The 43,863-nt window shown below is 63.2% G+C and carries 32 protein-coding genes and 4 tRNA genes; 27 read left to right on the top strand and 9 right to left on the bottom strand.

Annotated features, from left to right (window positions below; translation table 11 throughout):
* Positions 1 to 540 precede the first annotated feature (540 nt).
* Positions 541 to 1,437 carry a patatin-like phospholipase family protein gene (locus AAV94_RS02410; RefSeq protein WP_046740741.1) on the bottom strand — a complete coding sequence of 299 codons (897 nt, stop codon included), beginning with the start codon at positions 1,435 to 1,437 and terminating at the stop codon, positions 541 to 543.
* An 88-nt stretch (positions 1,438 to 1,525) separates the two neighbouring features.
* Positions 1,526 to 2,587 (bottom strand): endonuclease/exonuclease/phosphatase family protein, encoded by a 1,062-nt coding sequence (locus AAV94_RS02405; protein ID WP_046740731.1) that lies wholly within the window; start codon positions 2,585 to 2,587, stop codon positions 1,526 to 1,528.
* Between the two features lie 404 nt (positions 2,588 to 2,991).
* Between AAV94_RS02405 and smc the strand changes: the two genes are divergently transcribed.
* The 15 genes from smc (at position 2,992) to AAV94_RS02330 (ending at position 19,007) form a co-directional block, all read left to right on the top strand.
* Positions 2,992 to 6,528, top strand: coding sequence for a chromosome segregation protein SMC (gene smc / locus AAV94_RS02400; protein WP_046740740.1), 3,537 nt, complete (start codon positions 2,992 to 2,994; stop codon positions 6,526 to 6,528).
* Positions 6,529 to 6,575: 47 nt separating this feature from the next.
* On the top strand, positions 6,576 to 7,319 hold the full coding sequence (locus AAV94_RS14800; RefSeq protein ID WP_046740730.1) for a hypothetical protein: 744 nt from the start codon (positions 6,576 to 6,578) through the stop codon (positions 7,317 to 7,319).
* Positions 7,320 to 7,688: 369 nt separating this feature from the next.
* Entirely contained in the window at positions 7,689 to 9,608 is a 1,920-nt protein-coding gene (thrS, locus tag AAV94_RS02390) for a threonine--tRNA ligase (RefSeq protein ID WP_046740729.1), read from the top strand.
* A gap of 79 nt (positions 9,609 to 9,687) precedes the next feature.
* Positions 9,688 to 10,299 (top strand): translation initiation factor IF-3, encoded by a 612-nt coding sequence (gene infC / locus AAV94_RS02385; RefSeq protein WP_084824689.1) that lies wholly within the window; start codon positions 9,688 to 9,690, stop codon positions 10,297 to 10,299.
* Positions 10,300 to 10,566: 267 nt separating this feature from the next.
* Positions 10,567 to 10,770 carry a 50S ribosomal protein L35 gene (gene rpmI, locus AAV94_RS02380; protein WP_046740728.1) on the top strand — a complete coding sequence of 68 codons (204 nt, stop codon included), beginning with the start codon at positions 10,567 to 10,569 and terminating at the stop codon, positions 10,768 to 10,770.
* A gap of 20 nt (positions 10,771 to 10,790) precedes the next feature.
* Positions 10,791 to 11,150, top strand: coding sequence for a 50S ribosomal protein L20 (gene rplT, locus AAV94_RS02375; RefSeq protein ID WP_046740727.1), 360 nt, complete (start codon positions 10,791 to 10,793; stop codon positions 11,148 to 11,150).
* A gap of 133 nt (positions 11,151 to 11,283) precedes the next feature.
* Positions 11,284 to 12,342 carry a phenylalanine--tRNA ligase subunit alpha gene (gene pheS / locus AAV94_RS02370; protein WP_046740738.1) on the top strand — a complete coding sequence of 353 codons (1,059 nt, stop codon included), beginning with the start codon at positions 11,284 to 11,286 and terminating at the stop codon, positions 12,340 to 12,342.
* A gap of 82 nt (positions 12,343 to 12,424) precedes the next feature.
* Positions 12,425 to 14,866, top strand: a complete 2,442-nt coding sequence (pheT, locus tag AAV94_RS02365; protein ID WP_046740726.1) for a phenylalanine--tRNA ligase subunit beta — start codon at positions 12,425 to 12,427, stop codon at positions 14,864 to 14,866.
* 41 nt (positions 14,867 to 14,907) lie between these two features.
* Positions 14,908 to 15,231, top strand: a complete 324-nt coding sequence (locus AAV94_RS02360; RefSeq protein ID WP_046740725.1) for an integration host factor subunit alpha — start codon at positions 14,908 to 14,910, stop codon at positions 15,229 to 15,231.
* A gap of 202 nt (positions 15,232 to 15,433) precedes the next feature.
* Positions 15,434 to 15,895 carry a MerR family transcriptional regulator gene (locus AAV94_RS02355; protein ID WP_046740724.1) on the top strand — a complete coding sequence of 154 codons (462 nt, stop codon included), beginning with the start codon at positions 15,434 to 15,436 and terminating at the stop codon, positions 15,893 to 15,895.
* Positions 15,896 to 15,919: 24 nt separating this feature from the next.
* A tRNA-Pro gene (locus AAV94_RS02350) sits at positions 15,920 to 15,996 on the top strand.
* Between the two features lie 57 nt (positions 15,997 to 16,053).
* Positions 16,054 to 16,129 (top strand) — tRNA-Glu (locus AAV94_RS02345).
* Between the two features lie 47 nt (positions 16,130 to 16,176).
* Positions 16,177 to 16,253 (top strand) — tRNA-Asp (locus tag AAV94_RS02340).
* Between the two features lie 363 nt (positions 16,254 to 16,616).
* Positions 16,617 to 17,387 (top strand): osmolarity response regulator transcription factor OmpR, encoded by a 771-nt coding sequence (gene ompR / locus AAV94_RS02335; RefSeq protein ID WP_046740723.1) that lies wholly within the window; start codon positions 16,617 to 16,619, stop codon positions 17,385 to 17,387.
* A 117-nt stretch (positions 17,388 to 17,504) separates the two neighbouring features.
* Entirely contained in the window at positions 17,505 to 19,007 is a 1,503-nt protein-coding gene (locus AAV94_RS02330) for an ATP-binding protein (RefSeq protein WP_407927301.1), read from the top strand.
* Positions 19,008 to 19,291: 284 nt separating this feature from the next.
* On the opposite strand, the gene AAV94_RS02325 is transcribed toward AAV94_RS02330, so the two are convergent.
* The 4 genes from AAV94_RS02325 to AAV94_RS02310 form a co-directional block, all read right to left on the bottom strand.
* Positions 19,292 to 20,101 carry an ABC transporter ATP-binding protein gene (locus AAV94_RS02325; RefSeq protein ID WP_046740722.1) on the bottom strand — a complete coding sequence of 270 codons (810 nt, stop codon included), beginning with the start codon at positions 20,099 to 20,101 and terminating at the stop codon, positions 19,292 to 19,294.
* 52 nt (positions 20,102 to 20,153) lie between these two features.
* Positions 20,154 to 20,867 carry an ABC transporter permease gene (locus AAV94_RS02320; RefSeq protein ID WP_046740721.1) on the bottom strand — a complete coding sequence of 238 codons (714 nt, stop codon included), beginning with the start codon at positions 20,865 to 20,867 and terminating at the stop codon, positions 20,154 to 20,156.
* A 13-nt stretch (positions 20,868 to 20,880) separates the two neighbouring features.
* Positions 20,881 to 21,567: an ABC transporter permease gene (locus AAV94_RS02315; RefSeq protein WP_046740736.1), complete on the bottom strand. Its 687-nt coding sequence runs from the start codon at positions 21,565 to 21,567 to the stop codon at positions 20,881 to 20,883.
* Positions 21,568 to 21,754: 187 nt separating this feature from the next.
* Complete coding sequence (locus AAV94_RS02310) at positions 21,755 to 22,531, bottom strand: transporter substrate-binding domain-containing protein (RefSeq protein ID WP_046740720.1); 777 nt, start codon at positions 22,529 to 22,531, stop codon at positions 21,755 to 21,757.
* Positions 22,532 to 23,223: 692 nt separating this feature from the next.
* Here AAV94_RS02310 and proV point away from each other — a divergent pair.
* The 10 genes from proV (at position 23,224) to AAV94_RS02260 (ending at position 34,231) form a co-directional block, all read left to right on the top strand.
* On the top strand, positions 23,224 to 24,480 hold the full coding sequence (gene proV / locus AAV94_RS02305) for a glycine betaine/L-proline ABC transporter ATP-binding protein ProV (RefSeq protein ID WP_046740719.1): 1,257 nt from the start codon (positions 23,224 to 23,226) through the stop codon (positions 24,478 to 24,480).
* A gap of 17 nt (positions 24,481 to 24,497) precedes the next feature.
* Entirely contained in the window at positions 24,498 to 25,802 is a 1,305-nt protein-coding gene (proW, locus tag AAV94_RS02300) for a glycine betaine/L-proline ABC transporter permease ProW (protein WP_084824688.1), read from the top strand.
* Between the two features lie 70 nt (positions 25,803 to 25,872).
* The gene (proX, locus tag AAV94_RS02295) at positions 25,873 to 26,937 is read left to right on the top strand and encodes a glycine betaine/L-proline ABC transporter substrate-binding protein ProX (RefSeq protein WP_084824687.1); all 1,065 of its coding nucleotides are present in this window, start codon (positions 25,873 to 25,875) and stop codon (positions 26,935 to 26,937) included.
* 103 nt (positions 26,938 to 27,040) lie between these two features.
* The gene (proX, locus tag AAV94_RS02290; RefSeq protein WP_046740718.1) at positions 27,041 to 28,057 is read left to right on the top strand and encodes a glycine betaine/L-proline ABC transporter substrate-binding protein ProX; all 1,017 of its coding nucleotides are present in this window, start codon (positions 27,041 to 27,043) and stop codon (positions 28,055 to 28,057) included.
* A 355-nt stretch (positions 28,058 to 28,412) separates the two neighbouring features.
* Entirely contained in the window at positions 28,413 to 29,450 is a 1,038-nt protein-coding gene (locus AAV94_RS02285; protein WP_046740717.1) for an ABC transporter ATP-binding protein, read from the top strand.
* Positions 29,451 to 29,504: 54 nt separating this feature from the next.
* Positions 29,505 to 30,767 carry an ABC transporter substrate-binding protein gene (locus AAV94_RS02280; RefSeq protein ID WP_046740716.1) on the top strand — a complete coding sequence of 421 codons (1,263 nt, stop codon included), beginning with the start codon at positions 29,505 to 29,507 and terminating at the stop codon, positions 30,765 to 30,767.
* A gap of 36 nt (positions 30,768 to 30,803) precedes the next feature.
* Positions 30,804 to 31,721, top strand: coding sequence for an ABC transporter permease (locus tag AAV94_RS02275; protein WP_046740715.1), 918 nt, complete (start codon positions 30,804 to 30,806; stop codon positions 31,719 to 31,721).
* Positions 31,722 to 31,733: 12 nt separating this feature from the next.
* On the top strand, positions 31,734 to 32,621 hold the full coding sequence (locus AAV94_RS02270; protein WP_046740714.1) for an ABC transporter permease: 888 nt from the start codon (positions 31,734 to 31,736) through the stop codon (positions 32,619 to 32,621).
* 24 nt (positions 32,622 to 32,645) lie between these two features.
* Positions 32,646 to 33,407 (top strand): GntR family transcriptional regulator, encoded by a 762-nt coding sequence (locus AAV94_RS02265; RefSeq protein WP_084824686.1) that lies wholly within the window; start codon positions 32,646 to 32,648, stop codon positions 33,405 to 33,407.
* 2 nt (positions 33,408 to 33,409) lie between these two features.
* Positions 33,410 to 34,231, top strand: a complete 822-nt coding sequence (locus AAV94_RS02260; RefSeq protein ID WP_046740713.1) for an aspartate/glutamate racemase family protein — start codon at positions 33,410 to 33,412, stop codon at positions 34,229 to 34,231.
* 84 nt (positions 34,232 to 34,315) lie between these two features.
* Here AAV94_RS02260 and AAV94_RS02255 read toward each other — a convergent pair.
* Positions 34,316 to 34,392 (bottom strand) — tRNA-Ile (locus AAV94_RS02255).
* Positions 34,393 to 34,536: 144 nt separating this feature from the next.
* Positions 34,537 to 35,547: a heat-inducible transcriptional repressor HrcA gene (hrcA, locus tag AAV94_RS02250; protein ID WP_046740712.1), complete on the bottom strand. Its 1,011-nt coding sequence runs from the start codon at positions 35,545 to 35,547 to the stop codon at positions 34,537 to 34,539.
* 400 nt (positions 35,548 to 35,947) lie between these two features.
* Between hrcA and AAV94_RS02245 the strand changes: the two genes are divergently transcribed.
* A complete protein-coding gene (locus AAV94_RS02245; protein WP_046740711.1) occupies positions 35,948 to 41,497 on the top strand; it encodes a glutamate synthase-related protein in 5,550 nt (1,849 codons plus the stop codon).
* A gap of 50 nt (positions 41,498 to 41,547) precedes the next feature.
* Positions 41,548 to 43,320, top strand: coding sequence for a sulfite reductase subunit alpha (locus tag AAV94_RS02240; RefSeq protein ID WP_046740732.1), 1,773 nt, complete (start codon positions 41,548 to 41,550; stop codon positions 43,318 to 43,320).
* A 114-nt stretch (positions 43,321 to 43,434) separates the two neighbouring features.
* Here AAV94_RS02240 and AAV94_RS02235 read toward each other — a convergent pair.
* A partial coding sequence (locus AAV94_RS02235) for an IS5 family transposase (protein WP_046740710.1) occupies positions 43,435 to 43,863 on the bottom strand: 429 nt, incomplete at its 5' end.

Genomic DNA, 43,863 nt, shown 5'->3' with positions numbered 1-43,863 from the left:
CTCTCAACCTCTTCTCGGCCTACACACTTCTTCTTCTGTTTGCATGAGCGTTTGGCATCTCTGCCTTCGCAGCACCCCAAGCACGCTATTCGCACACCCAAAGCACTCTCTTTGCAAGCAAAGCCTCTGTCCAAACGCCCACGCTTATCGGCTGTAATTTGTTAATGAACCGTCTCTTACCAAGCATTCGCCGCGATCAGCGAAGCCCTCTACTATAGCACAATGTTTTCTTCAGTCAAACAAACTTTCGAAAACTTTTTCTAACCTCACCACCTCTTCAGCTCACCAGCCAGAAGCCCTAAACCCCCAACCAGCCGCCTCAGCAGCGAAGCCCTCTACTATAGCACAGCTTTTTGATTCCCACCGCTAACTTCCCTCTCCGTCAGCAGCTTCCTCTCCAAGCCGTCCCCTCAACACCCAAACCAGTTCATCTGGCCTCAGGCGTCGAGAGGGCGTGACTATAGCACCAACTCAACCCACTTGGACGCTCATTAGGGGGAAAAATTTGCTGGATCTTCGCAACACTCCCGTGCCCGCAAGCTAAGCTGCCATGGCGTCCGCCAATTGCGGAAGCATCAGCCGCGCCGCTGCCTCGCCCTGACGAATGGCCAGCGCTGCTTTGTCGAAGTCCATGGCCCCGATGTCGGACAGGCGTGGCCTGATCAGCACATCGGCAGGTTCACCAGCAAGCCTGCTTTGCGTAATTCGCACCTGCATGATGTTGAGGCTGGTTACAAGGACCCCGAGCATGGAGCGTTGCGAACGCGCGTTTGCGGCAGCCGTCTCCGCGTCTTTGGCACTGAAGAAATGGCCCAGCCAGCCTGATGCCTGGGCAGATGCCTTGGCGTGAACCGGAGATTCCGCACGGGCGCGGCGACCGATCAGGTCCCAGTTCAGATCCACGGCCACCACCACCTCAGCCCCCATGGCCCGGCAGAGGGAGACGGGAACAGGATTTACCAAGCCGCCATCGACGAGTACCTGATGCCCGATGCGTGCAGGCGTGAACAGGCCCGGCAGCGCAATGGAGGCACGTACGGCCTCGATCACGGACCCCTGCTGCAACCACACTTCCCGGCCGCTGTCGAGTTCGGTGGCAACACATGCGAAAGGCAGGGGCAGTTGCTCCATTGCGTGGTTGTGCATGTGCTGTTCAAAGAACCGCATGAGTTTGCGCCCGTGCAGCAGTCCGCCGGACACTCCAAAGTCCATGAGCGCCAGGATACCCTGCCAGTCCAGCTTGCGCACCCATTTCTCTAGCCAATCCAGCTGGCCTGCCGCGTGAATTGCGCCAACCAGCGCCCCGATTGATGTTCCGCAAACGATGTCAGGGGTAAAGCCGGCCTGCTGCAGGGTCCGGACGACGCCGATGTGGCTCCAGCCCCGCGCGGATCCGCTTCCAAGGGCCAAACCCAGCCTGGGTTTGCGGGCATGCATCGGCACACTTGGCGGGGCAGATTGCGCGTGGCTGGTCATCAGAGGATTTTGTGAAAAAACACGGCCATTGTGAACGCATTCGCGCAGGTCAGCGGGCACTCGTTGGCGGTGCCGGGACCTGCGGATTCGGGGCGCCCGGCGGGGCCAGCTTCAGCACCTCGGCCACATCACGCCGGTCATGCGCATTGGCCTGCAATCCGATTTGCAGGTCACGATTGGCCGGATGGTACTGAAGCTCGATCAGGACTGGAAAATGGTCGGAGCCAATGTTTGGCAGCCGGCAAATCTGCACCAGTTCGAAGTGATCACTGTGAAAGAAGTGGTCCAGCGGCCAGCGTGCAAACCAGTAGCTGGCATGGAAACTGTTGATCATGCCACGGCCCACGCGGGGGTCGAGCAGCCCACTGAGCTTGCGAAACAATCGTGTCGTCGGCGACCATGCCACGTCGTTGAGATCGCCTGTCACCACAACAGGCCCCCGCTCCTTCTCCAAGCTCTTGGCGACCAGAATCAGCTCGACATCGCGCTCGGTCGATGCCTCGTTCTCGGCGGGGCTCGGCGGCGCAGGATGCAGAAAATGCATGCGCACCCGTACCTGCGGTTGGCCATTCCCCTCTTCCTGCAACAGGACGCTGGCGTGCACAGATGGTACGTCCTGCTCGACCAGAAACTTCACCTCCGCGCCATGCAACGGCAGGCGCGAATAGACGTGCATGTCGTAAAGATTGTCCAGTGGACAGACCACGCGATAGGGATACTCGCGCTCCAGCGGCTCCAGCTGCTGCTGCCACCAGGCATCACTTTCGAGCGTGACCAGAATGTCGGGCCGCTGCTCGCGCACCAGTGCGAGCAGCGCCGCTGCGTTGCGATTGGGCGTCAGGACATTCGCGGTCAGCATGCGCAGCCGCGGCCCGGCCTTATTCTCTTGCGCTGCGCGGCGCACTTCCGGTCGCCAAAGCCGGGTATAGGGCAGGATCCAGCAAAGCTGGTAAACCAGCGCCGCCAGCGTCGCGGCCATGACACCCCAGTTGGCCGGATGACCGCGATCCAGCAGCAATACCTGCAAGACCAGCACGGCCGCCAGCAACACCGCCAACTGCGCCCGCGGGAAATCCCAGACACGCACCCACCATACCCTGGCACGGGACAAGGGACAAGGGAAGCACTGTCAACAGCACCAGCAGGGCCGACACCGCATAAAGAATCAACGTCATGCATATGCTCCAGAGGTGAGGCTTGCGCGAGGAGTGCCACGAATGCCACTGAGGCCGGCCTGACCGGATGCTGAACACCTAGCCGCAGGCACGGTAGCGCAGCAGCACACTTGCGTCAGGCCGTATTGAATGGCATTCAATGAACGCCTTCACCAGTATCGCCGCACTTTATGGCATGTTGCGCTGCGCAACTGCATATGCAGCCATTCCGATGCGGCCAGCCGGGTGCAACGGCCCCGGTCAATGCCGCGTGGCCGAATACCAAAGCTTTTCCCTTACCATAGCCGGTTTTGCGCCGGCCTTTGCAGGCGCTTTCCCCTTCTGCGCTGCATTCCATCTTGTGCGACTGAACTCCATCAAACTCGCTGGCTTCAAGTCCTTCGCCGAGCCCACGAACTTCCTGCTGCCCGGGCAGATGGTCGGGGTCGTGGGGCCGAATGGCTGCGGCAAGTCCAACATCATGGACGCCGTGCGCTGGGTGCTGGGCGAATCCAAGGCCAGCGAGCTGCGCGGCGAATCCATGCAGGACGTGATCTTCTCTGGCACCAACCAGAGAAAGGCTGCGAGCCGCTGCAGCGTCGAACTGGTGTTCGACAACAGCAGCCACCGCGCTGGCGGGCAGTGGAACCAGTACAGCGAGATCGCGGTCAAGCGCGTCCTCACGCGAGAAGGCAGCAGCAGCTATTACATCAATGGCCAGCAGGTGCGTCGCAAGGACGTGCAGGACGTCTTCCTCGGCACGGGGCTGGGGCCGCGTGCCTACGCCATCATTGGTCAGGGCACGATCAGCCGCATCATCGAGTCCAAGCCCGAAGAGCTCCGCCTGTTTCTCGAAGAGGCTGCCGGCGTATCCAAATACAAGGAGCGCCGCAAGGAAACCGAGGCACGCCTGCGCGACACCCGTGAGAATCTCACGCGCATCGAAGACATTCTGCGCGAGCTCAGCGGCAATCTGGGCAAGCTCGAACGTCAGGCGGAAGTCGCCGCGCAATACACCGCGCTGCAGGACCGCATCACGCTCGCGCAGCAGCAGCTCTGGCTGCTGCGGCAGGACAAGGCCGAGCGGGAACTGGCCGATGCGCAAAGCGCCGGCCAGCAGGCCGTGCAAGCGCTGCAGGCCCATGCCGGAGATATCGAAGCGGCCACCGCGCAGCTGGAAGAAATTCGCGAGCTGCACTACGCCGCAGGCGAGCAGGTCAACCAAGCGCAGGGCGCCCTGTACGAAGCCTCTGCAGAGGTCGGCAAGCTCGAGGCAGAAATCCGATTCGTCCTCGAAGGCAAGCAACGTGCCGAGCAACGCATTGCACAGCTGACGCAACAGATCACGCAATGGGAAAGCACCTCCAGCCAGTCCGCAGAGGGTCTGCAAGCCCTGGAAGGCGACGATGCCACTGCACTGGAGCGCAGTGAAATCCTTGCAGCCCAGCTTGAGGAGCAGAGCGCACAGCTGCCCACGCTGGAGCAGGCCGTGCGTGATGCACGCGCCCAGGCCGAGCAGCTGCGCCTGCAGGTGCAACAGGTGCAGCAGCAGCTGCAGGTCCTGGCCGCCGAGCAGCGCGGCGTGGCCGAGCGGCGCCAGCAACTGCAGGCCCGCCTGGAGCGCATCGAGCAGGAGCGCAAGGGCCTGGCGCAGATCGACGAAACGCAGCTGGCCGCGCAGCAGCAGGCGCTGGAGCTTGCCCGCGAAGAGGCGGAAGTGGCCCAAGCAGCGCTGCTGGAGCTGGAAGTACAGGTTCCGCAGCTGGACGATGCGCGCCGGGCCGCACAGGATGGCCTGCAGACCAGCGCCGGCAAGCTCGCCAGCCTGGAAGCGCGCCTGCAGGCCCTGCGTGCGCTGCAGGAGAAAGTCCAGGCCGATGGCAAGCTGGCACCGTGGCTGGAAAGCCAGGGCATGGCCGGCTTTGAGCAGCTCTGGAAACAGCTGCACGTCGACGCGGGCTGGGAACAGGCCGTCGAATCCGCGCTACGTGAACGCATGGCCGCCCTGCCCGTCTCCCGGCTGGACAGCGTGCGCGGCTTTGCCTCGGCCGAACGCCGCCCGCCCACCAAACTGGTGTTCTATGCGGCTAGTGATGCCAACGAGGACACCGCCGAAGCCCACCGCAATCCAGCACTGACGCTGCCAGCGCTGGCCAGCAAGGTGCGCACCGACGATCCCGCATTGCACAGCGTCATCGCGGACTGGCTGCATGGTTGCTACAGTGCCGGCCACCTCGACGACGCACTCGCTGCGCGCGCGCAGCTGCAACCGGGCGAGCAAATCCTGCTGGCACAAGGTCACACCGTCACCCGACACAGCCTGGGTTTCTACGCCGAGGACAGCGAACAGGCCGGGCTGCTGGCACGCGCGCAGGAAATCGAGGCGCTGCAGGCCGAATGTACGAAGCAGGACGCAGTGGTGCAGCAGGCCAGAGCCGCACTGGCGCAGGCGCAGGAAGCCTATCAGCATGCCAGCAAATCCTTGCAGGACCAGCGCGGTAGCGCCGATGCGGCGCAAAAACACGCGCACCAGCTGCATGTCGAGGTGATGCGCCTGGAGCAGGAAGCGGCACAAATGCGCGCGGCCAACGCCCGGCTGGAAAGTGATCGCGAAGAATTGCTGCAAGCACTGGAAGAATTGCAGACCCGCAGCATCGATGCCGAGGCGCGCTTCGAGGAGCTGGACGCCCAGCTGGCCGAGCTGCAGTCGCAACAAATGGGACTGGATGATGCCGTCGAAGCGGCCGAGCAGTCACTTGCCGATGCGCGCGAGCAGCTACGCGCGCTTGAACGCGAGCTGCAGCAAGCCCAGTTCGGCCAACAAAGCATTCAGAGCCGCCGCCAGGAGTTGCAGCGCAACCTCAGCACTGCCGACGAGCAACTGCAGGCGCTGCGCCATCAGCTCACCGATGCGCAGACCGAGCTGGCGCGCTTTGCAGAAACCGACGCCATGGAAGGACTGGAGCAGGCGCAAGCCATCAAGGCCGCACGCGAGGAAGCCTTGCACACGGCGCGCCAGCACTACGACGAAATGGGCCGTCAACTGCGTGCGGCCGACGAGGCGCGCATGCAAAAAGAGCGCGCGCAGGAGCCGCTGCGCCAGCGCATCACCGAGCTGCGCCTGAAGGAGCAGGCCGCGCAGCTGGCCTGGCAGCAGTTCGAGGACCAGTTGCTTCAGGCCGAGGCCGACAAGGATGCCGTGCGAGCCAGCATCGCGCAAAGCGGCGTGCGCCTGGACGGGCTGCAAACGGAAATCGAGCGCATGCAGCGCCAGATGGAGGCGCTCGGCCCCGTCAACCTCGCCGCACTACAAGAGCTCAGCGAAGCCAACGAGCGCAAGACCTACCTGGACGCGCAGGCCACCGACCTGCGCGAAGCCATGGCCACGTTGGAAGAAGCCATCCGCACCATCGACGCGGAAACGCGCGAACTGCTACAAGCGACCTTCGACACCGTCAATCGCCACTTCGGCGAGATGTTCCCGGAGCTGTTCGGTGGTGGCCAGGCCAGGCTCATCATGACCGGCGACGAGATCCTTGACGCCGGCGTGCAGGTCATGGCGCAGCCACCGGGCAAACGCAACCAGACCATCCACCTGCTCTCGGGCGGCGAGAAGGCGCTGACAGCGATCGCGCTGGTGTTTGCCATCTTCCAGCTCAACCCGGCGCCATTCTGCCTGCTCGACGAAGTGGATGCTCCGCTGGATGATGCCAACACCGAGCGCTACGCGAGGCTGGTCAAGCGCATGAGCGCCCACACGCAGTTCCTCTATATCAGTCACAACAAGATTGCCATGGAAATGGCCGAACAGCTTATCGGCGTGACAATGCAGGAGCGGGGCGTCTCACGCATCGTTGCAGTAGACATGGAGGCCGCGCTGACCATGGCCGATGCGTGACATGTTCATCATTTCCCCGTCCAACAAGCGTTTGAAGAAGGCTTTCCGTGCGCAACCTTGATTTCAGCTCCTGGCAGGGCATCATGTCGACGCTGCTGCTTGTTACCCTGATCACCTTCATTGGCGTGGGCATCCGGCTACTGGTGATGCAAAGCATTCAGCAGCGGCGCGAACGTGGCAACCGCCAGATCAACGAACGGCTGAAAACGCTGATTGCCGCCTACAAGGTACTGGGCGGCTCATTCACCGGCAATCTGCTGGTCGATCCGCGCCACTTGCGCGACCTGCGCCAGCAGGCGCGGACGGTGCCTGCCAACGACACCGATGCTGCCGCAAATGGCAGCGCTAGCGTATTGCCGCAGGATGCCGCTGAAACGGCGCCCGGATTGGGCAGCGAACGTGCCCGGCGGATGCGCGACGCGGTCGAAGCCGCGCTGTCCGATGTGATCCTGCTGGGTACCGAAACCCAGGTCCGACTGGCAGCCCAGGCGGCCAATGATATGGTCGCTGGCCGGCCGATTCAGACTGCAGAACTGGTCGTATCGCTGCGCAACTTCATCCGCGAAGTGCTGGATCTGGAAGCCATTCCAGCCAGTCTGTCCATCCCCAACCAAGGTCCGCTTCGCCCCGCATCGGCGGGAGGCAGCAGGGCCGCTCCGCGCAGCGAAGGTGCCCGAGGTGGCGGTGGCGGTGGCGGTGGCGGTGGTGGCGGCATGGGCGGCGGTGGCGGCACTGGCATGGTTGCCGGCACCAGCCTGTCCTCCAGCAGCGACACGTCTCCCGGCGGATAACCGCCAGCATCCTCTACCGCCCTCTTGTGGCTCCACCTTGCAAAGTCGGCACCGCATGCAGGCGTCAAGCACCTGCTTGCGTTCCTTTCATGCACGGCTAGCGCGGGCAACTCCTCCCATGAAAAGGTCGCTAGCCGGGCCTGAGAACCTGTTGACGATCTTTCCCCTGTGTTTTGTGGGAGAATTCGCCTTTTCCTTGTTTTGCATGCAAGCAGGTTTTGCGGCCACGAAAACGATGCGCTTGGCCAATTTCCGACTGCGTTAACGGATGTACAGCGTGCCCGCCTGCTTTTGTTGATCGGCCAGACAGACCAACCGCGGCACCCAGCCGCGTTTTTTGTTGTTTCCCCCGGTTAATACCTTTCCTCCATGATTCACATCACGCTCCCTGACGGCTCGCAGCGCGCCTTCGATCATCCTGTTTCGGTTGCCGAGGTGGCAGCAGCCATCGGCCCCGGCCTGGCCAAGAACACGGTTGCCGGCAAGGTGGATGGCAAGCTCGTCGACGCCTGCGACCTCATCGACCACGACGCCCACCTGCAGATCATCACGCCCAAGGATCCCGAAGGGCTGGAGATCATTCGCCACTCCTGTGCCCACCTGGTCGGCCACGCCGTCAAGCAGCTCTACCCGACGGCCAAGATGGTCATCGGGCCGGTCATCGACGAAGGCTTCTACTACGACATCTCCTACGAGCGCCCGTTCACGCCAGAGGACATGGCCGCCATCGAGCAGCGCATGCGCGAGCTGATCGCCAAGGACTACGACGTCATCAAGCGCATGACGCCGCGCGCCGAAGTCATCCGGGTCTTCAGGGAACGCGGCGAGGACTACAAGCTGCGCCTGATCGAGGACATGCCTGACGAAAAGCAGATGGGCCTGTACTTCCATGAGGAGTATGTGGACATGTGCCGTGGCCCGCACGTGCCCAACACACGCTTTCTCAAGGCCTTCAAACTGACCAAGCTGGCCGGCGCTTACTGGCGAGGCGATTCGAAGAACGAGCAGCTGCAGCGCATCTATGGCACTGCCTGGGCCGACAAGAAGCAGCTTGATGCCTACATCCAGCGCATCGAGGAAGCCGAAAAGCGCGACCACCGCCGCTTGGGGCGCGAACTCGATCTGTTCCATCAGGACGAGCATTCTCCGGGCACGGTGTTCTGGCATCCGAAGGGCTGGGTCATCTGGCAGCAGGTCGAACAGTACATGCGCCGCGTCTACCAGGACAACGGTTACCAGGAAGTCAAGGGCCCGCAGATCCTCGACAAAAGCCTGTGGGAGAAAACCGGCCACTGGGACAAGTACCGCGAGAACATGTTCGTCACCGAAAGCGAAAAGCGTGACTACGCGCTCAAGCCGATGAACTGTCCCGGCCACCTGCTGATCTTCAATCAAGGTCTCAAGAGTTACCGCGATCTACCGCTGCGACTAGGAGAATTTGGCCAATGCCATCGCAACGAACCGTCAGGTGGGCTACACGGCATCATGCGCGTGCGCGCCTTCACACAAGATGATGGCCACATCTTCTGCACGGAAGACCAGCTGCAAACCGAGGTGCAGCATTTCACCGAGATCCTGCAGAAGGTCTACCGGGACTTTGGCTTTACCGACATCATCTACAAGGTCGCCACCCGACCGGAAAAACGCATCGGCAGCGAGGAGAGCTGGGACAAGGCCGAAGCCGCGTTGATCGAAAGCCTCAAGGCCATCGGCGTCGACTACCGCATCTCGGAAGGAGATGGCGCGTTCTACGGCCCCAAGCTTGAATACACGCTGCGCGATGCGCTCGGGCGTGAGTGGCAGTGCGGCACCATCCAGGTCGATCCCTCCATGCCCGAGCGGCTGGGCGCCGAATACGTCGGCGAGGACGGCAACCGCCACCGTCCACTGATGCTGCACCGCGCCATCGTCGGCAGCCTGGAGCGCTTCATCGGCATCCTGATCGAGCATTACGCGGGTGCCCTGCCCGTGTGGCTGGCTCCGCAACAGGTCAGCGTGCTCAACATCACCGATGCGCAGGCCGACTACTGTCGCGAAATTGTCGCAAAACTCCAAAAAGCACTGCCGCATCAGCCCATTCGTGCCGCATCCGATCTGCGCAACGAAAAGATCACTTTTAAAATACGCGAGCATTCGCTACAGAAAGTGCCATATATCCTCGTCGTCGGTGACAAGGAAAAGGCCGCCGGCACGGTCGCTGTGCGTGGCCGAGGCAATCAGGATCTGGGCGTCATGCCGCTGGCGCAGTTCATTGCCCTGTTGACCGAGAAAATCGAGTCCAGGGCGTGAAATTGCATAGCGCTACACAAATCGCCACCGCACGCATGAGATGAGCAGTGGCGTGCTTTTCCGAAACCAACCATAGAAGGTGATAGCCATAGCTACTGAATACCGTGACCGCCGCCACCGCGAGGAGCGCAAACACCGCCTGAACCGCGAGATCGTCGCGCCCGAGCTGCGCCTGACCGGCCCTGACAACGAACCCATCGGCATCGTCAGCTTGCAGGAGGCCCTGCGCATGGCTGGCGACATGGATGTGGATCTGGTCGAGATCGCCCCGACGGCCAAACCGCCTGTGGCGCGCTTGATCGACTACGGCAAGTTCAAGTACCAGGAGCAAAAGCGCGCCGCCGAGGCCAAGGCCAAGCAGACGGTGATCGACATCAAGGAAGTCAAGTTCCGTCCCGGCACCGACGATGGCGACTACGCCATCAAGCTGCGCAACATCCGCCGCTTCCTCGAGGAGGGAGACAAGGTCAAGGTCACGCTGCGTTTTCGTGGCCGCGAAATCACCCACCAGAATCTCGGTCTGGCATTGCTCAACCGCCTGCGCGATGATCTGGCCGACTCCATCGTGGTCGAGCAGTTTCCCAAGCTGGAAGGCCGTCAGATGATCATGATGATCGCACCGCAGCGCAAGAAAGCCAGCGGTGGCGCCAAGCCCAGGTCCGAGGCGGAAACGCAGGCCTCCAACGACTGACCCGGTGGCCAGCAGGCATTGCTGTTGCGCCCATTGCCCGCGGTGGATGCCAACAGCCCCGGCGCCATGGGTAGCCCGCGCAGGGTTTTCCTCCAGGCCGTGTATAATGCACGGCTTTTCCGCGATCTGCAGCATGGCCTGCGCGATGCGGAAATCACAAGTGGACTGCAGGCATCGGTCTAGAAGGGTCCGCGCGGCACAGCAGCCAAGGTTGCTTTCACGCGGCGGGCACGCCTGACAGACACAATATCAATCAAGGAAGCTGTTATGCCCAAAATGAAAAGCAAGAGCAGCGCGAAAAAACGTTTTCGCGTGCGCCCAGGTGGCACCGTCAAGCGCGGTCAGGCGTTCAAGCGCCACATCCTGACCAAGAAGAGCACCAAGAACAAGCGCCAATTGCGCGGCGCAGCGAATGTGCATGAAACCAATCTCGGCCACATGGCGCAAATGCTGCCATTCGCTGGTCTGTAACAGAGTAAGGAGAAACGCACATGCCTCGCGTCAAACGTGGTGTCACGGCTCACGCCCGTCACAAAAAGATTCTGAAACTGGCCAAGGGCTTCCGCGGTCGCCGTGGCAACGTCTATCGCGTTGCCAAGCAGGCCGTCATGAAGGCTGGCCAGTACGCCTACCGCGATCGCCGCACCAAGAAGCGCGTCTTCCGCCAACTGTGGATTGCGCGTATCAATGCTGCTTCGCGTGAGCTGGGGCTGACGTACAGCCAGTTCACCAATGGCCTCAAGAAGGCCCAGATCGAAATCGATCGCAAGATGCTGGCCGACCTGGCCGTGTTCGACAAAGCCGCTTTTGGCAGCCTGGTCGAGCAGGCAAAGGCAAAACTGACAGCATAATCCATCAGGTGAGTGTCCTGCGATGAGGACACTCCCCGCACCGGGCTGGGCTTTGCGGATCTGCATGCAGATTCCCTGGGCACCAGCCCTTTTCTTTTGAATTCGTGTGCATGCGCGTAAGGACCACAACACCATGAGTGCCGACCTGCAAGCGTTGATCGAGGCAGCCCAACGTCAGTTCTCCGAAGCGGTAACGCCCGCTGCCCTGGAAGATGCCAAAGCCGTCTACCTTGGCAAGAGCGGCCAGATCACCACATTGATGAAGGGGCTGGCGCAGCTGAGCGTCGAGGAGAAGAAAGCACAGGGCGCGGCCATCAACCAGGCCAAGCAGGCTATCGAGCGCGCGTTGCAGGCACGTCGCCAGGAGCTGGCCGACATGGAGCTTGAACGCCAGCTACAGGCCGAGCGTCTGGATGTCACCCTGCCCGGGCGGCGGCGCCAGAGTGGCGGGCTGCACCCCGTCACCCGCACAATGGAACGCATCGAGCAGATTTTTGGCTCCATGGGCTTTGACGTGGCCGATGGTCCTGAGATCGAGTCGGACTGGCACAGCTTCACCTCACTGAACAATCCGCCCAACCATCCTGCCCGCTCGATGCAGGACACCTTCTATGTCGATCTGAAGGACGAGGACGGCATCCACTACAACCTGCGCCCGCACACCAGCCCGATGCAGGTGCGCTATGCCCACCAGCACGTCAAAAAATACCGCCACCTGCTCGAAAGGGGCGACGTGTTGCCGGACATCCGCATCATCGCGCCAGGGCGCACCTACCGCGTTGACAGCGATGCCACGCACTCGCCGATGTTTCACCAGTGCGAAGGGCTGTGGTTGGGTGAAAACGTCAGCTTCAAGGACCTGAAGTACGTCTTTACCCACTTCTGCAAGGCATTTTTCGAGCGCGAAGACCTGCAGCTACGCTTTCGTCCCAGTTTCTTTCCCTTCACTGAGCCCAGCGCCGAAATCGACATCCAGTTCGCCAGTGGCCCACTGGCCGGACGCTGGCTGGAGGTGGCAGGCTCTGGCCAGGTCCATCCCAACGTCGTGCGCAACATGGGCCTAGATCCCCAGCACACAATCGGCTTTGCCTTCGGCATGGGACCTGACCGGCTGACCATGCTGCGCTATGGCGTCAATGACCTGCGCCTGTTCTTCGACGGCGACGTGCGCTTTCTCAGCCAGTTCGCCTGAATGTGGCTTGTGCGGCCGACCCGCTCGGCTGCACGCAGCATCTCTTGTCTCACGCCCGATCACCAACGCACACCGTCCCGCTATGCAATTTCCCGAATCCTGGTTGCGCGAGTTCTGCAACCCTGAACTGACCACACAGGAACTGGCCGAAACACTGACCATGGGCGGTTTCGAAGTCGAGGACATCGAAACCGTGGCGCCACCGTTCACCGGCATCGTGGTCGGCGCCATTCTTGACGTCGCGCAACACCCCGATGCCGACCGTTTGCGCATCTGTCAGGTCGACGTCGGTTCCGCCGGAGGCGGGCAGCCGCTGACCATCGTCTGTGGGGCGCCCAATGCACGTGCGGGCATCAAGGTCCCCTGTGCCATGGTCGGCGCGGAGTTGCCGCCCGGCGACGATGGCAAGCCGTTCAAGATCAAGGTCGGCAAGCTGCGCGGCGTGGCCAGCCACGGCATGCTGTGCTCGGCCAGGGAACTGAAGATTGCCGAAGACCATGCCGGTCTGCTCGAACTGCCTGCCGACGCCCCCGTCGGCGCCAACATCCGCGACTACCTGCGGCTGGATGACGCGCTACTGACACTCAAGCTCACCCCGAATCTTGCGCATGGCCTGAGCATCTACGGCATCGCGCGCGAGCTCTCGGCACTGACGGGCGCGCCTTTGCATACCCCGTCCATTACCGCTGTCGCCGCAACCGTGCCGGACCGTCTGCCCGTGACGGTGCAGGCGCCAGATCTCTGCGGACGCTTCACAGGCCGCGTCATCCGCCATGTCAATCCGCAGGCCAAGACCCCTGCGTGGATGGTGGAAAAGCTCGCCCGCTGCGGCCAGCGCAGCGTGACGGCACTGGTGGATATCTCCAATTACGTGATGTTCGAGTACGGCCAGCCCAGCCACATCTTCGATCTCGACAGGATCGACGGGGAGCTGCAGGTACGCTGGGGCAAGGCCGGTGAGACGCTGGAGCTGCTTAACGGCACCACCATCACGCTCGACGGCAAAGTCGGCGTGATTGCCGATGCCCGCCAGGTCGAATCACTGGCCGGCATCATGGGCGGCAACGCCACCGCCGTGAGCGACAGCACACAGAATATCTACGTCGAAGCCGCATTCTGGTGGCCCGAGGCGATTCAGGGGCGCTCGCGTCGCTACAACTTCTCCACCGACGCCGGCCACCGCTTCGAGCGTGGCGTCGACCCCTGCCGCACGGCAGCCATGGTCGAGCGCATCACCCAGCTGGTGCTGGACATCTGCGGCACGGGCAGCACGCAGATTGGTCCGCTTGATGACCAGATTCTCCAGCTGCCGCCACAGCGGCGCGTGAGTCTGCGCGTCGCGCGTGCGGCCAAGGTGATTGGCATGCCGATCACCACCGCGCAGTGCGAGCAGGCATTTCACCGCCTCCAGCTGCCGTTCGAGACCGAAGGCGAGACCTTGCACGTCACGCCGCCTGCCTATCGATTCGATCTGCACATCGAGGAAGACCTGATCGAGGAAGTCGCGCGCATCATCGGCTTTCATCGCCTGCCTGACACGCCCCCGCTGGCCCCGGTCACGGTGCGGCGCCAGTCCGAGGCGCTGCGTGACAAATTCGCCGCGCGACGCCTGCTGGCCAGCCTCGGCTACCAGGAGACGATCAACTACAGCTTCGTGGAAGAAGCCTGGGAATACCAGCTGGCTGGCAACACCCAGCCCATCCGGTTGCTCAATCCCATTGCCGCGCCGATGAGCGTGATGCGTTCCACGCTGATGGGCTCGCTGCTCAATGCACTCAAGTTCAACCTCGACCGGCGCGCCAGCCGCGTGCGGCTGTTCGAGGTCGGCCGCGTCTTCCGCCGCGATGCCAGCGTGGCCACCACGGACACCACTGTACAAGGCGTCGATCAACCGATGCGCGTGGCCGGCATCGCCTATGGTGACGTCGATGGTCGCCAGTGGGGCCAGCCCGAGCAGCGCGTGGATTTCTACGACGTCAAGGGCGATGTGGAAACCTTGCTCGCGCCGCGGGTGGCCTCCTTCGAGGCCATCGACCATCCGGCACTGCATCCCGGCCGCAGCGCAGCGATATTGCTCGACGGCAAGCCCATCGGCATCATCGGCGAGCTTCATCCCAAGTGGCGCCAGCAGTGGGAGCTCGCCCATGCGCCGGTGCTGTTCGAGCTCGACTGGCAAGCCGTGCTCGCGCGCGACATCCCCGCGGCCAAGCCCGTGCCTAGGTACCAGCTGATCGAGCGCGACATCGCCCTCGTCGTCGCCGAAGACGTGCCGTTCGCCCACATCCAGGCTGCACTTGCGCGCGCCAGACCGGCACTAGCCCTGGCCGATGCCCAACTGTTCGACATCTATCGCCCTGCGGCCGGCCAGACCGGCGGCACCGTCGCCCCCGGCGAGAAAAGCCTGGCGATACGCTTGCGTCTGGACGGCCGCGGCGAAGCCGTCACCGATGCGCAGATCGACGCCAGCATCAGCACTGTGCTAGAAACACTGCGCAGCGCCACCGGCGCGCGGTTGCGCGGCTGATCCGCCCATCCCATGCCGCTTCACAGCAGGAACACAACACCATGACCGAGCTGCCCATCGATATCGAAAGCCTGGAGCCGAATTCACTCACCAAGGCTCAGCTGGCCGATCTGCTCTACGAGCGCATCGGCCTGTCCAAGCGCGAATCCAAGGAAATTGTCGATGCCTTTTTCGAGCTGATGTCCAGGCGCCTGATCGACGGCGAGAGCGTGCGCATCTCCGGCTTCGGCAATTTCCAGGTGCGCACCAAGGCTGCCCGCCCGGGGCGCAACCCTCGCACCGGTGAGGTCATCCCCATTGAAGCGCGCCGTGTCGTCACCTTCCAGGCCAGCACCAAGCTCAAAGAGAAGGTGCAGCAGGCCTGATGCAGGCTTGCCAGCCTATCTTCCGCATATTGCTGCGGCTGTCCCTGCCTATGGAAGAAACGCGCGGCCAAAGACCGTGCACGCCCATGCAGCGCCCTGCATGAAAGCGCATAGCCAGATACCGTGAAAGCGAGCGGAGTATCATTGCCAGCGTTCCTCCTGAGCGCGCAGCGCATGCGCCTGTTTACGTTTGACTGCAGCCATGTCGACCTCCTTGCCAACCATTCCCGCCAAGCGCTATTTCACCATTGGTGAAGTCGCCGAACTGTGCGACGTCAAGCCCCATGTGCTGCGTTACTGGGAGCAGGAGTTCACCCAGCTGCGGCCCATGAAGCGGCGCGGCAACCGTCGCTACTACCAGCATCATGAGGTGCTGATGATCCGGCGTATCCGCGAGTTGCTGTATGAGCATGGATTCACGATCAGCGGTGCGCGCAGCCGCCTGCAAAACAGCACCAGTGACCCCCTTGCGCCGCTGCCTGCTGCCGCGCCAGCCGGCAGCCCTGCAGTGCACAGCCAGGCGCCGCAGACCAACGCGTCCGCCTCTTTCGGTGCGCCTGCCGGCGACCCACAGCCGTTGCTCGCCCAGGAGCCCGCAGCCCCTGCAACGCTGCGCCAGCAACTTTTGCAAATTCGTGCGTTACTTTGTCCGGAAGGCGCCTAAAGCTGGCTATAATCACTGGCTTTCCGGCGTGTAGCGCAGCCAGGTAGCGCACTTGCATGGGGTGCAAGGGGTCGCGAGTTCGAATCCCGCCACGCCGACCATTAAGGGAGTTTTTGAGTTTCAAGGCAGATTTTTCTGGTTAGAATCTCAGGCTCTTTGACCCTATCGTCTAGAGGCCTAGGACACCACCCTTTCACGGTGGGTACCGGGGTTCGAATCCCCGTAGGGTCGCCATTTACAACGCATGCTGCAGGCCGAAAAGCCGACATCATGTGCTGCCGGGAGCGGTAGTTCAGTTGGTTAGAATACCGGCCTGTCACGCCGGGGGTCGCGGGTTCGAGTCCCGTCCGCTCCGCCAGTTATCCGGCATTTCAGGAAACCAGCCTTCAGGCTGGTTTTTTATTGTCGCCAGCACTTGGGGGCCGGTGCTCCGGGGGTGCCGTCGGTGTACTTGCCTGCGACGGAAAATCTGCTGCCGCCACTCGCCCTATGCATATCCGTTCGCCCTGCCAGTGCGCGCCACGGCTTGGTTGTACGCCTGCAGCTCACGGGGGTTGAAGGGTTTGCCCACATGGTCGTCGACCACTCCCTCACGGCTTGAGGCTGCGCATGCGACGAGGACGCAATAAATGTAACATTTATGCAAATCAACACCTTACATTGACACTCGCTGCCCAAATGTTGTAACAATGGCGCTGTTACACATTTCCAGAAGACGCATATGAGCACCGATGAAACCGTGTTGATTGAAGATGCCGGCGAAGCCACCACGACCGGTCGAGGCGACAAGATTCTGGTCGTTGACGATGACGCACGCATTCGCGACCTGCTACGCCGCTATCTCACGCAGGAGGGCTTCGAGGTCATGGTGGCCGAGGACAGCAAGGCGCTCAACCGCGTCATGCTGCGCGAGACCTTTGACCTGATCGTGCTGGACCTGATGCTGCCCGGCGAAGATGGCCTTTCCATCTGCCGGCGTCTGCGCGGCAGCAATGACCGGACACCGATCATCATGCTGACGGCCAAAAGCGAGGATGTCGACCGCATCGTCGGACTGGAGGTGGGCGCTGACGACTACGTAGGCAAGCCCTTCAACCCCCGCGAGCTGCTGGCACGCATCCACGCCGTGCTACGTCGCCGCCCCATGCAGGAGGCGCCCGGAGCGCCTGCGGGCGACAACGCCGTAGTCACCTTCGGAGCGTTTACCTTCGACATGGGTGCGCGCTCGCTGCGCAAGAACGGCGAGGAGCTGCCGCTGACAACCGGGGAATTCGCCATGCTCAAGGCGCTGGTGCGCCACCCGCGCCAGCCACTCTCGCGCGAAAAGCTGGCCTTGCTGGCCCGCGGGCGCGAGTTTGAGCCCTTCGACCGCAGCCTGGACGTCCAGGTCTCGCGCCTGCGCAAGCTGGTGGAGGAGGATCCGGCATCGCCACGCTACATCCAGACCGTCTGGGGCGTGGGCTATGTTTTTGTCCCCGACGGCAACAACTGAACCGCCACGGGATTATCCCCATTGCGGCAGCTCGGCTATGATGGCCGCGCTGCCTTTTTCTTGCCCGCTGGCCGCCATCAGACCGCTCGCGTGGCAGATGCATAACAAGAAGAAACGATGCGCAGTGCTTTCTCGACCATCGATATGGATGATTACGACGTTCCCAGCGACTCGGACCTGCTGCGTGCCGATCAGGAGGAAGGCTCCAGGCAACGGCGCCTGCGCGTGTCCCTGTTCTGGCGCACCTTCATCCTGCTTTCAGCGCTGCTGATCACCACCATCCTGGCATGGCTGCTGTCCTTTCGCGCGCTGGAGTTCGAGCCGCGCACGCTGCATACGGCCCAGCAGATTGCCACCATGGTCAACCTCAGCCGCGTGGGGCTGATGCACACGGATCCAATTTCGCGCGTGTCCCTGCTCAAGGCCCTATCCGAGCAGGAGGGCATGCGCATCCAGCCGCATGAGCCAGCCGATACGTTCGAGCTGCTCAACGACAGTCCGCTGGGCATTCAGCTGACGCAGGAGATCCGCAAACGCCTGGGCGAGGAGACCCTGGTAGCGCGTAGCGTCAATGGCACGCCTGGCCTGTGGGTGAGCTTCCGGCTGGGCGACGACTACACCTGGCTGCTGATGGACAGCTCGCGGCTCACACCTGTGGAGGGCCGCACGGTGGTGTTCTGGCTCATCATCGCCATGCTGCTGTCGCTCGCAGGGGCAGCCTTGATCACGCGGCTACTCAACAAGCCTATCCGTGAACTTTCGCAGGCGACATTTCGATTGCGTGACGGCGACTTCGGCAACAGCCAGCTCGACGAGGAAGTGGCCACCAGTGAGATCCGCGCACTCAATATCGGCTTCAATCGCATGGCCGAGCAGTTGGCCAAGGTCGAGCAGGACCGGGCGGTCATGCTGGCTGGCATCTCGCACGACTTACGCACGCCGCTGGCGCGGCTGCGGCTGGAGACTGAAATGAGCGTGACGGACGAGATCGCCCGTGAGCACATGGTGGCGGATATCGTCCAGCTCGATGCCATCATCGACAAGTTCATGGACTACGCGCGGCCTGTCTCTACCAAGCGCACTGGCGTCAACCTGCACAACCTGGTGGCCAACTGCGTTTACTCGGTCCAGGAGCATGGCGAGATGGATATCCACGTGCAGATCCCGCAGGATCTGTTCGTCTATGCCGACGAGGTCGAGCTGGCGCGGGTCATCACCAACCTGCTGGAAAACGCCCGCCGCTACGGCAAGACGCCCGGCACCAACGTCTGCCGCGTCGACATTTATGCCACATCCTTCTCCAATGGCAAATACGTTCTTGTCAAGCTACGCGACCATGGTCCCGGTGTGCCAGAGGAAGATCTGGGCAACCTGCTCAAGCCATTTTTCCGCGGTGACAGCGCCCGCACCTCTGCTGCCGGCGCAGGCCTGGGCCTGTCGATCGTAGACAAGACAATCTCGCGCATGGGTGGACGCTTTGCCCTCACCAATGCCAACTCGGGCGGGCTGGTGGCGCACATCCGGCTCGATCAGGCCCCCAAGGAGGAACAGGGCAACGCTGTGCAGCGCCTGCAGCGGCCCAAGGTCAAGCGCAACGCCTCGCCCAGCACCCGCTACTGAGCCCCCTTCACGATCGTTGCAAACGTCACGGCGCCCCACCGAAGGAAGCGCGCGCGAGACAGGGCGAGGATCCCACACGCGACGCTGGCCGTCGGAAAAGAGGAAGAAGTTACAACGCTGCTGCATCACGCACGATGCGATCGTTCGCGGGCGCTGAGCTGCCTGCCTGCCTGCCTGCCCAGGGTATCCGGCATGTGTCGGCACCCCGCTCTCCTGCCAACGCCCACGTGCGCGCCAATCCGCGACGCCTGCGTCCGTGCGTGCAGAGTGCTCGCCGCCTAGCGCTACTTCAGGTTGCCCGAGAGAAACCGCGCCAGCCGCTCGCTGCGGGGATTGGAGAGCACCTCACGGGGATCGCCCTGCTCTTCAATCACACCTTGGTGCAGGAACACCAGATGGTTGGAGACTTCCCGGGCAAACGCCATTTCGTGCGTAACAACCACCATGGTTCGACCCTGCTGAGCCAGCAACTGCATGATGCGCAGCACCTCTCCCACGAGTTCGGGATCGAGTGCGCTGGTGGGCTCGTCAAACAGCATCACCTCCGGCTCCACCGCCAGTGCGCGCGCGATGGCCACGCGCTGCTGCTGGCCTCCCGAGAGCTGGTTAGGATACTTGTCCTCATGATCTTGCAGGCCCACCATGGCCAGATAGCGCCGGGCTTGCGCGATGGCTGCATCGCGCGGCTGCTTGAGCACCTGCACGGGTGCCTCGATGACATTCTGCAGCACCGTCATGTGGGCCCACAGGTTGAAGTGCTGAAACACCATCGCCAACTTGGTGCGAAAGCGCTGCAGCTGCCGCAGGTCGCGGGCATGCAGCTCGCCATCGGCGCGCTGCTCCAGCTCCAGTTGCTCACCGGTGAGCACAATCTTGCCCCGATTGGGGCGCTCCAGCAGATTCAGGCAACGCAGGAACGTGCTCTTGCCGGAGCCGGAACTGCCGATGATGCTGATCACGTCCCCCGCGCGTGCCGCCAGCGACACGCCCTTGAGCACCTCGTTGCCGCCGTAGCGCTTGTACAGGTCCAACGCCTGCAATTTCAGGGTCACAGACTCAGCGGAATTCTGGGGGGCTTGTTGCAATGAGGTCATGGAAGAAGGTGGCGGGTGCATCGGCACAGGGATAGGACGCTTGCGCTTGCGCTCACGCCGCGCGGGGGTCAAGGTAACGGGTATAGCGGCGCTCGGCCAGTCGGAACAGCCCCATCAGCGCGAAGGTGATGACCAGATACAGCAGCGCCGCAAAGAGAAAGGCCTCGAAGGTGAGGTAGTAGTCACTGTTAATCTTGCGTGCCGCCGAGGTCAGCTCCATCAACCCCGGTACCGTGAAGGCCAGACTGGTGCCGTGCATCATCTGCATCACCTCGTTGCTGTAGGCGGGCAGTGCTCTGCGCAGCGCGCCAGGCAGGATCACGCGGCGCATGACCTGCCAGCGCCCCATGCCCATCGCGTAGGCTGCCTCAATCTCGCCCTTGCCGGTATCACGGATGGCGCCTGCCAAGATCTCCGCCAGATAACCGGCATGGTTCATGCTGAACGCCAGCATGGCACAAAACAGCGCACTCTTGAACCACATCAGCGGCCAGATGTCGTCCCACAATGCCTGCACCCAGGCCAGCTGGGCGATGCCGAAATAAATCAGGTAGATCTGGATCAGCAGCGGTGTGCCACGCACGAAATACGTGAACATCGACGCAAGCTTGCGCAGCAGCCACGAGCGCGAGGTCAGCATCAGCGCGAACACCACGCCCGCTACCCCGCCCGCGGCCAGCAGGCCCATCAGCATCGAGAATGTGCCCCACAACCCACGCAGATACATGGCGAGGTTGTCGGGTTCGAAAAGAACGGCCCAGTTCATGGCTTGCTCCGCATCACAGCGTGACTTTCTCGTGCCCGAGGCTGTATCGCGCATTCACCCAACGCAGCACCCACAGCGAGACGGTGGTCATGGCCAGATAGAGCACAGCCGTCATCAGCACAAACTGGAAAGGTTCTCGCGTAGCCCGACCTGCCTGCGTCGCCAGATAGGTCATGTCGTGCAGACCAATTAAGCTGACCAACGCTGTCGCCTTGAGCAACGCCATCCAGGAGTTGGTGAAACTTGGCACGACGTAGCGGATCATCTGCGGAAAGGTGATGCGGCGAAACACCTGCCAGCGCCGCATCCCGAACGCCAGCGCGGCCTCGCGCTGCCCAAACGGGATCGCCTTGATCGCTCCGCGGAAGTTTTCTGTCATATACGCGCCGTAGATGAAGCCGATCGTCAGCACGCCAGCGGCCAGCGGGTTGAACACGATCCCCTGGCTGTAGCCCACTTTCTCCAGCAGCACGTTGATACCAATCGCCCCGCCGTAGAAGACCAGCAGTATCAGCACCAGCTCCGGCACTCCACGCACGATGGTGGTGTAGAGCCCGCCAAGGGCCATCAGCAGCCGGTTGCGCGAAAGCTTGGCGGCCGCGCCCAGAAGCCCCAAGATCACGGACAGCACCAGCGACAGCAGCGCCACCACGATAGTCACGCCCGCGCCCTGAAGAACGGAAAGGTGGTAGCCAGTCATGCGGTCAGGTGCCGCCAGGAGTGGGCAGCGAGAGAAAAAGGAAACGTCATCGGCAATGCCCATCCATGCAGGCAAAAACAAAAGCCTGGCGCTGCCAGTGGGCGCACGCCAAGCCGGTTGTGGCAACAGCAGACAGGCTACCGCAGCCATCCACCGCTATGTTAAGCGGCGGTCCTCAGCGAGGACGTCAATCCTCGCCGTAAACGTCGAAATCGAAGTACTTGCTGGCAATCTGCTGGTACTTTCCGCTGCTGCGCAGCGAGGCGATGGCTGCGTTGAGCTGTTCGCGCAATTCATCCTGCCCCTTGCGCAATGCAATGCCCATGCCGGCGCCAAAATACTTCTCCTCCAGCAGGTCCGGGCCTACGGTCTTGAAATCCTGGCCCTCGGGCTTGCTGAGAAAACCTCCGGTGACCTCGACCTTGTCGGCCACCGTTCCGTCAAGCCGGCCAGCATTGATGTCCAGATAGACCTGATCCTGCGCCTCGTAGCTGATGATCTGTGCGCCCTTGGGTGCCAGCTCGCCTTCCGCATAGCGCTCGTGGGTACTGCCCTTGAGCACGCCCAGGCGCAGGCCCTTGAGCGAATCGTGGCCCTGATAGTCCAGAGACTTTCTCACCACGATGGTGCCCGGCGTCTTGTAGTAGCGGTCCGTGAAGTCAATGACCTTCTTGCGCTCTTCGGTGATCGACATGTCGCTGATGATCACGTCATAACGGCGGCTTTGCAGCCCGGGGATCATGGCGTCCCAGACCTGTTCGACGAACACGCAGTTGCGCTTGAGTTCCTCACAGATGGCGTGAGAGAAATCAATGTTGAAACCGACCAGTTCGCCTTGCTCGTTCTTGTAGACAAACGGCTCATACGTCGGGTCCACCGCCACACGCAGGTCCTGTGCGCTGGCACTGACGGATGCGAAAGCCATTGCGCTGCCAACCGCCAGCGCCAACCATTTGATGTGCATGTTCTCTCCTCTGAAGATTATCGGGCCTAGGATGGCCTGATCACGGTGCCAGCAATTCTAGTGCCAGCCCGGCCGCCATGGGGACATCCGCGCATGGCCGATGGCGCGCCGCACGCTGCCAACAGTTCCATCACCGCCGCCAATCCTGCGGCTTACGCGGAGAGATGGTCCATGCGCGACGCGTCCCACGAAGGCGCTATCATCCCAGGCACGTTATAATTGCAAGCAGTTTTTCCGGTAATGTTGCAGTTTTGCACCGCATTACGTGCCATTCCGGAATTTCCATTTCCGCCCACGCATGCTGAAAGTCTTTCACGGCTTGGCAGGCGTGATGCTTTCACCGGTCGGCAGGCCCGCCATGGACCTGCCGCCACCCCGATGGTCGTGATTTCCGACCCGATGCCCGGCAGCGTGCACCTTGTGCACCTGTCCGCTTGGAGGCACGCAAAGGCTTTTTGCGCGCTCCCGGCAGCCCGATCGCAGTGCCCTGGCACCGCGTCGGACTGATGGCTTTCGCTTGATTTAGCGTTTGTTGTTTGACTGCGCAGCCAGGCCGGTGGGCCGCTCGCAGGTGCTGCCAAGGCGTCGATAGCGGCTTTGGCTGTGGTGAGCCTCCTGGATCACTACAGCCAAGGCTGCCGATGATGTGCGCACGCGCATCCCTTCTGACAACGGAAAGGAGTTGCAGCAACATGGCAAAAAGCATTCAGATCGAACACGTCTTCAAGGTGTTCGGCGACAAGCCCGAGCAAGCGATTGCGCTGGCAAAGCAAGGCTATTCCAAGCAGGACATTCTGGCGCAGACGGGCCAGTCCATCGGCGTCTATGACGCCCACTTCAGCATCGAGGCCGGCGAGATCTTCGTCATCATGGGCCTGTCCGGCTCAGGCAAGTCCACGCTGGTGCGCATGCTCAACCGCCTGATCGAACCCAGCAGCGGCAAGATCCTGATCGACGGCCAGGACATCAATGCGCTGGCCGACCGACCATTGCGCGACCTGCGGCGCAAGGACATCAGCATGGTGTTCCAGTCCTTCGCCCTGATGCCGCACATGACAGTGCTGGACAACACGGCATTCGGCCTGGAACTCGCTGGCGTGCCACGTGCCGAGCGCCACCGCGCGGCCCAGGCTGCGCTGGAGCAGGTCGGGCTGGGCGAATGGGGCAGCAGCTATCCGGATGAGCTCTCAGGCGGCATGCAGCAGCGCGTGGGCCTGGCCCGCGCGCTGGCGGCAGATCCTTCCATCCTGCTGATGGACGAGGCATTTTCTGCGCTTGACCCAATCATCCGCACCGACATGCAGTCGGAGCTGCTGCGCTTGCAGGAGATCAAGCAGCGCACCATCGTCTTCATCTCGCACGATCTGGACGAAGCCATGCGCATCGGCAACCGCATTGCCATCATGAAGGATGGCCACGTGGTGCAGGTAGGCACGCCGGAGGAAATCCTGCGCCAGCCGGCCGATGACTACGTGCGCAGCTTCACCAGGGGCGTCGACGCCTCGGTGGTCTTCAAGGCCAGTGACATCGCCCGCTTCACCCAGCCGCTGCTGGAGGAGCAGCAGGGGCAAGGCCTGCGCGCCGCACTGCGCACGCTGCAGGAGCAGGACCGTGAATACGGCTACGTCGTCTCGCGCGGCCATCAGTTCCAGGGGGTGGTGTCGGTCGACTCGCTGCGCGCTGCGCGCGATGGCAGCACACGCTTGCAACCGTTGCGCGATGCCTTCCTGCCCGATGTCGTGGTTGCGCGTGAGGATGAACTGGTGGCCGACCTGCTCGGCCGCGCCGCGCAGGTGCCTTATCCATTACCGGTCGTGGCTGCGGACGGGCGCTTTCTGGGCGTGGTCAGTCGCACCCGGCTGCTGCGTTTTCTCGATCGTGAGACGCCGCCCATTCCCGCCGACCCCCCGCACACCGCAGCGCCGACAGGCGAAGCGACGCCCGCCTGAATTCAGGAGGAGATGCCATGAACGAAAACACCAATACCACGCTGGTTGCGCAAAACAGCGCCACCGACAATCCATGGGCCGCCACCAGTCAGGCAGCCACGGCAGCGCCATCGGACGCTTCAGCGCCAACCACTGCGGCCGACAATCCATGGGCAGCGAGCACCGCCTCGCCCGCTGCACAGCAGGCACCCGCTGCCGACAACCCTTGGAGCACGGCAGCGCCCGCCTCCTCCAACGCATCGGAGTCGGGATCAGCAGCCAGCGACTGGCTGTCAGCCGCCTCGCCAGGCCCAGAGGGCACCGACACCCAAGGCTTTCAGATCAGCCAGCTGTGGGATGGCAGCCTGCCGGTGCAGGACTGGATCAATAGCGGCCTGGACTGGTTCGTCGCCAGTTTCCGCCCCTTCTTCCAGTCCATCCGCACGCCCATCGACGCCGTTCTGAGCGGCATTCAGCATGGCCTGCAGACCATGCCAACACTGGCCATGATTGCGCTGCTGACGCTGATCGCCTGGCAGTTTGCGGGCCGCGCCATTGCCATCGGCTCGCTGATCTCGCTGCTGGTCGTGGCCATGCTGGGTGTCTGGCAGGAAGCTATGGTCACTTTGGCGCTGGTGCTCACATCGCTGGTGTTCTGCATGCTCATCGGCCTGCCCCTGGGCATCCTGCTGGCCAGCAGTGACCGCGCCCAGCGCATCATGCGCCCGGTGCTCGACGCCATGCAGACCACGCCTGCCTTCGTGTACCTGGTTCCGGTGGTGATGCTCTTTGGCATTGGCAACGTGCCGGGCGTGATCGTCACCATCGTCTTTGCCCTGCCGCCGCTGGTGCGGCTGACCAACCTTGGCATCCGCCAGGTACGTCCAGACCTGATCGAAGCCGCCAAGGCCTATGGCGCATCACCGCTGCAGATGCTCGCCAAGGTGCAGCTGCCGCTGGCCATGCCGTCGATCATGGCCGGTATCAACCAGGCATTGATGCTGTCACTGTCGATGGTGGTGATCGCCTCCATGATTGCCGTCGGCGGCCTCGGGCAGATGGTGCTGCGCGGCATCGGCCGACTAGACATGGGCCTGGCGACGGTTGGCGGACTGGGCATCGTGCTGCTGGCCATCATGCTCGACCGCATCACGCAGGCCATGGGCCAGCCCAAGCGGGGTGGCCAGTCCTGGCTCGACGGCGGCCCGATCGGACTGGTGCGCCGCCTCATCACCAGCAAGCCGGGGCCAGCACAGGCAACCAGGACGGTCGCCCCCCCCTCCTCCGACGGGGCATCGCAGTCGCGCAAGACGCCGGATTCGAGCGACTTGCAGACTTCCTGAATTACCGGGCCTGTACGTGTTCTCCCCCATTTTTTTCACCCATAGCCATTCATAAGGAGCGACCCAACGCATGCATTTGACCGATCAAACTGCCTCGAAGTCCCCGCTATCTTTGCGCGTGCCACCGCGCCTTCGCCAGGCCTTGGCCGCCTGCGCGGCCACCGCACTATGCATGGCCGCATCCCACGCCAGCGAGATGCAACCCGGGCAAGGCATCGCCGTGCAACCCATCCAGACCTCCGTTCCGGAGGAAACCTTCCAGACACTGATTGTTGCACGCGCGCTCGAGGCACTGGGCTACACCGTGAAGCCGATTCAGGAGGCCGACTACGCCGCTGCCTATCTCGCGCTGGCCAACGGCGACGTAACCTTCACGACCATCAACTGGAAACCGCTGCACGATGATTTCTACGCCAATGCAGGTGGCGACGCCAAGTTCTACCGCGTCGGAGGTCCCTATGTGGCCAATGCCCTGCAGGGCTACCTGATCGACAAAAAGACCGCCGATGCGCACAACATCCGCTCGATTGATCAGCTCAAGGACCCTGCCATCGCCAAACTGTTCGATGCCAACGGCGACGGCAAGGCCGACCTGACCGGCTGCAATCCCGGCTGGGGCTGCGAGCCGGTGGTGGAACACCAGCTCGACGCCTATGGCCTGCGCGAGACCGTGCAGCACAACCAGGGCAACTACGCTGCGCTGATTGCCGACACCATCACGCGCTACGAGCAGGGCCAGCCGATTCTCTACTACACCTGGACGCCCTACTGGGTCTCCGGGGTGCTCAAGCCCGGCGAAGACGTGGTCTGGCTGCAGGTGCCATTTTCCGCCATGCCCGGTGCCCAGCAGGACATCGACACCCAGCTGCCCTCTGGCGACAACTACGGATTTCCCGTCAACGCCATGCACATCGTCGCCAACCGCGCCTTCGCGCAGGCCAACCCTGCGGCAGCCAAACTGTTTGAGATCATGCAGGTGCCCATTGGCGACATCAGTGCGCAAAACCTGCGCATGCAGCAAGGCGAGGGCTCGCGCAATGACATCGAGCGCCACGTCGATGCCTGGATCTCCGCCAATCAGGCGACCTTTGATGGCTGGCTGGCACAAGCACGCGAAGCCGCCCACGCACAGTGACCGATGGGCTGCCCACGCGGCGGCCTCTTGGACCGGTAAATGGTGGCCCCCGGCCATCCGCCCTCGATTGCCACTCCAACCCTTGTAACTTCAGGAGAGAACCATGACAACGACCCAACCGACCGCATTGCACCGCCTCACTGGCGCCGTATTGCTTGGCCTTGCAGTGAGCAGCGCCCATGCGCAAGATCTGCCCGGCGAGGGCATCGATGTTCAACCTATCAAGAGTTCGATCGCCGAGGAAACCTTCCAGACCCTTCTGGTCAGCCGCGCGCTTGAGCAACTGGGCTACAACGTCAAGGACATCCAGGAAACCGAGTACGCCACCGGCTTTACCGCCCTGGCCAACGGCGACGCTACCTTCCTGGCCGTCAACTGGGTGCCGCTGCATGATGACTTCTACAAGAATGCCGGCGGCGATGCCAAGTTCTACCGCCAGGGCACCTATGTGAACAATTCGCTGCAGGGCTATCTGATCGACAAGAAGACCGCCGAGGCGCACAACATCACCAACATCGAGCAGCTCAAGCAGCCTGAAATTGCCAAGCTGTTCGACACCAATGGCGACGGCAAAGCCGACCTGACCGGCTGCACGCCAGGCTGGGGCTGCGAGGCCGTGATCGAGCATCACCTAGATGCTTACGGGCTGCGCGACACCGTCGTGCACAACCAGGGCAGCTATTCCGCCCTGATTGCCGACACCATCACACGCTACCAGCAGGGCCAGCCCATCCTCTACTACACCTGGACGCCGTACTGGGTCTCCGGCGTGCTCAAGCCCGGCGTGGACGTCGTCTGGCTGCAGGTGCCCTTCACCTCCCTGCCCGGTGAGCAGGCCGGCGTGGAAACCAAGCTGCCTGATGGCTCAAACTACGGCTTCCCGGTCAATACGCAGCATATCGTGGCCAACCGTGCCTTTGCCGAAGCCAACCCTGCCGCAGCCAAGCTGTTCGAAGTCATGCATCTGCCGATTGCCGACATCAACGCCCAGAATCTGCGCATGCAACAAGGCGAAAACAGCCAGGCCGCCATCGAGCGCCACGTAGACGCGTGGATCAAGGCCAATCAGGCCACATTCGACGGCTGGATTGAGCAGGCCAAGGCAGCCGCAGCGCAATAAGGCCCCGGGCACGGATTGCCCCCCTCCGCGGGGCAGATACCTCTGCCTGTGTCGCGCCAGAATCTGGCGCTGGCAGCAAACCTTGGCAGTACAACAACAGCCGCGTGACCAGCCCTGGCACGCGGCTGTTATTTTGTGCGGTGCGGTGCCGTGCGCACCCAACGCTAAACCTCGCGGCCCCTTGCACTGGCATATTCCACCCGCAAAGCTTGGGGGCGCACCAATTTAGTCGACGCGCAGGTGCATCGGCGGCACATCGCGCACGAAAAACGTGCGCACACATACAGTAAATCCCGTACACAGTTTCATCTCCTAGTGTGTAAGAGACTGGCACGGACTTTGCTGAGCCGTGTGCATGACCACACGAGACTCGCAACCTGCAGCCATTGAACTGGTGGCCCTGACCAAACGCTATGGCCCAGGCGCCGCCGCCGTGGACACCATTGACCTGCATGTGGAAGGTGGCAGCTACTGCTGCCTGCTGGGTCCATCGGGTTGCGGCAAGAGCACCACATTGCGGATGATTGCCGGGCACGAGAGCGTTACTAGCGGAGACATTCTGTTGGCTGGCAAGAACATCACCGACCTGCCCGCGGCCGCGCGCGGCACGGCCATGATGTTCCAGAGTTTTGCGCTGTTTCCGCACCTCAGCGCGGTGGACAACGTGGCCTTCAGCCTCAAGATGCGCGGCGTCGCCAGGGGCGAGCGCCGCGCCCGTGCGCAGGAGTTGCTCGAGCGCGTGGCGATGGGCCATCTGGCCGAGCGCAAACCCGGCGAGCTATCCGGAGGCCAGCAGCAGCGCGTGGCACTGGCGCGGGCGCTGATCACCCGCCCGCGCGCGCTGTTGCTCGACGAGCCGCTTTCGGCGCTGGATCCATTCCTGCGCATTCAAATGCGCGCGGAGCTGCGCCGCTGGCAGCAAGAGCTGGGACTGACCTTCATTCACGTCACGCACTCGCAGGAAGAGGCGATGGCGCTGGCCGACCGCATGGTGGTCATGAATCATGGCGCCATCGAACAGGTAGGCACGCCCTGGGAGATCTACAACCGCCCCGCCAGCGAATTCGTGGCCCGCTTCATGGGCGGACACAACATCATTGACACCGGCGAGGGCAAGGTCGCGGTGCGCTGCGACCGCGTGCAGATCCTGGCCGACTCCAGCCCCCGCGACGCCACGCAGGCCAGCATCCCCATCGTCGTGACGGATGTGGAATACCAGGGCACCCATGTGTTGCTGGGCCTGCAGCAGCAGGGCAAGACCCTGACCACACATGCCACAGCCGAATTCTCGGCCATGGTGCCGGAAGCGGCCTTTGTCGACGCCCCTTTCAACGTGGGGCAACCCGGCGTGATGCAGTGGCGGCCCGAACAGGCGCACCGTCTCGCTGCCTAGCCTGCCTCGTTTCCCGAGCGTTTCTCCACCCGCTAACCCAAGGAGTTCCTTGCCATGTCCGACCCCAAGACCTTTTCGCTCAAACGCCGCACCGTGCTGCAAGGCACGGCCGCCATTCTGGCTACCGGAATGTTCCCGGCCATCCATGCCCAGGACAAGCCAGTGCTGCGGTATCTGGGCACCGCCGTCAACCAGGACAAGGCGATTGCAGAGAAATTCCAGGCTGACACCGGCATCACGCTGCAGTACGTGGCGGTAACGACCGATGAGGTGACGCGCCGCGCCGTGACGCAGCCCAACAGCTTTGACCTCATCGACACCGAATACTTTTCGCTGCGCAACATCGTCCCTACCGGCAACCTCAAGGGCATTGACGTCAAGCGCGTCAAGAACGCTGACAAGATCACCTCGCTGTTCACCACCGGCACCGTCAACGGCAAGGCCGTGGGCGATCAGGGAACGGCCCCAAAGAAGGTGATCTTCCTGGAAGGCGAACGCAGCAAGGCCTTTGCCAGCGCGCCGACCGAGTGGATGACGCTGATTCCCACCACTTACAACGCCGATACGCTGGGCATCCGGCCCGACCTGATTGGCCGGCCCGTCGAATCCTGGGCCGAGTTGCTCAACCCTGAGTTCAAGGGCAAGGCCTCGATCCTGAACATTCCTTCCATCGGCATCATGGACGCGGCCATGGTGGTCGAGGCCATGGGCATCCACACCTATGGCGACAAGGGCAACATGACCCGCGAGGAGATCGACCTGACCATCAAGACCCTGATCGAAGCCAAGCGCGCGGGCCAGTTCCGCGCGCTCTGGAAAGACTTCAATGAGTCGGTCAACCTGATGGCCTCGGGCGAAGTCGTGATCCAGTCGATGTGGAGCCCGGCCGTTACCGCCGTGCGCAGCCAGGGCATCGACTGCCGCTTCCAGCCACTCAAGGAGGGCTATCGCGCCTGGGCATCGGGCTTTGGCATTCCTGCGACGCTGTCAGGCGCCAAGCTGGACGCTGCCTATGAGTTCATCAACTGGTTCCTGGACGGCTGGGCCGGCGCCTACCTGAACCGGCAGGGCTACTACAGCGCCGTGCTGGAGACCGCCAAGGCGCACATGGAACCCTATGAGTGGGCCTACTGGATGGAAGGCCAGCCCGCGGCCCAGGACATCAAGAGCCCGCAGGGCGTGGTCATTGCCAAGGCCGGAGAGGTACGCGATGGCGGCAGCTACGCAGAACGCATGGGCGCCATCGCCTGCTGGAATGCAGTGATGGACGAGAACAACTACATGGTGCAGAAGTGGAACGAATTTGTTGCCGCATGACGCTGCCTCACTGACCTAACGCGCCCACGGGATCCCATGTCGAACGCACCCACCCCCTTGCCATCATCAGCCCGCATTCCTGCGCGCCAGCCGGGGGTGGCGGCATGGCTTCAGGCCCTGCCGATCGGCCTCGTCTTTCTCGTGTTCTTTGTGGTGCCGCTGGCGCTGATCGTGATGGTCAGCTTCTGGCACTACAACCAGTACGAGCTACTGCCAGGCTTCACACTGGACAACTACGCGCAGATTTTTCGTGGCTGCGCGGACCTGAGCGACCCGTGCGTGACGCTGCGCACCTACTGGTCCACGCTCAAGTTCGGCGTGCTGGGATGGGCGATCACGCTGGTGCTGGGCTTTACGGTTGCGTACTTTCTGGCCTTTCATGTGCGATCAAGCACGGTGCAAATGCTGCTGTTCATCCTCTGCACCATTCCATTCTGGACCTCGAACGTCATCCGCATGATTTCATGGATGCCGCTGCTCGGACGCAATGGCGCGGTCAACCAGTGGCTCATGGAGCTGGGCATCATCAATGCGCCGATCGAGTGGCTGCTGTACTCCGACTTTTCCGTCGTGCTGGCCTTCGTGCACCTCTACACCATGTTCATGATCGTGCCCATCTTCAACAGCATGATGCGCATTGATCGCAGCCTCATCGAGGCCGCCAATGACGCAGGCGCATCGGGCTGGCAGACCCTCGTCAACGTGATCGTGCCGCTGAGCAGGAGCGGCATCATCATCGGCTCCATCTTCGTCATCACCATCGTCATGGGCGACTTCGTCACCATCGGTGTGATGGGCGGCCAGCAAATCGCCTCGGTGGGCAAGATCATTCAGGTGCAAACGCAGTACCTGCAGTTTCCACTGGCCGCTGCCAATGCAGTCATCCTGCTGGCGGTAGTCATGATGATGATCTGGGCGCTCACGCGTCTGGTGGACATCCGCAAAGAACTGTAAGGAGCCCGTCCCATGCGCCCAGGTGATAAACGGCCCGCCAGCTTCTGGCTGCTGGCTGCGGTGTTCACGCTCTTCGTGCTGTTCATGTATGGCCCGACATTCGTGATCTTCCTGCTCAGCCTGCAAGGCCCGCAGGGCGGCCTGACCTTCCCGATGCGCGGCGTCTCCCTGCACTGGTTCCGCGAGCTGGCACAGGGGCTCGGTTCGGTCGATATCGGCGCAGCGCTGCGGCGCTCGCTGGCGCTGGGCACTGCCGTAATGCTCATTACCGTGGTGCTGTCGGTCATGGCGGGCCTGGCCTTTCGACGCGGTTTTCGAGGCGCCAACGTCCTGTTTCTGACCGTGGTGGCCAGCCTCATCATGCCCTCCATCATCGTCTCGCTGGGCATTGCGCTGGAATTCCGGCTGATTGACGGCTGGCTGCGCCAGGTCTTCGCCGCAACGGGCTGGACCAGTCAGCTGGAAACCTTCAACACCAGCCTGGGCCTGTTCACCTCTGCACTGGGCGCGCACCTGACATGGACGCTGCCGTTTGGCCTGCTCATCATGTTCGCGGTATTCAACCGCTTCAACCGCGCATACGAAGAAGCCGCCAATGACCTTGGCGCCTCGCCCTGGCAGCGCTTCGTGCACGTGGTGCTGCCGCTGATCGCCCCATCCGTGGTGGGCATTGGCATGTTCGGCTTCACGCTGTCCTGGGATGAAATCGCGCGCACTTCGCAGGCCATCGGTTCGGTCAACACGCTGCCACTTGAGCTTCAGGGCCTGACCACTACCGTCACCAGTCCGGCCATTTATGCGCTCGGGACGGTGACTACCCTGGTCTCCTTCGTGGCCATCGGGCTTGCGCTGCTGCTGGCCTGGGCGTTGCGCGCTCGCCGCAGGCCCATGCGACGTTGAGGCGCACCCCAACCTAGAATCAATATGCTGGATACTTCCCACGAAGCCTCGACAGACGCAGGCTTTGAAGACCATGCCGCTGCGGGCATCAGTGACGATGCCATGTACGCGCGGCTGCTCACCGCCATCCTGGAGCATCGGCTGCAGCCGGGCACCAAGCTCGCCGAAGAGAATCTGGCCAAGGTGTTCGGCGTTTCGCGCACCCGGGTGCGCCCGGTGCTGGTGCGTCTGGCGCAGGAGCGTCTGGTGGAACTGCGCCCCAGGCGCAGCCCCACCGTCGCCAGGCCTACGCAAGCCGAGGCGCACGAGGTGTTCGAGGCACGTAGCCTGATCGAGCCGCGCCTGGTCCAGGCTTGCACGACCAGGGCCTCCGATGTTGAAATCGCGCAGCTGCGCCAGTGCATCCACGATGAACATGCGGCCCTGGCGCGCGGCGACCATGCCACCGCCGTCCGGCTTTCCGGGCAATTCCACATGCACATCGCGGACTGTGCCCGCCAGCAGACGCTGCGCGACATCCTCGCCGATCTGGTCTCGCGCACATCCCTGATCCTGATGCTCTACGGCAGTGCACGCAGCCGCGCGAAGCCGGGTGAGCGTTCACCCCATTCGTGTGGCACAGCCTGCCAATGCCATGACCGGCTGGTGGACGCCATCGCGCTGCGTGATGCCGCAACCGCTCAGCTGCTCATGCAGGAACATCTGCTTGACCTGCAATCCTCGCTGGTGTTTCCCGTCGCCGTCGCGCACACCGATCTGGAAACCGTACTGGCAGGAGCGCAGTAAGCATGGCTGCGCCCGCCCCGTCAGCGTCCGACAAGGAGCCCCTTTCTCCCTCCAAGGTGCTGCTGATCAATCCCAACACCAGTGCTTGCGTCACGGCAGTGCTGCATCAGCACTTGCAGGCGCATGTGGGCACGGCGTTGCAGTGGCAGTGCGCCACCGCCCGATTTGGCGCCAGCTACATTGCCTGCGAGGCCTCGTACGCCATTGCCGCACACGCCGTACTGGATGCCTGGGCAGACGCGGTGGAATCGCCTGCCACACCAGTCGATGCCGTGCTCGTTGGCTGCTTCGGGGACCCCGGACTGCAGGCCCTGCGGGAACTGAGCGGCCAGGTGGTCGTCGGCCTGGCAGAAGCCGCATTCGAGCAGGCGGCCAGGCGCGGACGCTTTGGCATCGTGACAGGCGGTGCGCGCTGGCGCCCCATTCTTGAGCGGCTGGCCCTGGCGCTTGGCTACCCCGCGCCGCCGATACACACGGTCAGTCTGACGGGGGCGCAGCTGCGCGAACAGCCGGAACGCGCACAAACGATGCTGATGCAGGCCTGCATGCAGCTGCAGCGCGAGGCGGAAATCGAGCATGCTCCCCCGCTGCAATCCATCATCATCGGCGGCGCCGCACTGGCTGGCATGGCGCAGGCCATCCAGCCCGGCGTGGCGCTTCCTCTCATTGACAGCGTCAGCGCCGCAGCCGATGCCCTGCAAGGGCGTCTGCGCCGCCCGCACGCAAGGCGCAGCACACCTGCACCGGAAAGGGCAACCAGCGGACCGACGGTTCTGGGGTTGTCGCAAGCCCTTGCCAACCAGCTTTCCGCCGCTGGCCGCTAGGCCCACGAACGCTTCGTGCGCCAGAAAGCCTTCCAGGAACCGAAAAGGCCTGCACACCGACGCGCGTGCAGGCCTTGCTGTCTCTGGTAGGGCGTGCAGGGCTCGAACCTGCGACCAAGGGATTATGAGTCCCCTGCTCTAACCAACTGAGCTAACGCCCCAATCCTCTGCCCTCATGCGAGAGCAAACAAGGGGCTGATTGTAGGGCAAGGCAGCGTCGCCAAGACGCTTTACGTGCGCGCGCCGAAACCGGTCTGGCCGCACCGCAATCATGGACTGTCGAGAACCGCTTCCCGGACACACCTTCACTGCGGGCGGCTCAGCGCATTGGTCAGCAGGCGGGCCGTGATGTCGACGATCTGCACCATGCGGTCATACGGCATGCGGGTCGGACCGATGACGCCAAGCGTTCCCACGACCTGCCCATCCACCTCGTAAGGTGCGCTGACGACCGAGAGCTCCGAGATTGGCACAATCTGGCTCTCGCCACCGATGTAGATCTTCACCCCTTCGGCTTGACCGGTCACTTCCAGCAGCTGCAGGATCTGATTCTTCTGCTCGAACAAATCGAAAGCGCGACGAATGCTGTCCATGTCCTTGGACAGGTCGCTGATAGCCAGCAAGTTGCGCTCGCCGGATATCACCACGTCCTGCTCTGCCGCATCGCCCTCCTTGGCGGGTTCGCTGACAGCCGCCTCCATCAATTTGGCGATCTCCCCGCGCAGGCGGTCCACCTCGTTGCGCAGACGCTCGCGCACCTGATCGATGGACAGGCCGGAATAGTGAGCATTGAGGTAATTGCTCGCCTGGGTCAGGTCATCCTGCGCAATGTCGGCTTCGGTCAGCATCACGCGGTTCTGCACATTGCCATCGGGCGAGACCATGATGACCAGCACCCGCTGCGCGGAAAGCCGCAGGAACTCAATGTGATGGAAGACCGTGCTCTTTTGCGGAGCAACCACAACGCCCACGAACTGCGACAGATTCGAGAGCATCTGCGCCGCATTGGCAATCACGCGCTGGGGCTGGTCCGGATTGAGCGCCGGTGCCTGCACCTTCAGCTGATTACGCTGCACCACCATCATGCTGTCGACGAACAGGCGGTAGCCCTTGGGCGTGGGGATGCGCCCCGCCGAGGTATGCGGGCTGGCAATCAACCCCATGTCCTCCAGGTCGGCCATGATGTTGCGGATCGTCGCTGCTGACAGCTCCAGCCCCGAGGACTTGGCCAGCGTGCGCGAGCCGACCGGTTGCCCATCTTCGATGTAGCGTTCGATCAACGTCGTCAAGAGCACTCTGGCACGGTCATCAAGCATGGGTAAATTGTATCCAGCAGAATCAGACACGCCATCCCATCCTTCAACTCAGCGCGAACGGACCCTGCCGGTCATCGTCCCGAATGCCCTCCTGGGCCTTCTGCCCGCCGCACTTTTTCCAACTGCGCGATACATGAACAGATCGTAAGCAGATTCTTAGATACCTAGGGGCGTCCAACTGTTCCGGGAAGACGAGATCCCGAAGTGGAAGTCGTTGCAACCTTATATCTGTCCCTTAATATTTTTAACCTTAGGATGCGAATTTCTATTGGTATACGTCCCCATTTATTTTTCTTGCATGTGCTGCATCTACTCATTAACCTTGCGGCCCCAACCCATGCATAGTGCGCCAAGCTGGTGCAGCCGCAGCGCCAGACGCACCAGCCCGCCAGAGACTTCCATGACACGTTCCAACTCGGTCCAACATCCCACGGGGTTGTACAACTCCGCCGATCACCGCGACAGTTGCGGGGTGGGCTTTCTCACCCGCAAAGACGGCGTGCAGACCCACGAAGTGCTGCAGCTGGCCCACCAAGCGCTGTGCACGGTGCCGCATCGCGGCGGCATGTCCGCTGAGGGTGTGGGCGATGGCGCTGGCGTCAATGTCGATCTTTCGCTGGCATTCTTTCGCAAGATCACGGGACTGAAATTGCAGGCCGGCGCATTTGGCGTCGGCAACTTCTTCATGCCCAGGGATGCGGCGCAGCGGGACAACGCCGAGCAGCTGGTGGAGACCGAACTTGCCAGGGCAGGACTGCCGGTGCTGTGCAAGCGCGAGATGCCACTGGACCACACCGTCACACGTCCAGCAGCGCAGCGCTTTCAGCTGCCCATCGTGCAGTGGGTGTTCGGCCGCCCGGATGCGATCGCCGAGCAGGATGCATTCGAGCGCCACATCTACCAGGCGTTGCTGGCCATTGAGGCCCAGGCCTTCACGGACGATGCGCGGTTTGGCGGACTCTATCCGCTGTCCATGTCCTCGCGCACCCAGGTCTTCAAGGCCCGGCTCAACTCCAACGAGGTCATCCCCTACTTCAAGGATCTGACCGACCCAGACCACGCGGTGCGCGACCTGTTCTTCCATACGCGGTTCTCGACCAATACCGATCCGCACACCACCATGGCCCAGCCCTTCCGGCTGATGGCGCACAACGGGGAACTCAACACCGACCGCAAGAACCGCATTGCCGAAAACGCGCTGGCGCTGGCGCGTGGCAAGACTATCATCCGGCCCAAGGGCCAGTCCGACAGTGCCAGGCTGGATCAGACCCTGCACAGCCGCCTGATGGAAGACGGGCTGGATCTGATCGAGGCGGCCGTGGCCATGATGCCGCCCGCGTGGGAGAACGACCGCACACTCTCTCCCGCCGTGCGGTCGATGCTGGAGTATTTCTCGCTCTACGAGGAAAAGAACGACGGCCCGGCCGCCTTCATCTTTGGCAACGGCCAGGTCATCGGCGCGCGGCTGGACCGCCTGGGCCTGCGGCCCCTGCGCACGGTCGAGACCGCTGAATACCTCGGCGCCATGTCCGAGGCCGGACAGATTGCCTTTCCTGCCGAGACGGTGATCCGGCGCGGGCGCATCGAGGCCGGCGGCATGCTGTATTTCGACCACCGCGAAGGGCGCAGCTACACCAGCCAACAGGCTCTGGAGAAACTCGCCGCACAAAAGGACTATCCGGCCCTGCTGGCGGCAGCGCGGGTACACCTGCACGATCTGCCTGAAATCGCTCCCGAACAGCAGGGCTCGCCCCAGCGCTACCGCGGTGACCTCAACCGCTACCAACGCTACGTGGATTACTTCTACAACCAGGAAAGCTTCAAGTTCATGATGGACCCGATGCTGGCCACAGGCGCGGAGAAGATCTCCGCGATGGGCTACGGCAACGCCATCAATGCGCTGTCCGACCACGAAGGGGGCGTGGCGCACTACTTCTCGCAGCGCTTCGCGCAGGTCACCAACCCGCCGCTCGACTCCATCCGCGAGGCCGACGGCATGACGCTGCGCGTGGCACTGGGCGCCAAGCCCCACCTGGGGCGCAGCAAGGGCAAGCAAATCGTCGTCGACAGCCCCCTGCTGACGCATCTGGACATGCTGCGCCTGCGCGAGCAGACCGTCACGCCCTACCAGGCTTTCGAGATGCTGTACACACCCGTGCTCGGCCGCGACCAAAGCGCCCGGCGCGCCAACGCGCAGGCCCTGGAGCAGGCCATCGATCAGCTGGCGCAGGACGTGGCCGACTTCGCCCGCAGCCAGGGCGGTATCGCCGTCCTCACCGACCGACACAATGCCCGCGGGCGGGCTGCGATGCCGATGCTGGTGGTGGTTTCGGCCATCAACCAGAAGCTGGTGGCAGAAGGGCTGCGGCTGGATGTGTCGCTGGTGGTGGAAAGCGGTCAGATCGTCTCCTCCCACCATGTTGCGGCCACGCTCGGCTTCGGCGCATCGGCCATTTATCCGCTGGGCGTGCAGATGCGCGCGGAAGAAAAGTACGGCGAGGGCGAGGAAGCCATCAAGGCTTTCAAGCGCTATGCCAAGGCCGCCGAGAAGGCGCTGATGAAGACCATGGGCAAGGTGGGTCTGTGCACTGTGGAGAGCTACTCCTGTGGCGAATTCTTCGAGCCCAACTTCCTCGACACCAACGACCCGGTGCTGCGCAAGTATTTTCCCAACCTGAAGACGCCGGTTGGCGGCGCCCGCTTCGAGGACATTGCGCAAATGGCAGCGGATTGGCACGCCAGCGCGATGAACGTCCAGAGTGAAGCCGATTTGCCCCTGCTCGGCCTGTTCAAGGAGCGCACCGAAGGCGCCGGTCACTCCTATGGCACCACCAGTGTGCGCGGCTTCGTAGACATGACGGAACACCCCGTGCGCTTTGCCGACAAGCCGCGCGAGGAGGATGCCTTCTTTCGTCTGCTCACGCTCTCGCGGCTCGATGATGCCTTCTCGCTCAAGGCCGATGCCTACCGCAATAGCAGCTTCGAGCGCCTGCCCGACGCCGTCATCGACGCCTTCCAGATCACACCGGACTACCGCGAATTCTCCAGCCTGCTGCAGACCGAGCGCAAGCGCCGCCCTGCCGCACTGCGCGACATCCTGGCCTTTCCGGCTGATGTGACCCACGTCGACAGCGCGGCCGAGTTCGCCCGCAAGCTGGGCCGCTATGCGCTCTGCAACAACGGCTTTGCGGTGCGCGGCCTGGTCTGTGAAAAGGCGGCAGATGCCAGCGAGATGGCCGGCCACTTCTCACTGCGACTGACCGACGCGGTCGACGGCCTGAAGGACGAGGCCACCCGCCTGGGAGAACTTGCCACGGCCCTGCGTGCACGCTTTGGCAGCAGCATCGAGTCCGCACACGTTGCGGGCGAGCGTCTACATCTGCACGCGCACGGCGCTGCTGCCTCCTACCTCAGCCGCCTGTTTGCCGCACCGCCCAGCATCGCGCTGGATGCCGTACAGCCGGCGCATGAGATTACCCGCACCTTTGCCTCCGGCGCCATGAGCCACGGCGCCCTGGTCGCGCCCGCGCACGAGGCCGTGGCCCACGGCACCAACATGGTCGGCGGCATGAGCAACTGCGGCGAAGGTGGCGAGCACTACTCGCGCCACGGCACCATCCGTGCCTCGCGCATCAAGCAGCTGGCGTCCGGGCGCTTTGGCGTCTGGGCCGGTTACCTCGCCGACCCGATGCTGCAGGAGCTGGAGATCAAGATCGGCCAGGGCGCCAAGCCCGGCGAGGGCGGCCAGCTGCCCGCGCCCAAGGTGACGGTGGAAATTGCCGCTGCACGCGGCGGCACGCCCGGCGTGGAGCTGGTCTCGCCGCCGCCGCACCATGACACCTACTCCATCGAGGATCTGGCCCAGCTGATCCACGACTGCAAGGCCGCGCGCGTGCGCGTCATCGTCAAGCTGGTCTCGTCCGAAGGCATTGGCACGATCGCCGTGGGCGTGGCCAAGGCCGGCGCCGACGTCATCAACGTTGCCGGCAACACGGGCGGCACCGGCGCGGCATCGGTCACCAGTCTGAAATACACCGGCCGCGTGGCGGAAATCGGCATCGCCGAAGTGCACCAGGCGCTGTGCGCCAACGGCCTGCGCGAAAAAGTCACCCTGCGCTGCTCTGGTGCGATGCAGACCGGCTCGGACGTGGTCAAGGCCGCGCTGCTGGGTGGCGACAGCTTCGAGTTCGGCACCACTGCACTGATGATGCTCAAGTGCGTGATGGCCAAGAACTGCAACGTCAAGTGCCCGGCGGGCCTGACCACCAATGCGGAGGCCTTCGATGGCGATCCACGCCAGCTCGCGCAGTACTTCATGAACGTGGCCCACGAGGTGCGCGAGATTCTCGCTCGCCTTGGCCTGCCCTCACTGCGCGCGGCGCGCGGGCGCAGTGACCTGCTGCACCTGATGACGCACGAGCGGGAAGTCGGTCAGCTCGATCTGCGCGCCATGCTGGCCGTCGTGCCCGAGGTGAAGATCGACAACCCGGTTTATCTGGAAAAGGATTACGCGCTGGATGAATCCTGGCTGGCACCGCTGCGCCAGGCGCTGATCGGCCAGCAGGCCGCGCGCGTGCAGCTGGGCGACGGGGTGGTGCTCAACAACCGCCACAAGAGCGTGGGCGGGCAGCTGGCCATCGACATCGAGCGCCTGCTCAACCACACCCTTGATGCCGAGCAGCTGCAGGGCGCCAACGCGGTGCTGCGCGATGACCGTGGCCGCCACTACCTGCAGCCGCGCTCGGTGGTGATCTCCACCAGCGGCTCGGCAGGCCAATCCTACGGCGTGTTCTGCAACGACGGCATGCTGCTGCGCCACGTCGGCACCTGCAACGATGGGGTCGGCAAGGGCCAGTGCGGCGGCGAGATTGTCGTGCTCTCGCCCGGTGGCGGCTCGCCCGAGCCCGGCGGCAACGTGTTGATCGGCAACTTCGCGCTGTTTGGCGCCACCGGCGGGCGGCTGTTTGTGCAGGGCCAGGCGGGCGACCGCTTTGCCGTGCGCAATTCCGGCGCCACCGCCGTGGTCGAGGGCGTGGGCGACTTCTGCTGCGAATACATGACCAACGGCGCCGTGCTCAACCTGGGCGCTTTCGGCAAGGGCTTTGGCAACGGCATGAGCGGCGGTTTCGCCTACCAGTACGATCCCTACGGCACGCTGGCGCAGCATGCTGCGGGCGATTCCGTGCTGTCTGGCTCCATCGCCGAGGACAGCGAGATGGGCCGCGCCCACGCCCAGGCCGTGCATCTGCTGCTGCAGTGGCACCTGGAAGCCACCGGCTCGCAAAAGGCCGCCTGGCTGCTCGAACACTGGGAGACCGAGCGCGCGCACTTCGTCTACCTCATGCCGCGCGCGCTGCTGCTGTATCAGGACGCCGGCGCAATCCTCAAGGCCAAGCCGCGCAAGGAGCTGCTTGAAGAACTCTCCACCGCGCTGGCCACGCACCAGCTCGCCAAGTTCAAGCGCGCCTGGCGCAATGGCCAGCCCATTGGCGCTGGCGCCGTGCCGGGCTATGGCGAGAGCGACACCAAGGAAATGCTGGTGCTGCTCAACAACTACACCGTGCTGAACACCGCCCAGCAGCTGGCGCTGGCGCGTCTGCCCAAAGGCACGCGGGTGGAGGATGCGGCCGCGCAGAAAGCGGTGCGCAACCTGGTGATGACCGAGGACTTCGCGCTGATGAGCAAGCTGCAGCGCCACGCCCGTGCCGCCATCGAGCAGTACAGCGACGAGGAGCTGGCCGCGCTGATTGCCGCCAAGCGCCTGGCCGACTACAAGAGCGCGCTGGCCCAGCGCAACATCCGCAGCATCGACGCGCCGGCCACCTATGGCTGGATTCTCGATCAGGACCGCACCAACCTTGCCACGCTGGGCAGGCTGCCCGACTTCGAGGAACTGTTTGCGCGCGCTGCGCTGCCCGACCTGGCTGCCAGCCTGATCCGGCAGGGCTGATTTTCATAACGCTCCTGCTCCCTACCGATTACCGCTTTGTGCCATCCATCATGAAACTACCCTTCATTCCTGAAGACGCGCCATTCAGCGGCGACCAGAAATCCTGGCTGGCCGGCTTTCTCGCCGGCCTGCACTCGCGCCTGCTGGTGCTGGAAGGTGCCAGCCAGCCCGGCGCTGCCGCCGCCAATGCGCCCGCGGCCATCAAGCTGCATGTGCTCTATGGCTCGCAGACCGGCAACGCCGAGGCGCTGGCGCAAAGCGCAGCAGCGGCCGCGCGTACCAAGGGCATGGCACCGGTCGTGCAGGCGCTGGGGGAAGTCGACCTGGAAGTCTTTGCCGCCATGCGCCACGTCCTTATCGTCACCTCCACCTACGGCGAAGGCGAGATGCCCGACAACGCCCAGCTGTTCTGGGAGGCGCTCTCGGCCAGCACCGCCCCGCGGCTGGAGCAGATGCACTTTGCCGTGCTGGCGCTGGGCGACACCAGCTACGACGGCTTCTGCCAGTCCGGCCGTGTCATCGACATGCGACTGGAACAGCTCGGCGCCAAGCGCCTGGCCGAGCGCGTTGACTGTGACGTGGAATACGAGGAGGCCGCCAACGCCTGGATCGCCTCCACCATCGCGCTGTTTGCCCAGACTGCCGGCAGCAGCGGCAGCGCCGACGCTTCGCTGGCATCGGCACCGCCTGCCAAGCCCGCCATCCCCGGCACCAGCCGCAAGAACCCTTATGCGGCGGCGCTCACCACCAATCGGCGCCTGTCCGGCGCGCAGTCGGCCAAGGACATCCGCCATTTCGAGTTCGATCTCGAAGGCAGCGGCCTGACCTACGAAGCCGGCGACGCGCTGGGTGTCATCCCAGTCAACGACCCGGAGCTGGTCAACCTGCTGCTGGCGCGCCTGAACGTCGCCTACGACACGCCTGTGCCCGGCCACGAGCAAAGCCTGGGCGATCTGCTGACCACCCAGTTCGAAATCTCGCAGCCGTCGCGCAAGCTGCTGGACTGGATCGGCCAGAGCACGCGCAATGAGGAGCTGCGGCACATCCTTCAGCACGACGACCGGGACACGCTGGACGCCTGGCTGTGGGGCAAGGACATCCTGGACCTGCTGCTGCTCGATCCCGCCCACCCCATCGGCGTGCAGGAATTCGTCGCCCAGCTGCGCCCGCTGCAGCACCGCGCCTACTCCATCTCCTCAAGCCAGAAGGCGCATCCCAACGCCGTGCACCTCACGGTAGCTGCGGTGCGCTACCAGTCAGGCGGCCGCACGCGTGGCGGCGTCTGCTCCACCTACCTGGCCGACCGCGTGGGCCGTGGCGACAAGCCCGCCATCTTCATCTCGCCCAACAAGGGCTTTCGCACCCCCAAGGATGGGGACGCACCGCTCATCATGGTCGGCCCCGGCACCGGCATCGCGCCGTTTCGCGCCTTCCTGCAAGAACGCGCCACCACCGGCGCCAAGGGCCGCAACTGGCTGTTCTTTGGCGACCAGCACCGCGCGCACGACTTCATCTATGAAGCCGAACTGACCGAGTGGCACAAGAGCGGCCACCTGACGCGGCTGGATCTGGCTTTTTCGCGCGACCAGACCGAGAAAATCTACGTGCAAAACCACATACGCGCCCACGGCGCCGAGCTCTACGCCTGGCTGCAGGAAGGCGGTCACTTCTACGTCTGCGGCGACGCCACCCGCATGGCCCGCGACGTGGACGAAGCCCTGCACCAGCTGGTCGCCGAGCACGGCGGCATGCCCCAAGAAAAAGCTGCTGATTACGTCAACCAACTGCGCAAGGACAAGCGGTATTTGCGGGATGTGTATTGATTACGCGGAGGATAAAGCTGCCGTGACACCCGTTCATTCCTGACGGTGGTAGTGTGTGATGGCGCTGTTGCGCAATTGCCCCACTGAGCGCAGCTACCCCTTTCCCCAGTCTGCTCAGGACACACGTATCGTGTGTGGCGTGCCAAAGCGCGTGAACTGGTTCAGGATCGCCGCGCGCACCTGAAGCTGCGTCACCTGGCGGTCGAAATCTCGGGCCATGACCCGCTCGCCCAGCAACTTGAAGCAACCCATCTTGGTTTCCACCAGGCTGCGCCGGTGGTAACCACTCCATTTCTTCCAGATCGTCCGGCCCAGGTGCCGGGTTGATCGCAAGGTTTCGTTGCGAGCCTCGACGCCCGCGCTGCTGCCTTTCCAGGTCTGCGCATTCTTGCGGGTCGGGATCACGGCGGCGGCTCCGCGTGCCGCAATCGCGGCATGACAGGCCTTGGTGTCATAGGCACCATCGCCGCTCACCGTCGCCACGGCTTCAGTCGCCGGGATCTGCGTCAGCAGCTCAGGCAGCATCGGCGCGTCGCCGATGCG

It is taken from the genome of Lampropedia cohaerens (assembly GCF_001005215.1).
Classification (GTDB): Bacteria; Pseudomonadota; Gammaproteobacteria; order Burkholderiales; family Burkholderiaceae_C; genus Lampropedia; species Lampropedia cohaerens.
Note: the sequence above shows the minus strand (reverse complement) of the source record. Positions and strands in the feature narration are given on the sequence as shown.

Bases quoted from the DNA above. Each gene is read 5' to 3' on its own strand.
- AAV94_RS02410 (WP_046740741.1), bottom strand. From the start codon at position 1,437: ATGCATGCCCGCAAACCCAGGCTGGGTTTGGCCCTTGGAAGCGGATCC.
- thrS (WP_046740729.1), top strand. From the start codon at position 7,689: ATGATTCACATCACGCTCCCTGACGGCTCGCAGCGCGCCTTCGATCAT.
- rpmI (WP_046740728.1), top strand. From the start codon at position 10,567: ATGCCCAAAATGAAAAGCAAGAGCAGCGCGAAAAAACGTTTTCGCGTG.
- rplT (WP_046740727.1), top strand. From the start codon at position 10,791: ATGCCTCGCGTCAAACGTGGTGTCACGGCTCACGCCCGTCACAAAAAG.
- pheS (WP_046740738.1), top strand. From the start codon at position 11,284: ATGAGTGCCGACCTGCAAGCGTTGATCGAGGCAGCCCAACGTCAGTTC.
- pheT (WP_046740726.1), top strand. From the start codon at position 12,425: ATGCAATTTCCCGAATCCTGGTTGCGCGAGTTCTGCAACCCTGAACTG.
- AAV94_RS02360 (WP_046740725.1), top strand. From the start codon at position 14,908: ATGACCGAGCTGCCCATCGATATCGAAAGCCTGGAGCCGAATTCACTC.
- AAV94_RS02355 (WP_046740724.1), top strand. From the start codon at position 15,434: ATGTCGACCTCCTTGCCAACCATTCCCGCCAAGCGCTATTTCACCATT.
- ompR (WP_046740723.1), top strand. From the start codon at position 16,617: ATGAGCACCGATGAAACCGTGTTGATTGAAGATGCCGGCGAAGCCACC.
- AAV94_RS02330 (WP_407927301.1), top strand. From the start codon at position 17,505: ATGCGCAGTGCTTTCTCGACCATCGATATGGATGATTACGACGTTCCC.
- AAV94_RS02325 (WP_046740722.1), bottom strand. From the start codon at position 20,101: ATGACCTCATTGCAACAAGCCCCCCAGAATTCCGCTGAGTCTGTGACC.
- AAV94_RS02320 (WP_046740721.1), bottom strand. From the start codon at position 20,867: ATGAACTGGGCCGTTCTTTTCGAACCCGACAACCTCGCCATGTATCTG.
- AAV94_RS02315 (WP_046740736.1), bottom strand. From the start codon at position 21,567: ATGACTGGCTACCACCTTTCCGTTCTTCAGGGCGCGGGCGTGACTATC.
- AAV94_RS02310 (WP_046740720.1), bottom strand. From the start codon at position 22,531: ATGCACATCAAATGGTTGGCGCTGGCGGTTGGCAGCGCAATGGCTTTC.
- proV (WP_046740719.1), top strand. From the start codon at position 23,224: ATGGCAAAAAGCATTCAGATCGAACACGTCTTCAAGGTGTTCGGCGAC.
- proW (WP_084824688.1), top strand. From the start codon at position 24,498: ATGAACGAAAACACCAATACCACGCTGGTTGCGCAAAACAGCGCCACC.
- proX (WP_084824687.1), top strand. From the start codon at position 25,873: ATGCATTTGACCGATCAAACTGCCTCGAAGTCCCCGCTATCTTTGCGC.
- proX (WP_046740718.1), top strand. From the start codon at position 27,041: ATGACAACGACCCAACCGACCGCATTGCACCGCCTCACTGGCGCCGTA.
- AAV94_RS02285 (WP_046740717.1), top strand. From the start codon at position 28,413: ATGACCACACGAGACTCGCAACCTGCAGCCATTGAACTGGTGGCCCTG.
- AAV94_RS02280 (WP_046740716.1), top strand. From the start codon at position 29,505: ATGTCCGACCCCAAGACCTTTTCGCTCAAACGCCGCACCGTGCTGCAA.
- AAV94_RS02275 (WP_046740715.1), top strand. From the start codon at position 30,804: ATGTCGAACGCACCCACCCCCTTGCCATCATCAGCCCGCATTCCTGCG.
- AAV94_RS02270 (WP_046740714.1), top strand. From the start codon at position 31,734: ATGCGCCCAGGTGATAAACGGCCCGCCAGCTTCTGGCTGCTGGCTGCG.
- AAV94_RS02265 (WP_084824686.1), top strand. From the start codon at position 32,646: ATGCTGGATACTTCCCACGAAGCCTCGACAGACGCAGGCTTTGAAGAC.
- AAV94_RS02260 (WP_046740713.1), top strand. From the start codon at position 33,410: ATGGCTGCGCCCGCCCCGTCAGCGTCCGACAAGGAGCCCCTTTCTCCC.
- hrcA (WP_046740712.1), bottom strand. From the start codon at position 35,547: ATGCTTGATGACCGTGCCAGAGTGCTCTTGACGACGTTGATCGAACGC.
- AAV94_RS02245 (WP_046740711.1), top strand. From the start codon at position 35,948: ATGACACGTTCCAACTCGGTCCAACATCCCACGGGGTTGTACAACTCC.
- AAV94_RS02240 (WP_046740732.1), top strand. From the start codon at position 41,548: ATGAAACTACCCTTCATTCCTGAAGACGCGCCATTCAGCGGCGACCAG.